The organism is Paenibacillus oleatilyticus (assembly GCF_018998565.1).
Taxonomy (GTDB): domain Bacteria; phylum Bacillota; class Bacilli; order Paenibacillales; family NBRC-103111; genus Paenibacillus_G; species Paenibacillus_G oleatilyticus.
In genome coordinates, this window is sequence record NZ_JAHNZO010000001.1 from 710,721 (window position 1) to 756,423 (window position 45,703).

Here is a 45,703-nt window from a genome sequence, read left to right on the forward strand (position 1 = left end):
CTCATTCATTCAATTCTTCTTGCTATTCCCCTTTGACGGCTCGGTACTCGTCACCGTATCGATCACGATTCCCGCTCTGATGCTGATCCTGGTTCTCGCGGTCTCGTTCATTACCGGGCAAGGCGGGAGCCGGCTCGGCGGATCGACTGCAACGGGCGAGAAGCTGGTGCCCGGGGTGACCGACGACGACAAATACTGGAAGCTGGGATCGATCTACTATAATCCCGACGATCCTTCGCTGTTTATCGAGAAGCGGGTCGGCATCGGCTGGACGATCAACGCAGCCAGGCCGATGGCGTGGGTCGTTATGCTGGCGCCGCTTGTGCTGATCGGGGCGATCCTTGTCATCGCGGCGATCAAAGGCTGAGCCCGAACTTCGGGATACCGGTCAGACGTTGAATCGGACTTCGAGTAGATAGCACGGCAGCAATCCGTCCCTGAAGGCGGGCTTGCTGCCGTTTGTAGTTTACAGCCCTTGTGCGTGCGCGGCTTGACAATTGAAGAGGCTTCACTATAATTTAATTTTGAGTATATACTCAATTTTTTTGAAAGAAGGACGAAGGATGGCGAGAGGCGAAAAGAACGATCCCGAGCTGAAAAAACAAAAAATTGTCGCCGCGGCCCTCCGCCTTTTTTCCGGGAAAGGCTACCATGCGACGACGACCAAGGAAATCGCCGAGGAAAGCGGTGTAACGGAAGGCTTAATCTTCTACTACTTCGGCGGCAAGCGCAAGCTGCTCATGCATATCGTTCACAGCTTCTCCTTCGCGCTGCTGGCGCAGGACGGCGCGGACCGGTGGAAACGGCTGCCCCTGGATGAAGCGCTGGCACAGTACGGATGCCGGTACCTGCAATTTTTGAAGGAGAACCGGGAGTACTTGCTGCTGATCTGGTCCCCGGAGATGATGCGGGATGAAGCCGTTTCTCAAGAAGTGCTCCGGCTCATCGGAAGCATCGGCGCTTCCGGCAGCAGCATTTTGAAGCAGTCGGCCCCCGTTGGCCAAATAAATGAGCAAACCTATCATATTGCCGCAACGATGCTTAATGCATCGATTCTGCTTTATTTCGCGCTGCATTCCCGCTTCGGCAGCGAGATGGCCGTGCTGGGCGATGAAGAAGCTTATATTCGTCAACTGGTCGGTGTGCTGCTCCACGGCCTTTACAAGGGTGATGCGTAATGCGTTCCGTTGAAAGGCCAAATTTTTTTGAGTAATTTTTGAGTGATCACTCAAATTAAGTTCAACAAGAAACAAACCAAGGAGGAACCGAACATGCTCGCTTTGCTGAATGATTGGATTTCCCTGCATACGTTGATCTGGCTCCTGCCGGTCGCCTTCTTCCTTCATGACGGCGAGGAAATCGTCACCGTGGAACGCTGGATACGGCCGCGCAAGCACGCCCTGCCCCCGTTGATGCAGCGGGCGCTGAACTGGGACAAAAGCATTACCGTTCAATTCGCGACAGCGGTCGTGCTGATCGGATCGCTGATCTGCCTTGGGGCTGGCGTGGCCGCAGCGGCAGTGGAGGACGGCGGGAAGCTCGGCCCCGTCTTCGTTGGCATGGTCGCGGTCATGCTGCTGGACGGCATCAAGCATGTAGGCTTATCCCTGCAGAAGCGGAGCTATACCGTCGGAGCCGTAACAGCCGCGCTAGTGGAAATCCCGTACGCCTCGTACGCACTTTACCGCTTATTTGAGGCGGACCTGGTAGAGCCGGCCGCCCTATGGCTCGGCATCACCATCGTGCTTCCACTCGTGTTTTTTCTGATCGGTATCGGGTTCACGCTCGGACGGTGGATCGCACCCTTTCGCAGACCTGCAGCGGGGGCGGGCCGCCATATCTAAGGGGCAGACCCCGCTAAAGGTACGTGGAGCGCTCTATGCGGCGCGGGCCAATCCAAAGCGATCCTCCCAACACCTCCCGCACCTTCAGGCAAGCTCATGCGCATATTTTCAGCAAGCAAGTCAAATAATGGATATGTCATGAAGAGCTTTCATTACTGGGAGGCAAAAGTGAAATGAACGATAACCATTCAAACGGAACTTCGGTTGAGGGTGTCGGAGGATCGCTCGACGAGCGGCGTTCGCCGGGCGAAACCGGTACGACGCTGACGGATCGGCAGGGCCATCCCATTACGGATAACCAGAACATCCGGACCGTGGGCAATCGGGGGCCGTCCACCCTCGAAAACTACCATTTTATCGAGAAAATCTCGCATTTCGACCGGGAACGCATTCCCGAGAGGGTCGTCCATGCCCGCGGAGCGGGGGCTCACGGGTACTTCGAAGCCTACGGCAAAGTCGGAGACGAACCGGTCGCGCGGTATACGCGCGCGAAGCTGTTTCAGGAAGCCGGCAAACGCACGCCGGTCTTCGTCCGCTTCTCCACCGTCGTTCACGGAGGACATTCGCCGGAAACGCTTCGCGATCCCCGCGGGTTCGCGACCAAGTTTTATACGGAGGACGGGAACTGGGATTTGGTCGGGAACAACCTGAAAATCTTTTTCATTCGCGATCCTCTCAAGTTTCCCGACATGGTCCATTCGTTCCGGCCGGACCCTGTGACGAATCTGAACGACCCGGAGCGTATGTTCGATTTTCTCGCGGGCACGCCGGAAGCGACGCATATGGTTACCTTCGTCTTCTCTCCTTGGGGAATTCCGGCGAATTACAGACAGATGCAGGGGTCCGGCGTCAATACGTACAAGTGGGTCAACGCCGACGGCGAGGCGGTCTTGGTTAAATATCACTGGGAACCGCTGAAGCAGGGGATCAAAAATTTGACCCAGCGCGAAGCCGAGGAGATTCAAGCCAAAAATTACAGCCATGCGACCCAGGACCTGTACGAGGCGATCGAGCGCGGCGATTTCCCGGAATGGGAGCTTTGCGTTCAAATCTTAAGCGATGACGAGCATCCCGAGCTCGACTTCGATCCGCTGGACCCGACCAAGCTGTGGGATCAGGAGCGTTTTCCCTTTTTGCCGGTCGGAAAAATGGTGCTGAACCGGAACCCCGAGAACTATTTCGCAGAGGTCGAACAGGCAGCCTTCGGGACGGGCGTCCTGGTAGACGGCCTGGATTTCTCCGACGACAAGCTGCTGCAAGGACGGACGTTCTCTTACTCGGATACGCAGCGCCATCGGGTCGGCACCAACTACCTTCAGCTTCCGATCAATGCGCCCAAGAAGCACGTCGCCACCAATCAGCGCGACGGACAAATGACCTACTACGTGGATCGCGCCGAGGGGCAAAGTCCGCATGTCAACTACGAGCCCTCGCTGCTGGACGGGCTGACCGAAGCGAAGCCGCAGGGCAAAGACCACGAACCCGCTTATCAGGCGAAGCTTGTGCGCCAAAAGATCGACCGGACGAACGATTTCAAGCAAGCGGGAGAAACGTACCGGAAATTCGAGGATTGGGAACGCGACGAATTGATCGGCAATCTGGTCGCTGCGCTTCAAGTATGCCGGCCTCCGATCCGTCAGCGGATGATCGACTATTTTACGCAAGCCGATCCCGAGTATGGGCGGCGCGTTGCGGAAAGGTTGGCCCAGGCCGATGCCGGTTCGCCGCATCTCGGCTCCGTTTCCGCGCAGCAAGGCGCAGATCTGGCGAGTCGGATGGGGCAAAGAACGGACGGTTATTGACCGGCCGTCTCCGGCTTCTGCTGGCAGTACAGCCCGTCATGGTCCGTCCATTCCGCGTATAGCACATCCTGCAGCCGCCCGATTCCTGCGGCATCCAGCTCGCCGAGCAGCCACGCCTCGTTCCGGCCGAGAGCTTCGAGCCCTTGCCGTTGGATGTTCCCGTTCTCGATCAGCACGACCGGCAGGGATACCGGAACGTCGGGTAGACGCAAGTCCTTTCGCGTCACGCTTTCGGCTTCAGACCGTTTCATCACGCTGATGCTCCCGTTCGTTTCGAACACGGCGAAGGCGACCTCTCGTATGGAAAATACGTTTTGCTCCCGGAGCATCGTGAGCAATTGATCGAAATCAAGGTTATTCCGCTTCATCGCTTTCCAATCGATCCGGCCGTTGTCAATAATGAGATCGGCCGTCCCGTTCAGCGGCTTGGACAGCCACGGGACGTACTGCACGAGCTTCTCCAGCGCCAACGACATCACGGTCCATAGCGCGAGCGCATAAAGCAGCTGCTCTAGCCCGACGTCGCGGTCATATAGCGTATTGCCGACAATTTCGCTGAGCATTAACGAGGAGACGAAATCGAAGGCGGTCAGTTGGGAAATTTCCTTCTTGCCGAGCAGTCTTGTGATGACCCACAACCCCGCAAGTCCGGCCGCCAGCTTGACGGTAATATAGGCGAAATCCGCCATAAAAAGCCCTCCTTCGGAAAAGGAAGATGTGTCCTTCCTTACCCGGGGAGGGCATCGTTTGAACCCGCAGAATCACCCGTTAAGCCACCTGAAAAACCAATGCAAGAAGACCAGCGACCCGATAATCGCCAGGTAACGAAGCTTTCGGGGCATACGAATCCACAGCTTCAGCATGCGCATGTTGTTCCCGCGCCCTGTTTGGTTGTTCATCCACCGTCCCCTCCCCTTTACTCCAGCCTCGAACAAATCAGCTCGCCCGTTCGGGCATCGATCCATCGGATTTCCAGGCCTTTTTCCTTGTGCACCAAGCGGTACTTCAAAGCGTAGCGGCGCCTTTTGCCGTTGCCCGAGTAATCGATCTCCCACCTCAGCTTCAGGTCGAGAGCTTCCGCATAAATCCGGCGCGCCTCCGGCTCGTCTATGAGCGGTGTTACCTCGACGGCCTGCAACTGAACCGGATCGACGGATGGACCCATCACGTGTCCGATTCGTCCCGACGTCTTGTTGACGGACAACCGGATGTGCTCCAGCTCCAGCCAGACGCCCTGCTTCCCGATGCGGAAATCGAAATGCTCCCTATCGGAATCGGGTGCCTCCTCCTGCTGCCGCAACTGCAAAAACGGCGCCAGCCCGGGCTGCATACGGGTCAAAAATCCAAGCGCGATGTCCAAGCACGCGTCCCGTGACAGACTCAGCTCCCCTGGAATCTCCTCTTCAAAACGAATAAACGACACCAGCCTTCCGCCGACCGGATCGATCTTCGCTTTCAGCGTCTCCTCCGACCGCTGCCGGAAAAAGGCATCCAGCGAACGGTCCTCTGACGCCACCGGCTCCCAATCGCGCCGCCGCCAGACGAGACCGGTCATGCAGTCGTCCATTTCCACTTCCCTCAGCAGCTCGTACCGCTCCGGATCGATGCCGAGCAGCTCCTGAACGTCCTGCGCCGTCCGGACGGCCGGAGCCTCGACCGCAGGCAGCTCGGGAACAGGCAGCCATACGGCTGGCTCCTCGGATTCCGTGTCTTCGTCGGCTGCTTCGCGGGCCTCTTCTACCCCATCTGCCCGGAAATGCATCCAGCGGGTTCCCGGTTCGTAGACGAGCCTCAGCTCATCCTTTTCCGCGTCGTCGACGGACTTGTGAAGGAAGTGCAGCCGCAGGTCCAGCTTGGCGGTATCCGCAATCTGGCGCAGAAGCTGCTCCTTCGGAACAATAGACTCCGGGTTTTTCGGTTTCGTCTGCCGCCCGAAATACCGGAAGTCGCTGACGATGCCGCTGCGGTGAACCTTGACCCGGAAGCCCGACATCGGCAGCGGCAGCCCCATGATCTCCTGCTCGTAGAAAAATAACATCCCGGAGTCTGCGGACTTGGTACGCGTCAGGGAAAACGGCTTCAGCGCACCAGGATAATGGTCGAGCGCGAACTTCTCCGCCCGGAGCCGCAATTGTTCCACAGTCAGCTCCGGCAAATCGCCGGCCGCCTCCTCCACATCGATCGTATACTCGATCAGATCCCCTTGACCGTTAAGCTCCACGGACATGCCGCTCTCCTTGCCGGGCTTGCTCCATACGGGATCCTCGCCCGCTTTGGTCCAGACGAACATCGCCCGGCTGCCTTCGCGCTTGTCTTCGTGATAATCCGCAATCGTAAGCTCGTACGCTTCCGGGATGTCAAAGAGCTCCTCCGTCCGCAGCTTTAACTCGGCCAGCTTGTGCTGCAAGGCTTCCTCGGCGGATAATTCGGAAGGTTCAGCCGATGGAGACGGTCTTGAGCCTGCCGGTTCGTTCGGGTCGGCGTATCGTTTGCGCAATTCCTTCAACCCCCTGTGCAAAATGGTTTTCACCGTGCCTGCCGGCTTGCGGAGCAAAACGGCGATCTCCTCGATCGTCATATCGTGCCAATATTTAAACGCGATCACCTGTCTCTGCTTCGGCTCTAGCTGCTGGACCGCCGTACGCAAGTCGAGACGTTCGTCGGGATCGGGCGCGAGAGCCGGCTGACGTTCGGCCGCACGGCTATCGTCCGGCACCAGCCGCTGTCGTTTGTCCAGCGCCGTCAACGCGCAGTTGATGACGATGCGGGTCAGCCACGTGGCGAAAAACTGCGGCTGCTTCAGCTTTGGCAGTCCAACAAGCGCCTTGTAGATCGCCTCGTGGACCACATCCTCCGCGTCCATGTCCTGCCGCACGTAATAATAGGCAATCCGGCGCAGGCGGTCCTGCTGTTCCTCGATCAAAGCCAGAAAGGCCGCGTGATTTCCCGCTTGGGCTTCTCTGACCCGGTCGCTTTGGTTCATGTCCTTCCCCTCCCGTGTATACCCTTTAGACCGGTGAGAGCGCATTTAGGTTTCAGAGTTTTGAAAAAACATTATTCAACTCGGCCTTGATGTGTTGCGGATGTCGCCAAGCATACGCTCGATTCCCGCTGCACGGTAGCCTTTGCACACTATCGAGCTTTTTCGTCAAAATTATACATTTTATCCCAAAAAAAAGCTTTTCCCTCTCCCACTATCAACCTTCCCTTCCGAACGCCCCCTCGGCACGTCGTTCTTTTGACCTACGCTTTCATCCTCCCGGGCACACGCCATCCGATAATTTTGCGGTCGCCCTCCACCCGTTTAACCTATGGTTATTTCATTAACAGCCTTCCCGTCATTTTCTTTTTGAAAACGAATACATTTTATTAAAATTGTATTGAAAACACTGGTATATTGTGGTAGCTTGGTAATATATTTTTACAATCTTAATATTACAAATCACCCAGTAATCTTTCACCACACCTAGAATTTGGGACGAGCATTCACTTCCATCCGGGCCTTCCTCCATGCTCCCGCCGTCCCCGAGCCGCTAGTCCTGCTGCTCTACTCCCTACTTCATTAGAACCTGCATAACCAACGCGGCAGTCGATGCGTCTTGCGTAATTTTTGCCAAGGGATCACAGAACGATTCATCGTCGTTCTTGATTATATAAAATAATGAAAAAGGAGCGAGCTTATGAAGATTCGCAAATGGCTGGCTACAACGGTCATCCTGACTGTTGTCGGCGCAACGGCAGCCGGATGTACTGGCGGCAACACCGGTACGACCCCCGGTACGGGAACCGAAGGCGGCGAGAAGAGCGCTGCCCCCAAGCAAGAAATTACCCTTAACTTCAGGACGGAACCGGGGGCGATGGACGTCTCCAAATCGACGCAGGTGGCAGCGTTTACCGTCATGAACGCCGTTAGCGAAGGGCTGTACCGTCTGAATAAGGACGGCAAAGCCGAGCCGGGGCTGGCGAAAGACATGCCGAAAATTTCGGAGGACGGTAAAACGTACACGATCCAGCTCAAAGACAATTTGGTCTATTCCGACGGCCAGCCGGTCAAAGCCGAAGACTTCGTCTACTCGTATCAGCGTACGTTGGACCCTTCGACCAAGGCGTTGTATGCGTTTATGGTGGCTTGGGTTAAGGGCGGGGCGGACGTGCAAAAAGCCAAGACCCCCCAAGAGCTCGAAGCGGCGAAGAAGGCGCTCGGCGTCAAGGCGCTGGATGATAAAACCGTGGAAATCACCTTGGAACGTCCGATTCCATTCTTCACCGAGCAATTATCGTTCCTGCAATTTTTCCCGCAACGCAAAGACATCGTCGAGAAATACGGCGACAAAAACGGCGGAGACGCAGAATCTGCCATCGGCCCGGGTCCGTTCAAGCTGGCTCAATGGGACCATGAGCAGCAGCTCGTCTTAGTGAAAAATGATAAATATTGGGACAAAGATAAAGTCAAACTGGAAAAAATTACACTGAACATCGTCAAAGACGAAAACACCGGTCTAAACCTGTTCCAAACCGGAGCGACCCAGCTGCAAAACATCACCCGCGAGAGCATCAACCAATGGGAAGGAAAGCCGGAATTCGTCCTGCAGCCCGAGCTGTCTTCCTGGTATATTAAGATGAGCCAGGATAACGTCCCGGCCTTCAAAAACAAAAAAGTCCGTCAAGCGCTGGCGCTTGCCATCGATTCCAAAGCATTCATCGAAACGGTTACAGGCAAAGGCCCCGTACCGGCTACCGGCTTCGTACCGAACGGAACGAGCGACGGCAATGGTGGAGAGTTCCGTAAAAAAGCAGGCGACCTACGGCCGAAATTCGATCCGGCCAAAGCGAAGCAATTGCTGCAAGAAGGCTTGAAAGAGCTGGGTGTAGCGCAGCTGCCGAAGTTCAAGCTTCAAGCGGACGACAACGGGGTCGGACCGAAATCCGTCGAGTTCATCCTCGCCCAGTGGAAGCAAAATCTCGGCGTCGACGCCATCGGCGAGCCGGTTCCGCACAAGCTCCGGGTGGACAACGAGAACAACCACAAATACGAAGCGTCTCTCTCCGGCTGGAGCGCCGATTACAACGATCCGATGACGTTCCTCGAAATGTTCGTGACCGGCAACGAATTCAACGATGCCGGTTGGTCCAATGCCGAATACGACAAGTTAATTAAAGGCGCGCAAGTCGAGATGGACAAAGCGAAACGTTCCCAGTTAATGGTCGACGGCGAAAAAATACTGATGGAGGAAATGCCGCTCATCCCGAACTACTTCCGCTCCCTGAGCTGGCTCAAAGACCCGAAGCTGCAAGGTGTGGTCTTCCCGCCGTACGCGCTTGAATATGAACTCAAGTGGGCGTATGTGAAGTAAGCCCGAGCTAAAAAAGGCGAAAGCCGTCCTTTCCGTTGAAAAGCCAACGGAGGACGGCTTTTTTTCATGAAGGCGCCATTGTTAGACCCAGGGCTTCGCCTTATAATCAGGGTATCGCTTAACAGCAGCGTTAGCTGCCCGAAAGGAGAGTCCCGCATGGCATCGGCTTCATCCCGCCCAAGAGCGGTCATTATCGGCGCCGGTATCGGCGGATTGTCCGCAGCCATTGCGCTGCAAACCACAGGGTGGGACGTCTCAGTCTACGAGAGGACCCGCTCCCTGTCAGGCATCGGCGCCGGCATCGCGCTCGCCGCCAATGCCATGAAAGCGCTGCGGCAGCTTGGAGCGGACGAGCAGGTAAGTCGCCTCGGAGCCCCTGTACGGCAAGCGGATATTTATACATCGGACGGACGGCTGCTGGTGTCGCTGCCGACAGAAGAGCAAGCCCGACGCTACGGGTCGCAGAGCTACCTGATCCACCGGGCCGATCTGCATTCTGTTCTGCTCGGCCGTTTGGAGCCCGGGACGGTGTGTACGGATAAGAAATTGCTCCGCTGGGAGCAAAACGAGCGAAGCGTCAAGGCCGTCTTCGAGGACGGCACGACCGCCGAAGGGGACGTGCTGATCGGCGCCGACGGCCTGCACTCCGCCGTTCGGGCGCAGCTCTTCGGCGAGAGCGCCCCGCTTCGTTATGCCGGATATACCGCGCTGCGGGGCATTGCACATTGGTACGACGAACGCTACCCGTTCGAACAGGGCGGCGGCTTCGAGGCCTGGGGGCCGGGCAAGCGGTTCGGCGTGTCGGCGATCGGACAAGGGCGCCTCTTCTGGTTCGCCGCCGTCAACGCGCCGCAAGGCCAAGAGCTCCCTCCCCCCGAGAGAAAGGCGGCCGCGATGCGCCAATTTCGCGGCTGGATGGAGCCGATCGAGGCGCTGATCGCCGCGACCGATGAGGCCTCCATCCTTTCTCACGATATTTTCGACCGCCGGCCGCTCGCCGGCTGGAGTCGGGGGCGCGTGACCTTGCTCGGCGACGCCGCGCATCCGATGCTGCCCAACCTTGGGCAAGGCGGGGCGCAGGCAATGGAGGACGCCCTTGCGCTAACCCGCTGCCTGCGGCAGGCATACGGCACGCCGGGCACGCCCGGTGTCGCCGCTGCTCTGCGGCAATATGAGCAGGAGCGGTTCGGACGGACCGCGCTGGTCGTCCGCAGGTCGCGCGCGATGGGCCGGATGGTGCAGCTCGCGCCCCCCTCCGCCATTGCCGTCCGAAACCGGCTGCTTCGCCTGCTCCCCGCCCGGATGCAAATCCGTCGCCTGGATTGGCTGGTCGGGTATGAGCCCTGAACCCTGGCTGCTCAGCGCTCCAGTACAGCCAGCACTTCTTCTACCGGCAGAGCAGCAATCGTTCTTCCTTGGCGCCCCGCGGTCGTCTCCGCCATAAACAGGGAGTTATAGATCGCTTCCTCGGTCGCCTCCGTGACGGCACGGAAGCAGTCGGACATCAGTCGGCCGTCTTCGCGAACGACGCGGAGCTCCAGCACACCGGAAGCCGGCGTATGCGGAATGCGGTTGCCGTTGCTGAAGGCGATCGCGATGTCGCCGCTTCCGTGATGGGCGATCGAGCCGGTACGCGCCAAGCCGAAGCCCGCCCGCTTGGCAATCCGCTTCAGTTGGCGGGCGTCCATCGGCAAGTCGGTGCCAATCACGATGATGATCGAGCCGTCGTTGTCCCGCGCTTCCTCCGGCTTCGCCCGAAGGGATTCGCCCACAGGCTTTCCAAGTATGGTCAAGTCTTCCCCAAGGCCGAAGTTCGTCAGCACCAGGACGCCGAAATGGTAAATGGCCCCATCGACTTCCACCTGTCTGGACGATGTCCCGATTCCTCCCTTGTAGCCGAAGCAGACCATCCCGGTTCCGGCTCCGACGGACCCTTCCGAGACGCGGTGGTCCTTGGCTGCCCATCCCAGTCGGATCGCTTCCATCGCGTGCTCCGGACGGACGTGAAGCCCTCTCATATCGTTCAACAGCGAGTCGTTGCACTCCCCCGTGACGACGTTTAGAGAGCCGTCGCGGTCTCCGATCCCGTCATCCTGCGCCAGCATGTAACGAAGCGTCCCTTCGGTCACCGCCGGCACGCCGAACGTATTCGTCAGCATAATCGGCGATTCGATGACGCCCAGCTCGTCCACTTGAACCAGACCGGCCGTTTTGCCGAAGCCGTTGATCACATGCGCCGCAGCAACCGTTTTCTCGCGAAACCAATCACCCGAATGCGGTAAAATCGCCGTGACCCCCGTCCGGACGCAAGCATCGGGGCGGTCCTCTTTTAATGTCACATGCCCTACGGATACTCCGGGGACATCCGTGATGCTGTTATACTGTCCGGTCGGCAGCTTTCCGATGGTAAATCCGTAATCGCGCAGTCGTTTTCTGCTCATAAGCTATTCTCCCTCTATTCGTTTACGCGCCGCAGCATGCGGGAGCCGTAGAAGGCCGCCCAAGCCTGCGGCTCATCCTTGAAGAAGAAGCGGATCGGATAGCCGCTGTCTGCGATAACAAGCGTACGCTCGTCGCTGGCCCGCAGCGCCAAGGCTTTGCCGTCAATGACAGCAACAGGCGAATTACCTTCAAGCACGATTTCGACGCTGCCGCCCTCGGCGGACCGGTAAGCGCCGGCCAGACGCCGCAGCTCCTCCGGAGAGGCCTCGTACGTCGGCTCCACGCTGCTCTTTTGCTCCAAGGGGAAGCCGAGCGCTGTGTTGACGGCCGCCAGCCACAGCTCGTTTGCGGGCACGTTCGCCACGTTCGTCAAGACGGCGGCCACAAGCCCGCGTTCGGGCACGAAGCCAAAATACGACGATACCCCGGGCTGACCGCCTCCGTGCTCGACAAGCGTAACGCCGGAGTAATCGGGAGTCACCCGCAGCGCACAGCCGTAAAACACATTTCTTCCGATCCGGTGAATCGGCTCCCGCATCTGCCTTAAGCTTTCGCTCCGCGCCACGGGGCGGTCGTTCGAAGGCTCGGCCTCGTCCAAGTAAATTTGCCCGTATTTCAGCAGATCGCGTACCGTCGACCGGATACCCCCGCCCGCTTCGTAGTTCCCCAGCTTGGGCCACGGCACCTCGTCCAGCGTCCGCGTGCCGCCGCGCTTCACATACGGCACGGAGACATTATCCCAAGCGGCCAGCTCGTCCAGACTGAACGTCGACCGCTGCATCTGCAGCGGCTCCAGAATCCGCTCCGTGATCGCCGTTCGGAACGGGCGGCCCGTCAGCCGTTCGATGATCGCCCCGAGCAGCAGAAACGTGTCGTTGCAGTAGCTGAAATAGTCCCCCGGTGCTCCCAAAAGCTCAATCTCTTCGTTCGCCAAATAGTCGAGGTGTTCGGTAAACTGCCGAAGCTCCTCCCGGCGGCGCATGGGCGGGACGCCCGCCGTATGGGAAAGCAAATGCCGCACGCGAATCCCTTCGCTCTGCCTCCCGCCGGAAGTGCGCAGCGTGAACTCGGGAAGGTGCTTCGTGACAGGATCGTCCAGCGAAAGCTTCCCTTCCTCCGCGAGCTGCATGATGGCTAAGGCCGTGAACGACTTGGTAACGGACGCGATGCCGAACACCGTATCCGGGGTAACCGGCTCACCCGTTTGCATATTTCTAACGCCGAACCCCTGCTGATAGACGGTCTCCCCGCGCAGCGAGACGGCCACGGCCGCCCCGGGGATCGCTTCTTTCTCCATCATCGCCTTCATATAGGCTTCGAATCCGGACCAGTTGCCGGTCATCACAGCACCTCCATAAACTGCGCGGTCCGCTTACTTCGGACGGTTGCGCAAAAAGTTCTCGGCGGCAAATCCCCGCACTTCTTCTTCCTTATAATATTTTAGCAGCTCATTGATCAAGTTTTGGCTTTTGCCCGCGTGTTCCAAGTCTGCGACAAATTCCGAAATGCCGTCAAAATCCGAACCGAGCCCGATATGCCGCACGCCGCCGAGCGCACACAAATGATCGATATGCTTTAACAAATCGGCGATCGCTACATGCCTTTCCCGCTTCACAAAGGCAGGACAATAAATAACGTGAGCCGTCCCGCCCTTCGCAAACAGCGCCTTGGCCTGTTCGTCCGTTAAATTGCGCGGGTGATCGCAAACCGCACGCGCGTTGGCGTGGCTCGCCATCGGATATTCCGCCAGCTCAACCACATCCCAGAACGCCCGCTCGCACAGATGAGCGACGTCGGTCAGCAGCCGGTGCTCGTTATTGAAGCGCACAATGTCCCGGCCGAACGAGGTCAACCCGGCACCGCGCGGCTCCAGCACGCCATCGGCCGCGAGATTGGCGTAGTTCCAGGTCAAGCCAACCGCACGCACGCCGAGCTGGTATAAAATGTTCAGCTGGCGCAGGTCGTTGCCGATAGGATCGACACCTTCCAGCGTCAGCATGGCTCCGATCTGCCCCGGTCCGAGCGCGTCGAAATCGGCCCAGTCTCGAATCTGCTTCATCTCCGGATGCTTCCCAAGCACCTCGTCGTAGAAATAATGAATCTGATCCAGCGCCGCTTGAAACTTCTGCTCTGCCTTAAGATGAGGCGGAACGAAGACGGCAAAGCACTGGGCCTTCACGCCACCCTGCTGCAGCCTTGCCTTGTTCGTTGCCAGTTCCTCCGAGCTGCCGTACGACAGCTGCCCGCCGCTTTTCCAGAGCTTATACAGCGCGTCGCAATGAAAGTCGATGATATCCATATTTCCCCTCATTTCTTGATCCAGCCTTTTCTAGTCCTGTCCCGTCATTGTACGGAACCGTTCGTACAGCGTCCGCGCGACCGGTCCGGGCTTGCCGTCCCGGATCAGGCTTCCGTCCTCGAAACGAACGACCGGCATCACTTCCGTCGTCGTACTGGTGATAAACGCTTCGTCCGCCTGCTGCAGCTCCTCCGGCGTAAACGATTGCTCGATGAACGGGATGCGCAGCTCGTGCGCAATCCGCTGCACCGCCATTCTCGTAATACCCGCCAAAATCTGATTGGACAGCGGCGCCGTCCGGATCGCTCCGTCTTTGACCATGTACACGTTGGAGCTTGTTCCTTCCGTCACAACCCCGTCCCTTACGAGAACCGCTTCAAGGCATCCGCGGTCGGACGCAGCTTGTTTGGCCAAAATGTTGGGCAGCAGGTTGAGCGACTTGATCCAGCAGTTCAGCCAGCGCTCGTCCGGATGCAGCATGACGCTGGCGCCGGTAGCCCTTGCGTCGGCCGGTATTTCCCGAAACGGCTTCGCCGTCATCGATACGGACGCCGGGGAGGCCGGAAACAAATGATTGCGGGGGGCGATGCCACGGGTTACCTGCACATACAGATCGAGATCCGACAGCCCGCTTTTTTGCGTCAATTCGCCGATGATCCGCTTCAGCGACTCGCCGTCGTGCCCGATCTCCAGACGGATCGCCGCGGCGCTCTTGAACAACCGGTCCAAATGCTCGTCGAGCATAAAAGGACGCCCCTTGTAAATCCGGATTACCTCATATACACCGTCCCCGAATTGATGTCCCCGTTCGTCGATCGGAACGGCCGGTTCGTCCGACTGGAGAAAACTCCCGTTAAAATAAGCCAAAGCCATGATGTAGCTCCTCCCTGGTTAAATTCCCATGTTATTAACAAACTAATCGATTTCCTCAGGTCGGTCCAATAGGATAATGACATGATGGCTATAAGAAAATATAATACGAGCATGGGAGGCATTTTATGAATACGGATCATGTTGAATGTTTTATCATGGTGGCTCTGACCGGAAGTTTTAGTAAAGCGGCCAATCTGCTGTATTTGTCCCAGCCCACGGTCAGCCAGAGGATCAAAGCGCTCGAAGCCGACTTGAACTGCAGGCTGTTTCAACGGGCCGGCCATGCCATCGCCTTGACGGAGGAAGGCGAAAGCTTCCTTCCCTATGCCAAAAGCATGCTGCAAGCGCTTCAGGACGGGCAGCAGGCGATCCAGCGGATTCACGGGAAATTGGAAGGCGAGCTGTCCGTCGCTTCCGTATTCGGAGCGGCCTTTTATCTGCTGCCTCAGCTTGTGGAGCAATTCCAGACGATTTACCCGAAGGTGAAGCTGACGCTTTTGACCGGGCATTCGCATCAGGTCCTCGATATGGTGTTGAATCATGAGGTATCCTTCGGGATCGCCCGTGCCGTCAATCATCCGCAGATCCGGCGCATTCCGATCCTGAAGGACGATATGCTGCTGGCGGTTTACCCGGGCCATCCGTTTCACGACCGCAAGCAGGTAACGATCGAGGATGTCGCCAAGGAGCGGCTCATATTGTTCAATCGCGGCTCGCTCGACTGGACGCTGATTAACGGAGCGTTCAGCCACTACCGGCTGGATCGGCACGTGGTCATGGAGGCGGATAACATTGAGGTCGTCAAGCGGATGGTCAAGCAAAGGCTGGGCATCGCGTTTCTGCCGCGTTTCTCGATCCTCCACGATTTGGAGCAGGACGAGCTCCACGAGGTGGAAGTCGCCGGACTTCCGCAGCTGAACCGCAATTTCGAGCTGATCTATTTGAAGGACATGTCGCTGAACCAGATCATGGAGCAGTTTATCGGCTTCTTATGCCAGCACCATGCGCAAACCGGTCATTGGCCGGATCAGGGATAAGAACGAATGTGGCAAGCCTGGCAGAGCTTCCGCACGTTATTGTAAGCCGTCTCCGGAGAGGGCGATTTTAATGTATACTTATCAGGAGAAACAATCATTTATGCGAAGGAAGCAAAAGAATGGATATACGGAAATTGCGCTACTTTATTGCAGTGGCGGAAGAGCTTCATTTCAACCGTGCCGCGGAAAAATTGAACATGACACAGCCTCCCCTCAGCCAGCAAATTCAAGCGCTGGAAGAGGAACTTGGGGTGAAATTGCTGGAACGCAGCAAAAGGCAGGTTCGTCTTACGCCGGCGGGAGCCGTTTTTTTAGAAGAGGCCAAAACGATTTTATCTCAATTGGAGCGGTCGATTAAGACGACGCAGCTTGCCGGTCGAGGCATAAGCGGGCATTTGGTTATTGCGTTCGTGGACTCGGCTGCGGGCGGTTTAATGATCGATATTCTAAAAGGTTTTCGGGAACATTTCCCGCAAATACAGCTTACTTTGCGCGAGATGACTTCCGCCCAGCAAGAGCAGGGCTTACTTGACGGAAGCGTTCATGTCGGCTTTCTCCGTGCCATTGAACCGGCGAAGCATCTGGCTTATCGTACATTCGCAATAGAATCGCTCCTGGCCGTACTGCCCGAACAGCATCCGTTAGCCAGGCAGCCGCTTCTGTCCGTCAGCTCGTTGGAATGTGAACCGTTCGTCTTGTTTCCGCGTCATCTGGGAGCCGATTTTCATCGCCTGATCATGGAATTTTGCTCCCAACATGGCGTTTATCCGAATGTCGTACAGGAAGCAATTCAGATGTACACCATCGTTAACTTGGTTGCCGCGAACCTGGGCGTTTCCATCGTGCCTTCTTCCGTTGCCGAATTTCGGCGCAGCGGCGTCGTATTCCGGCCCTTTAAGGAAAGCGCCCCCCCGGTCCCTCTCTATGCCGCTTGGAGAACCGATACGGATAAGGCCGTCTTGTCAGCTTTTCTCGAGACCATGGAAGCCGTATGTATGGCGGCTATGGCTCGCGGATAACCTGCCAATCAACCGGTTTTTTCCGGATCGCGCTCAACCAGTCCTTCTAAAATATGGTCGATTTTCCTCATCGTTTCAGGGTCAAGACGAAGCCCTGCAGCCTTGACGTTCTCTTGTACTTGCTCCGGCTTCGATGCCCCGATAATGGCGGCTGACACCTGCGGATTTTGCAGCACCCATGCTATGGCAAGCTGCGGCAGCGTCAACCCGGCATCGTGCGCAAGGGAAGAGAGCCTGGAAACAGCCTGCAGCACTTCGGTACGCATCCACTGCCCTGCCAATCGCTCGAAAAAGGAAGCCCCAGCCGGCGTCGAAGCACGGGAGCCTTTGGGAATCGGCTTATCCGGCATATATTTCCCGGAAAGAATTCCTTGTGCAAGCGGCGACCAGACTACCTGCCCGATTCCTTCCCGCTCGCAGGCCGGGACGACTTCCGCTTCGATAACTCGCCATAACATCGAATATTGGGGTTGACTCGCGATCAGCGGAACCTTCAATTCCCGAGCCAATGCCGCCCCCTCCGCAATTTGTCCCGCCGTCCACTCGCTTATCCCGATATATAGAACTTTTCCTTGCCGAACCAGATCCGAAAAAGCCAAAAAGGTTTCTTCAAGCGGCGTCCTCTCATCAAAGCGGTGCGCATAATAAACATCGATATAATCCGTCTGCAATCTGTTCAACGAAGCATGGCAGGCTTCCATAATATGCTTGCGGGAAAGCCCTCTGTCGTTCTGTCCGGTTCCTGTCGGATGGAAAACCTTGGTGCACAGCTCAACGCTTTCGCGGCGCACTCCTCTCAAAGCTTGGCTCAGCACCGTTTCCGCCTTCGTATCCGAGTAAACATCCGCTGTGTCAAAGGTAGTAATTCCTGCATCCAGCGCGGCTCGGACACAAGCATAGGCCGTGTCGTTGTCCACTTGAGCGCCGTGGGTAATCCAGTTTCCAAAAGCAATCTCGCTTATCGACAAGCCGCTCACGCCCAATGTTCGATAGTTCATCTAATCTACCTCCTTTCAGGTTACAATCCGATTATAATCAACCGAAATTAATAGGTGAAATATTCTTTTTTATAGGTATTAATTCAAAATTCATATTTATTGTGAAAACTAAATGCATGTCACTCCTATTTTCTAAAAAAAACGCCCGACTTCGCAAATGAAGTCGGACGTTCTTTTGATGTGCAAGCCTTTGCGTTTCCCCGCCGGAGGAACGGTTACAGAACGCCGGCCCGATGGAACTGGTTCGTTCCCCTCACTCGTCCTCCCTGGCCGCCCCCGCTGCTTATGGCGGGGATTACCCAATCGCCCAGTTGCCTTGGCGGAACACCGGCTCACAGGTGCCGTCCGGCAGCTCGCCGTCAATATCCAGCTCCGCCGAGCCGACCATAAAGTCGACGTGCGTCAAGCTGACGTTCGCGCCCTTGGCCAGCAGTTCCTCCTTGGTCATCTTCGTTCCATTTTCGATCGTAAACGGATAGGCGCTGCCGACCGCAAAGTGGCAGGACGCGTTCTCGTCAATGCCGGTATTGTAAAACACGCGGTTCAGGTTCGAAATCGGAGAATCGTGCGGTACGAGCGCCACTTCTCCCAAATATTTCGCCCCTTCGTCCGTCTTCAGCAGGGCATCCAAATATTCCAGCCCGACCTCGGCCGTATAGCTGACCACTTTGCCGCCTTCGAACGTGAGCGAAAACTTGTCGACCAGCCGGCCGTTCAAGTTTAACGGCTTCGTGCTTGTCACCGTTCCGTTCACGCCGGTGCGCAGCGGCATCGTGTACACTTCCTCCGTCGGCATGTTGGCTACGAAGTATACGCCTTGGTCGTCCGTCGTCCCGCCGCCGTGCCAAATATGCCCCTCAGGCAGCTCGACCGACAAGTCGGTACCGGGAGCCCGGTAATGCAGCTTTTTGTACTTTTTCTCGTTGAGCTTCTCCTTGACCTGCTTCAGCCGGCCGATGTGCTCTTTCCAAGCCGCCACGGGATCATCAGCGTCGACCCGGTTCATTTTGAAGATCGTATCCCACATCACCCGGACGCGCTCTTCCTCCGGAAGCTCGGGGAACACCTTGGCCGCCCAAGCCTGCGTCGGCGCTTTCACGAGACACCAGCTGAACTTTTTGTTGCGCACGTAGCTTTGGAATTTCTCTCTCGCCACAGCCGCCGCTTTGGTCGCCCGCGTCACTTTGTCCGAATCGATGCCCTTGTACAATTCCGGGTCGGGCACCTTGATGTTGATTAACGCCCCGCCGTTCTCCGCCAGCTGCTCCATCATCGCCGGCATCCACTGCGGGTAGTAGTCGAACGACTCGTCGGGCGCATATAAGAACCGGTTTCTCGTCACTTCCTCGTCATCCCATTGAACCTGCACGTATTTCGCTCCCGCTTCGTATGCCTTTTGCACGACTTTACGGGTGAACGGCGCAGCTTCCAGCGGCGATTCGATGTGAAGCACTTGTCCGGGCTGAACGTTCGCTCCGACCCGGACGACAAGCTCCGCGTATTTTTCCAGACTTCGGTCAAAAGCTTCCATGTCCCTGTCTCCTGTCCTATCGATTGGTTACCCGTACCATTATACTAGAAGTCGGGAGGCGAACCAAGCGTACTCCCGGGCTCAGATCCGGCCAAACCAAAAGAGCCCCTGACCGGTTCCATGAACCGGCCGGGACTCCTTGAGATCCGATGTCAGCCTCCTACACCGTTATCGTGAAAGTACTCCATTTTTACCGGCTCGTTAGCCGGCGGTTGATACGATACGGACAGGCCGTTCAAGAAAATGAACCCCAAAGTCAGAAGCACCATCATTTTTTTCATCAAGCAGACACTCCCTCCAAAATTTTCTCATATTCCTTCTTCTGCTGTTCTGTTGCATGGTCAACATACTTCCAGAACAAAGAAACGCATTTCTCGAACCCCGAATAATAACGCAATTTTTGGGCTAGACCCAAGGCGTGAATCAATTCGTTTAACGCTTGGTGCTTCCCTCCTCTTTTGAAGCTGTAAATGACCTTCTCATACCAAAAGTGGAACAGCTGCGTGCCATTGATGTGATCGCAAATCGTCCCGACGGTCGGGATTCTCTTTTCGAATTTGGCAAGGACCGCGTCAACGGAAAAATGATACCGGTTCGCGGCTTTCACGACGACCGATAAACTGGGAAGGATTTGATTCGGATATTCGTCCAGATAGGCGGATAATTCGGGCAGTACTTTGAGATTCCCCGTATTCAATTCGAGGATGAGCCCGTTTCCTTTCCCCCATATCCGGAATTTCTCAACCTCCTTTTTACCGACCTCGTCAAGACCTTGGAACCATGAAAGATCGGAATACTCCTGCACGCAACGCTTGGCCTCTTCGTATTGTTCCAGTTTGGTTAGAGCCACCCCTTTCATCAGACAGCCTTGACCATAGTACACGACTAAATGCCGTTCCGTTTGCAGCGGCTTATGCAGCTCATTATGTATCAGCTTTTCGTAGATCACAGTTGCCAGTTCTCTGAGTTCGTCGGCGTACTGTCCGACTTTGTCCCATCTTTCGAAGGTGTAATAAACGTTGGCCATCTGCAAAAGAGCGTCCAGCCGGACATCCTCCGGCAGATGTTTGTAATGGGTTTCAAAACGAAACACGGCTTCTCTGTTTTCTTCCACCCCGGTTCCGATGAGCGATTGAAACAGCCGGAACTGGCTCATGACATACTGCGGGTCCTCTGTATTTCCTTTATCGACAATTTGGCGGTAAAGCGGAATAGCTTCTTTTTTCTTTCCTTGCTCAAACAAGCTCTCCGCTAAGGAAAATTGCTGCGAACAGGTTAGCTTATCGTTCAAGAAACATTGACCCAAGTACAATTCGTAAAGCCAACCGGGGCCGTGACCCAATACGGATGCTATCTTGTCGAGCTGGTCTATGGTGACGGACCGGGGGTAATCCAGCTGCTCAATACGGATTCCTGCAAGTTCGCTGAATTGCGAAGGTGTGAACCCGTGGAGTTGCAACTCATTCTCAACTACCGTTCTCATACTTTGAATGGTCGTTACCATATAAATTCTCCTCCCTGCCTATATCCATAATAGTACATCGGTCGAAGGGAAGTGTAAATAACCTACTTTATATGTATATTACTGGTTTGTAACCGCTATCACACAAAAAAATGAAATGTAGCAAAAATTGCGCTTCGGGATGAGCACTTTTCGCATCGACACGGCTTCGTCCATGTTTTATGATGAGGAAATAAACAATCGCGAACAAAGGAAGAGGTCAGCTTATGGAACACGTCATTGACATTCAGGATGTAACTTGGAAAAACGGCCACAACTATTTGCTGCACAATGTCAGCTGGACCGTGCGTCCCAAAGAACATTGGGCGCTGCTGGGCCTGAACGGATCGGGAAAAACAACGCTGCTGAACATGATTAACGGCTATCTCTGGCCGACAACAGGGTCGGTGTCCGTGCTCGGCCACCGGTTCGGGGAAGTCGATTTGCGCGAGCTGCGCCGATCCATCGGCTGGGTCAGCTCCTCGCTGCAGGAGAAGCTGTACGCCTCCGACAAAGCCCAAAATGTGGTCATCAGCGGCAAATACGCGACCATCGGCTTATACGAGCGGCTGTCCGACGAAGATCTGGACCGGGCGCAGGCGCTGATGCGCACGCTGGGCTGCACGCATCTGTGGGACCGGGAATTCCGGACCTGCTCGCAGGGAGAGAAGCAGAAGGTGCTGATCGCCCGGGCGCTGATGGCAGACCCGCACCTGCTAATTCTGGACGAGCCCTGCAACGGGCTGGATCTGTTCTCGCGCGAAAAGCTGCTGGACAGCATCCAGGAGCTGAGCTGCCAGGAGCAGTCGCCGACGCTCATTTACGTCACCCACCATACGGAGGAAATCGTTCCCGCCTTCAGCCATACGCTGCTGCTGCGCAGAGGCGAGGTGGTCCGCAGCGGCCCCACCGAAAGCATATTGGAGGCGGACATCTTGAGCGAGTTTTTCGAGGCCCCCGTCGAGGTCGAAAAGCACCGTCAGCGAGTATACGTGCGTGCGGCCCACGGCGAGAACCCGCTTGCGTAGATTGCGTAGTAGCTTAGGAGATACTCCCAAAAAAGCTTAGCCGCTTTACCTGCAAAGGAAAACGGCCAAGCTTTTTTTGTTCATCAGATGAAGCGTTCCCGCCGCGCCTCGTTAGTTTGAAGAAGACTCCGCCGTTTCGACGATTGGCGGTTCCCCGATCATCATCTTTTGCTCGAACGGCGCCGTGAGCATCATCAAGGTATAGGAGTAGCCGAAATCCCCGCATCTTTCCGAAAAATCCACCAGCTCCTCGGTCGTTGCAGTAACGACCTTCAGCATGTAGTTGTACTCCCCGCTAATCCGGTACATGTCCGTCACCTCGGGCGACTGCCTGCAAAATTCGACAAAAGCGGCGCATTTCTTCGTCCGGAACATGACGAAGGCCGTCGTGTTCTTGCCCAGCTTCGGCATGGAGATCGCCGCGTGATATCCCGTAATCACGCCTTGCTCCTCCAGCTTCCTCACTCTCTCCTTCACGGCCGGCTGCGTCATCCCGATGATCCTCCCCAGCTCCGCCATCGGAATGCGTGAATTTTCGTGCAGCAGGCTTAAGATTTTGTAGTCCACCTGATCCATCCAAATCATCCTTTCAAATATATAAGTGAAAATCGCGAATTAACTTCAATCGTTAAATTGATGAGGAGCAAATACCTTTATTCATGTATGTAAATTATAAAATCGTTTTTGTAAAATGTCATTAGTACATCGCTTGTCGCATCCGCGCGGGAATCGGCAAAATAAAAAACAGTATTTTTCATGCAAGGAGTGAAGCGTTTGTCTCGCTATATCGGAATTTATTTGCTTGCTCTAGGGGAATTTATGGTGGGGACGGCAGAGTCGATTATTACCGGCATTATCGGCATGATCGCCAAGGATACGCAGGTGCCGCTCTCCCTCGCCGGGCAGTTGGTCACGGGCTTCTCTCTTGCGTTTGCCTTCGGCTCGCCGCTGTTGATCGCCTTCACCGCCCGGATGGAGCGAAAAAAGCTGCTCGCGGCAGCTCTTCTCCTCTTTATTGCAGGCAATCTGCTTGCTTTTTTCAGCACAAGCTTTGCGGTGCTAATGGCCTCCCGAATTCTGCTCGGGTTAAGCGGAGGCGTCTACACGGTGGTGGCGCTCGCCGCTGCGGCCAATCTGGCTCCGCCGGAGAAAAAGGGAAGCGCGATCGGAACGATTCTCATGGGCTTTAGCGTCTCGCTCGTTCTGGGGGTCCCTGCAGGCACCATGGCCGGGGAGTTGTGGGGATGGCGTTCGGTATTTTTGATCATCGCGGCGTGCAGCATCGTTGCGGCTTGGGCAGTTATGGCGTACCTTCCCAAGCTGCCGAAGCAAGAAACCGTCCCGCTGCGAACCCAATTGGCTGCGCTCAAGAACAGCCGGGTCGTCACGGCGCTGCTGATCTCATTCCTGTTCGTGACGGGATACTCGACCGTGTATACGTACATTACGCCCCTCCTGCAATCCGCAGCGGGGATGTCCACGGCGCTTGTCAGCACGACGCTGTTGCTCGCAGGGCTCGCCAGCGCCGCAGGATCGCGTATAGGAGGATTCGCCACCGATAAATGGGGGATTCGGCCCACGCTGTACGTGAGCCTGCTTCTGCATGCCGCGATTCTGATCGCTTTTCCCTTCGCAGCCCAGCTTGTTATCGGGGCGATGCTGGCGACCATGGTGTGGATCGGTGCCGTGCAGACGACGGTACCTGCCCAGCAGTATTACCTGATCACCTTGTCCCCGCACTCGTCCGAAATTGCCCTGAGCGTCAATACTTCCGTCTTTCAGCTCGGGCTGGCTGTCGGAGCAGGCGCAGGCGGACTGATCGTGGACCGCTATACGGCCGCCCCTCTCGGTTGGGTTGGCGGAGCGACCGTGCTCCTTGGCCTTTTCTTCGCATGGCTGTCGTTTTCGCTGGGCAGAACCGCCTCGTCGAAGGCCGTGCTGTCGAAGTAAAGCAAACGAACCGGCACTTTTGTGGCAGTTCTCCAACATGGAGGACTGCCTTCGCCGCTTACAGCTTCTCCTGCACGGGGGTGAAGCCTTCCCCGATCACTTCGAACACCTCGTTCACGATGACAAAGGCCTGCCGATCCGTTTCCATAACAAGCTTCTTTAAACGGCTAACTTCGGAGCGGCTGACGACGCAGTAAACAATTTTCTTATCCGAATCGCTATAGCCGCCTTTGCCGTAAAAAAAGGTGGTTCCTCTTTCCAGTTCCTGATGGATCCGCTCCGATATCAGCTCCGGATACCGGCTCACAACAAACGCCGCTTTCCCTTTCGCCGTCCCTTCAACTACATAATCGATCACACGGGAGCCTATGAATACGGCAACAATCGTATACATAGCCCTTTCCCGGTCCAAATAGATCAGGGAAAGAAGGATCGTCAGGCTGTCGAATAGAAACACACTTCTTCCTATGGGCCATCCCCAAAACTTTTTGAACATCTGGGCAAGAATATCGGTTCCTCCGCTCGTTCCTCCATAACGGAAAACAATACCTAACCCCACTCCCACCGTAGCGCCAGCATATAAGGAAGCTAGGAGCAAGTCGTTCATCGGAAACCGGAACCCTCGGAAGATGTAGACAAACAGTGAAAACATAAGCGTGGCAAAGACCGTGTATACAAACGATTTCCGTCCCAGTACTTTCCAGCCGACAAGAAACAAAGGCAGGTTCATCGCAAAATTCGTAAAACCCGTCTCCCAGCCGAACATGTACTTCAGCAAGAGGCTGGCTCCGGTAATGCCGCCCTCGGCCAGCCCGTTTGCCGTATTAAAATAATTGATGCCGAAGCCCATGACTGCCGAGCCGATGCATATCGCAGCACCGTTCTTGAAATGCTCCTTCATTCTGGCCCACCGCCAGATGACCGCAGCGCAGCACCTTTTTTCTTTCTGTTTTTCAAATAGTAAATCAAATAGCACAGCACCACAAACGGAATACCGTAATACAAGGCGACTCGCTGCTCCGGGTCGAAGTACAATCCGATGCAGGAAACAGAGCACAAGACAAATGCCAAAATCGGAACGAACGGGTACAAGGGAGTACGGTACTTGAGGTTACGGATATCCCCCCCGTTCCTCAGGAATTGCCTGCGGAACATAAACTGTGAAGCGACGATGCCCATCCAAACGGCGACGACGGCAAAGCCTGAAATGGCGATAAGCACAACATAGACGGTATCCGCAGCGATGACGCTGGAGAGAAGCGACAGGCAGGCCACCAGCATGCTGATGATCAGCGCGTTCAGCGGTACGCCGCTTTTTGTCGTTTTTCCGAGCCATGGGCTGATCATGTTTTCTTCCGCCAAGGCCCAGAGCATACGCGTCGAAGCATACAACCCCGAATTGCCGACCGATAAAAGCGCCGTCAAAATAACAAAATTCATAATATCGGCGGCATAAGGAATACCAATTTTGTCGAACACGAGAACAAAAGGGCTTTCAACAACACCTGCTTCCTGCCAGGGGACAAGCCCGGCCAATACGAAGATGGCAAGGATAAAGAAGAACATAGTCCGCCATACGACGGTACGAATGGATCTCGGGATCACCTTGTCCGGATTTTCCGTTTCCCCAGCCGTAACTCCGATCAGCTCCGTCCCGGAAAAGGCAAAATTCACGGAAATCATGGTGAACAGCACTGGAAGAAACCCATTCGGGAACAAACCGCCTTGGTCAAAAAGATTGCTCAGCATCGGGGCTGCCTGATCTTTCATAGGGATGATCCCAAACATAGCCGCGCCGCCCAGCAGAATAAACAAAACAATAACGACAACTTTAAATCCGGCCACCCAAAATTCGGACTCTGCAAAAAATTTGACTGAAAAAGCGTTTAACGCAAACAGTAATACGGCAAACAGAGCGCTCCATATCCAAACGGATACCCCGGGAAACCATCGCTGCATCAAAAGCCCGGCTGCCGTAAATTCGGACCCCACCGTTACCACCCAAGTCAGCCAATAAAGCCAGCCTACGGCAAACCCGGTAGCAGGGCCGATAAATTGGGCGGCATAAGCGGGGAAGGAGCCTGTGACGGGCATCGCTACACTTAACTCGCCAAGACAAAGCATAACCAGGTACATAATAAGTCCGCCGACCAAATAAGCAAGAATGGCTCCTCCGGGGCCCGCTTGATTCAGCGTGTAACCCGTGCTTAAGAATAGCCCCGTTCCTATAACCCCGCCAAGAGAAATCATAAATAAGTGTCTGCTTTTCATCGTTCGTTTCAAACGATTTTGTCTGTTATCGTCCATGCCGCTCATCCTTCTTCTCTCCCTTGTCCAAGTTAGGCCGTTTCCGGGATCGTAGCTTATCCTCTTCCTCGCAAGTAATACCGTATTTTCACCTTTGGGCATGATCTTGATTCCATCTTATAGATAACAGAAATTAAAGCATTTTACTAGCATACCAGAATAAAGAAATCGCTTTCATTTTGACATGGCATTTATCGATAAAGAGGTGCACCGTAAGAATGCTTTCTTACGGTGTCAACCGGAAGCAAACAACCTTAGGCTCGGTCATTTCCTGCAGGGCGAATTTGACGCCTTCTCTTCCGATGCCGGATCCCTTTACTCCGCCGAACGGCATCGCATCGATTCTGTAATCCGAGCTGTCGTTGACCATCACCCCGCCGACATCCAGCTTGCGTACGGCGCGGAACACCTTATCGATATCCCGGCTGAAAATCCCGGCCTGCAGTCCGTAATCCACACGGTTCGATTTTTCAATCGCCTCTTCCAGACCGGTCACCTTGAAGATGGAGACAACCGGACCGAATACCTCTTCCTTCACGATCCTGCAATCTTCCGGAACGTTCGTCATCACAGTCGGCTCGTAAAAAGCACCGTTTCGATTCCCCCCGCAGAGCAGTCTGGCTCCGCGTTCGACCGCCTCCCGTACCCACTGCTCCACACGCTTCGCCTCTTTTTCGCTGATCATGGGCCCCATATCCGTCTGCTCGGACTGCTTGGCACCGGTCTTGTACTTCTTGGTTCTTTCCACAAACTTCGAAACAAAGGCGTCGTATACGCCGTCTTGGACATATATCCGCTGCACGCCCAGGCAATTTTGTCCCGCCGCCCAGAAAGCTCCGGAAACGTTGGATTCCACGGCATCGTCGAAATTCGCATCATTCAGTACGATAACCGGCGAATTGGACCCCAGCTCCATGCTCATTTTTTTCAACCCAGCCTTTTGCATGATCGCCTTCCCAGTGGCCAAACCACCTGTGAAGGAAATCATTCTAACATCCGGGTGCGTTACCAACACATCCCCTATTTCACCCGCATTTCCCGTAATCACGGACAATATTTTTGCCGGCAGTCCGGCATGGTCGAACGCTTCGGCCAACATAAGGGCGCTTAACGGCGTAACCGTCGCCGGTTTCACGATGATGGCGTTGCCTGCCGCTATAGCGGGACCAACTTTATGGGCAACGAGATTCAGCGGATCGTTAAACGGAGTGATGGCGCCGATGATGCCGATAGGAAAACGGTAATAATAGCCCAGCCGGTTTTCGCTGCCGGGCATTTGATCGAACGAAATCGTTTCCCCATTCAAGCGTCTGGCTTCCTCGGCGCTGATTCGCAGCGTTTCCACGCATCTTCTTACTTCCTTGCGCGCCTCCTTGATGGTCTTGCTGCCTTCGGAGGCGATGGTAATCGCGTAGGCTTCGCGTTTTTCATTGATCCAATCGGCAGCCCGGTGCAGAACGGCGATCCGTTCATGAACCGGCATCTCCGAACATATGCGGAATCCTTCCTTCGCCTGTTCGATGGCATATATCATATCCGCTGCGGAAGCCGCGGGCACGGTCGCAATCAAGCGGTTGTCCTGCGGATCGTTTACAGGCAGCGTCTTCTCCCGATGAACCCACTCGCCGGCCAAATACATTTTGTTCTTCTTCGTCATCGTTTCCATGATCATGCTCTGCACCTCATCCTTTGTTTGGTTTTCGAGGACTGCCGGATCGGCTGCTTACAATTGGTTGCGGTGAATGTTAATTAAATCGATCAGGATGGAAAAGCCAGTCTCCTTGCGTCCGGCTCCCGCTCCCATCAGCGTGATGGGGCCGGCCAAATCGCAATCGTACGTGACGGCGTTAACCGCGCCCCCGACGCCGGCCAGCGGGTCTTCAAGCGGCAGCATTTCCGGGCCTACCTTGGCCGTAATCCGATCGCCGTCCCGGGAGCATCTGGAAATCAGCTTCCAACGCTTTCCTTCGTCTTTGGCCCGCTGAATATCGGCCGGGGTCAGCTTGCTGATGCCTTGAACGGCTACGTCCTCCCGTCTTAGCGGGGCCTTCATGACGATATTGCCCAGAATGGTAATTTTATATTGGGCGTCGTAGCCCTCCACATCGTTCGTCGGATCGGCCTCCGCGTAGCCCAATGTCTGGGCTTCGACCAATGCCTCCGCATAACTCATTCCCGCTTCCATCCGGGTCAGCATATAGTTCGTTGTTCCGTTGAGAATACCCTTGATTTCATCGATGCGGTTGCCCGCCAATGCAACGATAGGCATGCGAAGCGCAGGCGTGCCGCTCATCACCGTTCCCTCGTAGCCCCAGCGCACTCCATGCCGGCGGGCGAGCTCCGACAATTCCTTGTAGGCGAGCGCGACGGGCCCCTTATTGCTCATAACGACGTGCTTCTTGCATTCGAAGGCGGCGCGGCAGTGGTCAATCGCGGGCTGGCCGGTCTTCACATCCGTAAATGTAAGCTCAACAATGACGTCCGCATTCGTTTCCCGGATCGTCCTGAAGCTGTCCCAGCCCCTGATCAGGCCCGGCTCCTCCGGGTAGGCGTCCAGACTCCCCGTTTCTTTGACCGCCCGAAGAGCTTCCGCTGCTTTCAAACCGCCGGGATGGTAGATTGAGCCCTTCATCTTGTCGGAAATCGCCACGACGTTTGCCTCGAATCCCAGATGGTCAGCCAGCTCTTTCCGCCTATCCTCCAAAATTTCCGCCAAGCCTTGTCCTACCACGCCGAAGCCAAGCAGTGCGATATTCAGTGTCATTTCTCGTTCCTCCTTACTTGTTATGAGTGCTTACCGGCAAATTGGCTTCCACATGTGCGAGCGCTTGAGCCAAATCGGCGATCAAATCCTCGGTATCCTCAATGCCGACCGAGATGCGAAGCAGGCCTTCCGAAATGCCAAGCGCTTGGCGTTCTTCCAGAGTGCATTCTACATGGCTTGTCGTTCTCGCTGGCCCGTAGATCGTTTCAACAGCACCCAGATTGCCTGCCCGATTCGCATATTGCAATTTGTGCAGCAGAAGCTTGATGGCTTCCATGCCTCCCTTTAATACAACGCTTAGAATGCCCCCGTAGCCGTTCATTTGCCGCTTGGCTACGTCATGATGGGGATGCGTCTCGAGCCCCGGGTAGTTCACGGCCTCGATCAGCGGCTGCTGCTGCAAATACCGGGCGATCGCCATCGCGCTTTGCGTCTGCTGCCGTACGCGCAGATGTAGTGTTTTGATCCCTCGGATAATCAGGTAAGCCGCCCATGGGTCCAATGCCGCTCCATTGATTTCCCGGTAGTGGTAGACCTTCTCCATTAGCCCGGCCGCACCGCACACCACGCCGCCCATCGCATCGGCATGGCCGCTTAAATATTTGGTTGCGCTATGAATGACGAGATCGGCCCCAAGCTTCAGCGGATTCTGGTTAATCGGCGTGGCGAACGTATTATCCACCATAACCAGAGCCCCCACCGCCTTGGCGGCCTTCGCCAGCCGCTCAATGTCCGTAATTTTCAACGTCGGGTTCGTCGGGGATTCTAGGTAAACTACCTGACAGCCCTTGGCGATTTCGGCTTCAAGCTCCACATAGTCCTCCGTATTGCAGAGCACAGACTGAACATGCATGCGGGGCAGAAACTCCGTAAATATTTTATTAGTGCCCCCGTACGTGTCCTTCACGGATACAACCCGGTCTCCAGGCTTGAGAAAGGTATGCAAAGAGGCGCTGATGGCCGCCATTCCCGAGGAAAAAGCGATGGCCGCTTCGGCCCCTTCCAGCATTCTTATCTTCTCTTCAAACGCTTTCACGGTTGGATTGGACATGCGGTTGTACGTATAGCCCGGCTTGAGACCCAGCGCCACGTCGTACCATTCATCCACATCCTGATAATCGTAAGCCACACTCATGACGACAGGAACTTGCGTCCCTCCGAAAACCCTGAACTCTTTTTCACCCGCCCATACTGATTTGGTACCTATATGCGCGTTCATCTTGATCCCCTCCTGCTTCCGGTTCATTCCGGCCTAATTACTATTTTTACAATAGTTTTTGTATACAATATACTTTATACATTGTGATTCAGATCATAACATGGCTTTTTTTAAAAATCAACAAAAAAAATAAAGCGCTTTCACATTGGACGCCTGCTTCTTGATTAAAATTTCTTACAATGCTACTATGATTACGAATTGAAAAAATATTGTATATTGTATAAAAACTTACGGCGGAAGGGGTGTTCGGGTATCACGGTTCACAGATATCAATCGTTGAAAGATCACGTTTACAATTATATAGCCGAGGAAATCCAGAACGGTTCTCTGCTGCCCAATCAGAAAGTGAATGAAGCCTCCATTTGCGAAAAGCTGGGCGTAAGCCGGACCCCGGTACGGGAAGCGCTTATTCAGCTGGCATCGGACAATCTTCTGGAGAATATTCCACGCAGAGGCTTTATTGTCAAAGAAATCGATACGAAAAAAAAATTGGATGTGTTCCAGATCGTCGGCGTGCTTGATGCGTTGGCCGCTTCCTTGTCGGTCGACTATCTCACGGATGAAGATATCGCCAGAATGACCCGATTGGCCGATCAGATCGACATCGCCATACAGCAGCACAATTTTTCGGATTACCAGACGCATCAAAACGAGTTTCATCAAGTATATTTATTGAAATGCAACAACAGTTCGTTGATCGACCTGCTGAATTCTTTACAGCACAGCTTCGTCAGGCAAATTTATTTAAGCGACGACAAGGAAAAATTGTTTGCCGTCTTGGCTCAAATGAATGAGGAGCACCGGCAAATTATCCAATACTTTAAAGCCAAGGATACCCAAGGGGTCGAAGCGTTCATCAAGAATGTTCATTGGAAAATCAATTATACGGATATGATCTAGCTGCTAAACACAGCAGACCGGTACAACAAATCCCCTGGGCGAGGTGCAAGAAATTGAACCCAATAGAGCGCATCCTCAAGGACTTTCCTGTCATCATCCTTGATGGGGCCTTATCAACCGAGCTTGAACGCCATGGCTGCAATATCGACGATCCTTTGTGGTCCGCCAAAATCTTGATGGAGAACCCTGGATTAATAGGAAAAGTACACACCGATTATTTTGAGGCCGGAGCGGATTGCGCCATCACTTCAAGCTACCAGGCCAGCATTGACGGCTTTGTCAAACAGGGCCTCAGCGAAGCCCAGGCGACCGATTTGATTCAAAATTCCGTACGTATTGCGGTACGGGCGCGGGATGCTTTCTGGGATACATGGAAGGACAAATCGGCTAGGCCCAGGCCCCTCGTTGCCGCTTCCGTCGGCCCTTACGGAGCCTATCTGGCGGACGGGTCAGAATATCGGGGCGATTATAGGCTGACGGAACGGGAGCTCATTGAATTTCATCGGCCGCGGGTTAAAGCGCTGGTCGAAGCCGGAGCCGATTTGCTCGCTTGCGAGACGATCCCCAGCCTTCTGGAGGCGAAAGCGATCGTTGCGTTATTGCAAGAGTTTCCGCAAATGTGTGCGTGGATGAGCTTCAGCGCCAAAGACGGAGAGCGTATAAGCAGTGGGGAGCGTATGGACGAATGCGCCGAGTGGCTGGACAAGCAGCGCCAGATTGCGGCCCTGGGCGTTAACTGCACCCCGCCTAAGTATATCCCTTCGCTCATCCATGAAATCGGAAAGAAAACACAGAAACCTATTCTGGTTTACCCGAATTCCGGCGAGCAGTATGCAGCCGGCACGCGCACCTGGCATGGAGCGGCGTCCGAAGAAAGCCTTGGCTGCAGTGCCAAAGCCTGGTACGGTCAAGGAGCCCGATTAATCGGCGGTTGCTGCCGCACCACTCCCGACGATATCCGCTCCATCTTCTCCTGGGCAAGAAATACCGGCTGACGTTGCGCCGGGAGCCGGATCAGCCAGATTGCACCCCGATTGTTAGCCCCCCTAACAATTGGAGGTGCATTTTTTATGATCAAAGGCCGCAGCGCGCTTCGAATAAAAGACAAAAAAAAGGCATGAGCTCAGTACAAATACCGAACTCCTGCCTACAGAAGATACTAACCTATATGGCCGCGGCCCTATTTTCCCCACTCGCCAACGGCAGCGATTAACCTGTGAAACGTTGAACTCCATCCCGTGTCAGGGCGTCGTATCGCCGGCAATCACCGTTTCCATGATTTTCTTAACCTCGGTGAGATCGGTTGTTTTCCCCAGCGCCCACATGAATTTAGGAACAATTGCCTCCGTGTTCATATCTCTGGAATTAATAATCAGGTCCTGATTCACCTTCCGCCCGACTTCATACAGGCCCAGGTCTCCCCCTTCTTCCAGACATTGCGTCGTGAGAGCTACCGCGATCCCCGCATCGATCAGCTCGTTGATTTTCGGAATCAGATTTCTTTCCTGGAACGGCAATCCTCCGCTCCCGAACGTTTCGATCACAACGCCTTTGTACAGCCCCTTCAGGTAATCGAAGAGCTCCGGCTTCGTCCCCGGAAGCAGCTTTAACAAAAAGACGTCGGGACAAAGCGAACAATCCAGACCCGGCTCCTTGCTCCGCACCGTCCGGACCGGATGATGATACGTAATGCTTTCCTCGATATAAGCGATATAAGGATGATTAATGCTTTCAAACGCGTCGTAGCTTTTGGTCCTCATCTTCACCGCTCTTGTACCGATGATAACGCGCCCGTCAAACACAACGTAGACCCCGCCCACAGGCTCGCAGGCAAAACGGATCGCATCGATAATATTTTTTTTCGCATCGGTTCTTTTGTACACAATCGGCACTTGGGAGCCGGTGATGACGACGGGCTTCCCCAGATTCTGCAGCATGTACGAAAGCGCAGCGGAAGTATACGCCATCGTATCAGTCCCGTGGGTAATGACAAAACCGTCGTACTGATCGTAATGCTCGTAGACGGCCTTGGCGATCGTGACCCAATACTCGGGCTGCATGTTCGTGCTGTCGATCGTCATGATAATTTTGGTTTCCACCTGATAGGACCGGTTCTGTTCCGGCAAATAATGCAGAAGCTCGTCCGCACTCATTTTGGGAGCCAGCCCGTTTTCGCCCGGAACGGAAGCAATGGTTCCTCCGGTCGATAGCAGCAGTATTTTTTTCATATCTATCCAAGCACCCTTTCATCTGAGCGGACTATACTGACCTAGTATAATCCATCCGAAAAAGTACGCGTAACGCGACCATATTCTCATTATAGTGAATAGACTTGCGAAAAACAACAATATTCTTATGCGTTACGCGAACAGAACGTGTTATAATGGATGGGTATGAGGAGGTATTTTCCATGCTGACACGACTATCCCGACTGAGAAAAAGCAAAAAATGGTCGTTACAATATACAGCCGACCGGCTCGGCATTGCAAAAAGCACCTACGCAGGCTATGAATCGGGGTATCGGGAACCGCCGCTGGAAACGTTAAAGAAGCTCGCCGACCTGCTGGAAACGTCCGTGGACTACTTGCTCGGCCGAATCGACAATCCGGCGTTTTATCCGAAAGCGTGGAAGGTCGAGCTGCACGATAAACTGAAATTAACCGAAGCGCGTACGCGGTTCGATGTAGAGCTAATTCTGGACGGAGCGCCACTCAACGAGGAAGAAGTCAAGCAGTGCATTGCGTTTATCCGCACGAAGCGCAAGCTGGACACGAACGGTTGACGCGAACAATAAAAAGCTTAGCCGCCCCCTCTAGGGAATACGGCTAAGCTTGATAAGTTTAAGCCCTCAGCTCCATTACATCTTCGCCGATCCGCTAAGCAACGCGAACCGGATGTGCTGCCATTTTCGGGAACGCCAGCGCAGCAGCATGCTCGCGCCGCGCAGAAATTCGTCGACAATAAAAGCAAGCCATATTCCGGGGATGCCCAGCTCACAAACGATCCCAAAAAGATAAGCCAACGGAATGCTAAGCCCCCACATGGAAATGAGTCCCACAACCACCGGAAATCTAACATCGCCGGCAGCATTCAGCGCTCCGATGACGATCACATTGCATGCGCGCCCCGCTTCAAGCAGCAGCGACAGCAGCATCAGGGTTTGCCCGAGCCGGATCACTTCCGGGTCGTTCGTAAACAAGCCGAGCAACGGGCGGGAACAAATGACGAGCAAGCAGCCTATGCCAAAATTAATCGCCCATCCGATACGCAAATTCCGATAGCACATACGATAAGCGGAATCATGCTGACCTGCCCCAATCAAACGGCCAATCATCATCGACGTCGCTTGTCCGATCGAGACCGAAACCAAAAAGACGAATGTAGTAATGTTCTGGGTGTAAATTTTGGTCGTCAGCGCCGAAGTGCCCAGCATCGTAACAAAATACGTAATAAAAACTTGCGAAGCGTTATAAGAAATGTTTTCCCCCGCCGATGGAATGCCAATTCTGGTCATTTCCTTCACTTCGTTGACCGGCAGCCGAAACATGTCCTTCCAGGAAAGAGGATACGGTAAATACTTGATCAGCAGAAATAGCGCAAGGCCTACCCCGAATACCCGGCTGGCGTTGGTCGCCAAAGCAACCCCCTCCACACCTAGAACCGGAATACCGAAAGGGCCGTATAAGAACAAAAAGTTCCCGGCAATATTGATCATAATGACAGAGAAAGACAGCAGAAGCATCGGCTTCAGAAAACCGTGCATCCGCAGCACCGCATCTGCCGTACTAATGATCGCTACGGTGAAAGAAAGCATCCCCACCGTTGATAAAAACGTATATCCGTCCCCCATCAGCTCCGGCGGCAGCTTCATCAAGCCCAATAACGGCTTGGCAAAAATAAATAAAGCTAGACTGACGACGAGCCCTAGCATAAGGTTCATCCCCAGCGCAATCGAAGCCATTCTGGCGGCTTCTCGTTCTTTTCCCGCACCAAGCAATTGCGAAATCAGCACGCTGAGCCCTACGGTAACAAATCCGAACATCAATTGGGCCACAGTTAACACTTGAGCGGCCACGCCCACGGCGGCCACCGAACGATCCGAATAGTTGCTGAGCATCAGCGTGTCTATATTCAATATAATGGTTTGAAGCAGTTGTTCCACGAAAATGGGACCCATTAACCGAAATAAGGTAAACCGTTTATCTTGCTGTTTTTCCATACCATCCGCCTTCTAGCTCTTCAGGAAGCCACCTCATTCATGAATGTCACGGCAGCTGGCTTTCTCCACCAGTTCGTGCTCCAGCATGATCGTTCTTGCCGGGTGCGACCGCTGTGCATGATCGTTTTGCTCGATAAGCTCCATGAGCAGTTCGACGGTCGCTTGTCCTATTTTGTCCATCGGTTGTTGGATGGTCGTAAGCCTCGGCCGGATCACGTCGGACATTTGGTTGCCGTCGAAGCCTATGACAGATATATCATCCGGCACGCGCAATTGATGATCCGCCATACAGTTGATGGCGCCAACCGCCATATCGTCGCTCGCCGCAAATACGGATGTAAACGAACCGCCGGCTTCGGACAGAAGTTCGCCCATTAACCGGTAGCCGCTGGCCAGCTTGTAATCACCGAAGCGGATAATCGATTCGTCTACTGTAATGCCGTAGTCCTTGCAAGCGGCGAGATACCCTTCGTAGCGCTTTCTTCCCGCACATAAGTCCCGCATGTCCCCCGCAATCATCGCGATCCGCCGATGACCCTTGCGGATGAGATGCGCTGTGGCGTCGTAAGCGGCCTTGAAATCGTCTATCATCACCGTCGGCAGATTCAGGCCCAATTCAGCATGGACCACCAGCGGAATTTGATTTTTTTGCAAAAAAAGCCGGATATGATCGTTCAGCTTTTCATGCATGAGCACTATGCCGTCCACACGCATCTCCTGAAACACATTCAAATATTTGACGACCTTATCCGTATCTTCGACAATGTTGGAAACAAGCAGGTTATAGCCTTTGCGCCCCAAAGTCTCCTCGATGTTGCTCAGAATTGTCGCCTGGAAGTTGGACGTAATATCGGGGATAATAACTCCGATCAGATTGGTTTTATTCCGTTTCAGACTCTTGGCAATCAAACTGGGCGAATAATTAAGCTGCTCGATCGCTTGACGCACTTTCTTTTCAAGCTTTTCGCTCACATGCTCGCCCTTATTCAAAACCCTGGACACGCTCGTGACCGAAACACCCGCCACACGTGCCACATCCTTGATTTTCACGCCCATACGTTGATGTCCTCATTTCAAAACAATAATTCAGAGCGCCGCGTACATCCGCTCCCGCAAAGCCGCAGTGGAGCTCACGACCAGCGTGGAGATCGCGTCCAGCTTCATCTCGGCATAAGCCGGAAACATCCGGCTATCGGGCAAGGTGTATACCCAAACAAGCAATCCGTGTTCGTGGGCGCACTGCACCAGAACCTCGCGGCACGAAGGATAGTCCACGTTGATTCCGGCGAATCCTTTTTGCTGGGCCATGCTGCACAGGTTATGTACAGCGGCTTTATAAGCGACGCCGTCCATCTCTTTTAACACTTCCGGCGTATTCCACATTACTCTATCAAGATAGGGAAGATTTGTAATCGTTTTTGTTTCGCCCGTAAAATAAATCTGCTCCCACATCTTCAATGCGTTCAGCAGCTCGATGGTTGGAAGCGCTGCGGCATCGGTCTTGATATCCAAATTAAACAAGACCGGCTGCCCTTTAAAAGCCAGCAGCACCGTCTCCAGCCGTTCCAGCTCCTGTCCTGCCGGAAGCATAAAGGGATTCCTTGTCTTCAATTCGGCGTAAGTAAGCTCGGAGATCCAAGGATTATCGTCATGATAAAGCACGCATACGCCATCCTTGGTCGCTCTTACATCGACTTCCAGCACCTCCGCGCCTGCCCTCCGTCCGACGATAGCCGACTCCAGAGTATTGTCCGGCGTACCTTCGCAGCCGGTATGCGCGATAATTAGGGGCATATTCATAACCTGCACGCCTCCTGCGTTGTTTTGTGTGATCGCTTCGCTGCCGTTACCTCGCTTCAAAATAAAGCGGATTCGTAAAAGCGACATCTGCTAACGCCATGCCTAGCAAGCCATGCAGGCGAACCCCCAGCCAGGTCAGCCCTTTGCTGGAAATGGTCTGGGAGAACGCCGCTTCACTTTCCGTTACGGTGCCGCGGCACAGCTCCCCCAGGTTCGATTCGACAATCAACTTATAGCTTGGTCCTTGCAGCAAATTTCGTCCGCTTGTCTGAAACGGGGCATGCACTCGAATCGAAACCTCGGCGGATTCTCCCGCTGCTTGTGGAACGACATCGCCAATGCCATAAGCCTGTCCGCCTGCCCTCAGTTCCAGCGTGACGAGCGGCCCCATGCTCACGCAAATGCGCCCTGAACGAATCGCCTCCACTACGGCTTCCGTCGTGACAGCGCGATCATCTCCGGCGATGCCCAGATACGTAAAAGCCGGAGGATCGCTATTCTCAGAGGAATGGTGCCAGTCCCGGCCGGCTGTAGCGGCGATGCGCACTCCCTGATTTAACAAACTCGTCCATTGCTCGAAAGCCGGGGCGTTATGGTTACGCAGCGGAGGCAGCGTTTCGTGCCATACTTCCATATAGTCGATTTGATGCCAGTCCTGGATGTCATACTCCCAATGACATCCCGTGCAAATCGGGCTGCCCATACTGAACGGATGCGCGATGCCGACCACGCCCCCTTGCCGGTGAATCCGGTCAATGCCCTTCAAAATATCTTTCGGGCCCAGATCGCGCCATTCGCAATATGGCACGCCAAGTGTCAGCATGTGTCCGTAGAAGGTCGTCCATTCCATCCCCGGTACGATGCATATTCCGGTCTCATCCGTCACCCGGGCCGCATCGGCCAGCCCCGATGTGGTGTTGTGATCCGTCAAGGCAATGCCACGGAGACCAAGTTCTGCCGCTTTCCTGCACATATCGTGCAGCGTATGGATGCCGTCGCTGTGAGGCGTGTGGGTATGCAGTTCAAACGGAAGCCAGTTCATGCGCCGACGCTCCTCCCCGGATGCTTAATGTATAATGGCATGTTTCGGTCACGACACAATGAACGCTAAGGGTAACCCGCCAAATCCCTTCTTGAATCGGGCCAGCAATGAAGCCCGGAGAGCTTTCCTCCCGCGACAAGACATGATGCTGCTCGTTCGGATGGCGGTGCGCCGATCCCCGGAATCCTTCCGGGTCGTCGATCGATAGCGTGAGCAGATTTTGCAGCGGAACGAACTTTTCCCATTGCTCCTTGTAGACGGGTTGTAAAGACGGGTTCACATACCGGTCGATCGCGTCTTCAATCAGCTCGCGGGAGGCGCGTGGGTCGTCCAATTTTTTAGGGCTGTAGCGAAAATCAATAACCAGGCATTCCTCGGGTTCAGGCATATAAAACTGATAGGTAATATGCGTTTTCGAACTGAGCGGAGTCAGCTTCCCTTCGACGATGAGCTGATCTTTCATACAACATCCCCTCACTTTTCTTCGTTCATCATGCTGCGAATATAGAAATAGCCGACGAGGGAACATAGAACAAACATAAATACGGCGCATGCGCTGGAAATGCCGGTTTCAAAATAGACCGAAAACTGCTGCTGCATCGCTACCCCGAGCACTTGCGGCGCATTCGGGCCGATTAGAAACGGAGCCGTGAAGCTTCCGACAATGCCCATCACGACGAATGTGGCAGCCACCAGCAGCGACTTGAACGATAAAGGAACGATAATGCGAGTGAAAACTTGAATTTTCCCCGCTCCCACGTCCTTCGCGCTTTCAATGACGGCGTTCGGAATACCCGACAGCGCGGAACTGAGCAGCATGGTGGCGAACGGGATATGAAACCATAAATTAGCGAGCAGCAGCCCTTTGAAATCGAAGAGCACTTTCATCATCGGCTCATTGGTGAACAGCAGCAGGATGCGGGCCAGCCAGCCGTGATTGCCGTACATATTCATAATTCCGTATGTGGCGATCACCGACGGAATGAACATCGGAATATAGTAGAGGCGTTCAATCCACTTCGCGAGAATGCCTGTACTAAACCGTAAAAACACGGCAAGCACATAAGCAATAAGCAGCACCAGCACCGACGAAACCAGCGTCAAATAAAGCGTATATTTGATATTCGCCAGCATGGCAGGATCGGTAAACAGAAAGCGGTAATGCTCCAACGTAAACCGGCCGTCGCGTCCGCTCAAGCTTTCCTGAACGGACGTGAAGATCGGCACCACAATCATCAAGAGCAGCAGCAAAAAGGATGGCAGCACCATGACCAGTCCGAGCGCGGAACGTCCCGCTCCGCGTCCGAACAAGGCTGGTCTTAACGATTTTCCGGTGACCAGCGACTGGGTGCTCATTGACCGGCGACTTCCTTCTGCCAACGTTTCATCGCGTTGGCTTCCAGTTCCCCGAGATTAAAGGAGCGGTAGTTAACGGACACGCCTTCGAACTTTTTCTTCAGATCGGCAGGCATATGCGACCATTCGATACCGGGGAAACCGTAAATTTTATTGACAACCTCGGCCTGCGCTTCCGGACTCAGCACAAAATTAATGAAGTCGTAAGCCGCTTCTTTATGCTGGGACATGCTCGGTACGGCCAGTCTTCCCGGTCCGCCGGTAAATGCCGGCTCGATCTGCGCAAGCTTCGTCGTTTCGGGCAGCAGCTTCTTGTTGATTTGCTCCAGCGCCATATCGGACCAAGCCGGAATCATGTCCACCTCTCCGTTAGCGAGTAAGTCAAGCGTCCCTTGGTTTTTCTTCGGATATACGCCCTGCTGGTACATGTCTTTGGATAACGATTTGAGCAGCTCGAAGCCCGGACCCCATTCCTGTTCAATTCCTTTATCTTCATTATGGATCGCCTCTTCCGGCAGAGACTTGTACAAGGCCGTAATCACGAACGATGCGCCGGAACCGCCAGTAGCCGGATCGTTGTAAGCGAATCGGCCCGGATGGTTGCGAATCCAGTCGTACAGCTCATCGAGCGTTTTCGGCGGCGTCGGCACTTTCGCGCTGTTGTAAGCAAGAAGGACCGAGGAAGAGCGGTAAGGCACCACTTTGTAGCCCGCATCCTTCATATTCGCCGGATTCATCAAGTTGAGATTCGGGATTTTTTTCTCGTCGAGCTGCTCGAAGACATTGTCCTTTTTGTCGGCGGCTAAATCAGACCCACCATTGGCTTCGTACAGATCCACGTCGATCGTGTTGTTCCCCGCTTTTTTGGCGGCTACAATACGGTTCATGGTCGCCTGTTCGCCTTGTCCGGACGGAATATAGACGAGCTTGACCTTCACCTTATCTTGTTTTTTCTCATACATGTCTTTCAGATGTTTCCATAGTTCCTGTACGTTTTGCGATCCGCTGAAATAAAACGCAATTTCCGTCGTACCGCCGTTTGCCGCTGCAGCCGTTTCATTCTTGGCAGGAGCCGCAGAGTTAACCCCGCCTCCCGCCCCCGCCGAACAACCCGCCAGAAGCGTAAACGCCGAGAGAGAAGCAAGAACGAAACTTTTACCCTTGTGCTTGAAACCGCCGAAATGGATACTCATGGTAGACATCCTCCTTGAAGTTGGGCCGGCAGCTATGCCGAAATTTTAGGATAAGCAGCGTGCTTGGAAAACGTAAGCGAAACCGATTGTCCGCCGGACAGTTCAACGGCTTCTTCCCGGGGCAGGAACATGCGCAGGACGCCTGCTTCGGTTAGCAGCGTGATCTCAGCATAATGCCCGAGCACCATCACTTGTTTTACGGTGGCCGCCAGACCGGGGAACGACGCATCCTTCCATCGGACGTCCTCCGGCCGGACCGCGATCACGACATCTCCGTGCAGATGTCTGGAATCGGGAAGCTCCAAGTTTTGCAGCGTAATGCTTCCGTTATGCGCCACCCCCTCCAGCATGTTCATGCGTCCGATAAAATTCGCGACAAACAGCGTCTGCGGAGCGTCATAGATGGCTTGCGGCGAATCGGACTGCTCGATATGACCGCGGTTCATGACGATGATCCGGTCGGACAGCGACAGCGCCTCTTCCTGATCGTGCGTGACGAACATCATCGTCAGCTTCGTCGACGATTGGATTTCCCGGAGCTCCTCTCGGAGCTCTGCGCGCAATTTGGCGTCCAGCGCCGAGAAAGGCTCGTCCAGCAGCAGAACCTCCGGTTCCAGCAGCAAAGCTCTCGCCACGGCCACACGCTGCTGCTGTCCGCCCGACAGCTCGGTCGGCCGTTTCTTCTCCGCGCCGGGCAGCCGGACGAGCTTGAGTGCCCGGTCCACCGCTTCTTGAATTTGATCCTTCTTCATTTTGCGGATTTTCAGGCCAAAGGCCAGATTCTCGAACACATTCATATGCGGCCATAAATTGTAGCTTTGAAACACCATCGCGGTCGGACGCTTCTCCGGGGGAAGATGCAGCACGCTCTTGCCCGCAATCAGAATATCGCCGGAGTCCGGTTCCAGAAATCCGCCGACCGAGCGGAGCACCGTCGTTTTGCCGCAGCCCGACGGGCCCAGCAAAGTAACAAGTTCTCCATGATGGATATCGAACGATATCCCGGTCACGCCTTCACCTGTTTTGTAACGTTTGGATAAATTTCGAATCGATAATTGAACTGGAGTAGTCATCGTCCTGCCTCCTTGCTATTTCATGGTGAAGCCGCTGGACATCACATCCGCACTGACAAAGCGCCGTGATACCATCAGCAAAATAATGGTAGGCAGCGTCAAAATAATGGAAAATACGGCGCCGGCCGTTGCCGGATAGTCTTGTACCGCTCCGTACATAATCAGCGGCATCGTTTTGAAGTCGGGCATCCCTACCATAAACGTTCCTTGCGCTTCGTCCAAAGAGGACAGGAACGTAAAGATCGAAGCTACAATAATGCCCGGCAGCGCCATCGGAAGCGTAATATTCCAGAACACGCGAAACGGGCCCGCCCCCGCGTCTCTTGCGGCTTCTTCCTGTGCCTGATGCACGCTCTTGAACGAAGCGGCCGGAATCCATGTCATATACATCAAGGTGTTAATCACATGAATGAGAACAACGCCCACAAAGGTATTCATCAAGCCGACCTTGAAAAACAGCACCGCGATGGCGACATATAAGCCCATTTTCGGAAACGCATTGGTCAGCAGGAACGAGAATAGAAACCAACGGCTGAACGGAAATTGAATGCGCGCGAAAGCATAGGCCGCGGGAACGCAGATGACAATCGACAGCGCCGTGACGACGGAAGCAATCAGAAAAGACAAGCCGATCGACTTTAAAATTTCAGGCTGGGACAATACGAATTTCCACCAGGTTAGAGACCAGCTTTGCGGCAGCGCCGCCGGGTACTGCCACTTTCCCGAAAAGGCGAGCAGCGCCAAATTGATTAGCGGTCCCAGAAAAAAGAAGACGAACAGGGCAAAAACGACAAACTCGACGATTTTTCTTTTTCCCAAGCTTTTGAAGTACCAACTCATGGAATTTTCACCTCCTCACGAAATTGGTATCGATACCAATTTTCGAAAAATAAAAAGCGCCTACTTCACAGCTGCACTCTGGTATCGATACCAATTTTGACCGTAACAACATATGCTTAACTTTTCAGCCTCCCTGCTTCGCAATTTCTATTTTAAGAATAGAAGACGATTGTAAAATTCGATCGATAGAATTGTAAACGGGAGTTCATGATCTTTTAAATGATTTGTAAAAGGGGGTTAGGAGTTGTGATAAAATCGCAATGTCTTTATAGGCAAATTGAAAAGAAAAGTGAAAATTCTTCTATCTCCGAACGAATGCATCCCGAATATAAATGTGAAAAAAATGATCTCTCTCACGAAAATCGTGTATAATGTAGGAAATAATGCCCATACAGGAGGTGGATTAATTTGGGAATTGCTATTACTGTAGTCATATTAGTGTTACTGTGGTTAGGAATGATGAAACTTAGAAAATTCAGAGGCAACTATCGAAATAAGATGGAAGAACTGAATGCAGTTGAATCCATATATGTTTCTCACATTGAAGGATTACCTATTCCACAGGGAACAGCGACATGGCTTTATGCTTGCCCAGACAAAGTAGTGATTGAATCTAAAAATGGAAACTTCGAAGTTCCGAACGATCGAATCATAAATTTCGCAGCACTTTCCGAAGAGGATGTTAAGCAAATTGAAAAAAGCGTGATCGGCCGTGCTGTGGTGGGCGGGATTCTTCTTGGTGGTTTGGGGGCTATCGTCGGTGGCTTAAGCGGTGTAGGGACAAAAGGAAAAAAAGTAATTCGTCATTTTTTCGTCATTAATTACACGAATAAAGATGGCGATACAGCTATTGTTACTTTTGAAAATAATGTGAACGACTTGAAGTTATTTGCGGACAAATTTTCAGAAATAATAGGAATTGATCCCAACAAAAGAATCACTCTCTGATAGATTATGCGAACGTTCATGCAAACGCTAGATTAATATGATAAAGCGGCAGCCAAGGGCTTTGATAAGCCCAGGCTGCCGCGATTGGCTGTAAAAGTTTTAGTTAAGTACCAGACGTCCGATCTGATTACACTCTTCAGCAAACCAAATATCGCCGTTAGGACCCATTGCGATACCATGGGGCTCAGCATTCTTTGCCGGTATTGCGTATTCTGTAATAACCCCTTCCGTTGTAATTCGGCCGATTTGGTTACCGCCCCATTCCGTGAACCATAGATCCCCGTTTCTCCCGCAAAGGATCGCATGAGGCCGGGCATTCGGCGTCGGTATAACAAATTCGCTAACCTCGCCCGAGGACGTCATTCTACCGATTTTATTTCCCATGATTTGCACAAACCATAATGCTTCGTCAGGTCCGGGCGTAATGCCGACAGGCCCGGAGTTAGGCGTTGGAATCGAATATTCCTTTACCTCGCCTCCGGTGGTGATTCTCCCGATGGTATTGCTCTGATTCTGTGTAAACCATAATGCCCCGTCCGGACCCGGAGTAATAAAAGAGGGAAAGGCTTTGGGATGAGGCAATTCAAACTCCGTGATTTCCCCTGATTTTATTATCCTTCCGATTCTGCCGCTATTCATTTCGGTAAACCACATGGCGCCATCAGGACCTTCCGTTATGCCAAAAGGCGCGGAATCCGCGGCAGGAAGGTCATATTCGGCAAAATGACCGTCCATCGACATTCTCCCGATCTTGTTTGCACGATATTCTGTAAACCATAAGTCGCCGGTCCGATCCGAAACGATGGACATTACTCCTGCATTAGCTGTCGGAACGAGAAATGAAAATATTTCACCTTCGGCATGGATTCGTCCGATTCGATTTCCCTTCTGTTCCGTAAACCACATCGCCCCGTCTTTTCCGGCGGTTATTCCGTAGGGCCCTGAATTTTGTCCATTGACCGCATATTCGTGTATCGTAAACCTCATACAATTGACCTCCCCATCAAGCATCAAAGATGCTGTTTCATTTTTCTCAGCGTATCCATATCTCCGCTTACGATTGCGCCAATATACCGGTTGATGAGTTCGATGTCGGAATCCCGACATTATATGTCCAATAGTTCCTGAATCACCTCCGGCGAGAAACGCTTCCGTATCTCCCTTGCAGGATTTCCACCGACATGGTATAAGGTTCGACATCCTTTACGATTACGGCTTCAGCCGCTATAATTGCTCCGTCGCCGATACGCACGCCCGGCATGATGGTTGCACGTCTGCCGATCCAGACGTCGTTGCCAACGATCGTATCTCCTTTAATCGGCAATTGTTCCAAAGATGGCGTATTTTTTTTCCACCCGTTTCTAAAAATGTTGAATGGAAAAGTTGATTCGTCCATTCTGTGGTTCCCGCCATCCATCATAAATCTGACCTCGGGAGCAATGGAACAAAGCTTGCTATGATCAATTTTGTCCCGATGACCTCATAATGGTACAAGAAAATTTGATGCTAAAGAAAGAAGATAAACGCAAAAAACCTCCTATTCCGATGTTCGGATAGGAGGCAGGCACATACGGTCAAAAAAAGACGTACTCATCCTTTACATGAAGAGTCGTTCTTCTTCTTTGCACATGCAAAAAAGCCCATGCTAATCCTATCCTGAAAGCATCGTGTATCACGATTTTTTCTTGGAAAAGATAGGATTAGTAGATCATTGGCTTTTGAGTCACCCTTTCGTTAATGCTTGTAGTAACTTTACCACACGCCTTACATATAATCAATTCCATTTATTCAGTTAAAAAGTCTTGAAAACCGACTATTACGAATATAAATTCGTGATTGACAAATTCTCGAAGGAGGGTAGTCATAAATGCAAATATCAAAGGAGGTGCACAGCCCAATGGCCTGGAGGTGTTCGGCGATCTTCTTTTTGTTGCCGATATGGGTAATGCCGCCGATCATTTTTTATCCAATATCACGGGGGAGGGGGGGAATATCAGAATTCGGATAAATTCCGAAGTTTATAAAAAAAATAACCCCCGAATGGGGTTACTGCTTGGCGACGTCCTACTCTCCCGGGACCCTGCGGTCCAAGTACCATCGGCGCTGGAAGGCTTAACGTTCGTGTTCGGGATGGGTACGCGTGGTTCCCTTCCGCCATCATCACCAAACATAATCAAGGCTTGTACCTTGAAAACTAGATGCGAAATTTATTCAACTTCAATGGTTAGCTTATGGTTTTGGATAAGCCCTCGACCGATTAGTATTCGTCAGCTGCACACGTTGCCGTGCTTCCACCCCGAACCTATCAACCTCGTCGTCTACAAGGGGTCTTACATACTGGGAAATCTCATCTTGAGGGGGGCT

42 protein-coding genes, 2 rRNA genes and 1 pseudogene (1 of these 45 running past the window's edge) are annotated in these 45,703 nt (G+C 53.8%); 14 read left to right on the forward strand and 31 right to left on the reverse strand.

From position 1 onward, the window contains the following. From KQX66_RS03065 to KQX66_RS03080, 4 genes are all read left to right on the forward strand, one after another. A protein-coding gene (locus KQX66_RS03065; protein ID WP_216789498.1) for a DUF1648 domain-containing protein crosses the window boundary here: on the forward strand, nt 1-367 show its 3' end. Its footprint begins 749 nt before the window's first position; the window shows 367 of its 1,116 coding nt (coding positions 750-1,116); its start codon lies beyond the left edge, outside the window; it ends in the stop codon at nt 365-367. A gap of 196 nt (nt 368-563) precedes the next feature. Then, nucleotides 564-1,178, forward strand: a complete 615-nt coding sequence (locus tag KQX66_RS03070; protein ID WP_216789500.1) for a TetR/AcrR family transcriptional regulator — start codon at nt 564-566, stop codon at nt 1,176-1,178. A 93-nt stretch (nt 1,179-1,271) separates the two neighbouring features. Next, the gene (locus tag KQX66_RS03075; RefSeq protein WP_216789503.1) at nt 1,272-1,844 is read left to right on the forward strand and encodes an HXXEE domain-containing protein; all 573 of its coding nucleotides are present in this window, start codon (nt 1,272-1,274) and stop codon (nt 1,842-1,844) included. 173 nt (nt 1,845-2,017) lie between these two features. Continuing rightward, nucleotides 2,018-3,646 carry a catalase gene (locus KQX66_RS03080; protein WP_216789505.1) on the forward strand — a complete coding sequence of 543 codons (1,629 nt, stop codon included), beginning with the start codon at nt 2,018-2,020 and terminating at the stop codon, nt 3,644-3,646. On the opposite strand, the gene KQX66_RS03085 is transcribed toward KQX66_RS03080, so the two are convergent. The 3 genes from KQX66_RS03085 to KQX66_RS03095 all read right to left on the reverse strand — a co-directional run bounded on the left by KQX66_RS03085 (nt 3,640) and on the right by KQX66_RS03095 (nt 6,629). Beyond that, complete coding sequence (locus KQX66_RS03085; protein ID WP_216789507.1) at nt 3,640-4,335, reverse strand: DUF421 domain-containing protein; 696 nt, start codon at nt 4,333-4,335, stop codon at nt 3,640-3,642. The genes KQX66_RS03080 and KQX66_RS03085 overlap by 7 nt on opposite strands. A 72-nt stretch (nt 4,336-4,407) precedes the next feature. Beyond that, nucleotides 4,408-4,545, reverse strand: coding sequence for a hypothetical protein (locus KQX66_RS03090; RefSeq protein WP_216789510.1), 138 nt, complete (start codon nt 4,543-4,545; stop codon nt 4,408-4,410). Between the two features lie 17 nt (nt 4,546-4,562). Continuing rightward, nucleotides 4,563-6,629, reverse strand: a complete 2,067-nt coding sequence (locus KQX66_RS03095) for a sigma-70 family RNA polymerase sigma factor (protein WP_216789512.1) — start codon at nt 6,627-6,629, stop codon at nt 4,563-4,565. A gap of 697 nt (nt 6,630-7,326) precedes the next feature. Here KQX66_RS03095 and KQX66_RS03100 point away from each other — a divergent pair. Then, a complete protein-coding gene (locus KQX66_RS03100) occupies nt 7,327-9,000 on the forward strand; it encodes a peptide ABC transporter substrate-binding protein (RefSeq protein WP_216789514.1) in 1,674 nt (557 codons plus the stop codon). A gap of 156 nt (nt 9,001-9,156) precedes the next feature. Then, nucleotides 9,157-10,347, forward strand: a complete 1,191-nt coding sequence (locus KQX66_RS03105; protein ID WP_216789516.1) for an FAD-dependent monooxygenase — start codon at nt 9,157-9,159, stop codon at nt 10,345-10,347. A gap of 11 nt (nt 10,348-10,358) precedes the next feature. On the opposite strand, the gene KQX66_RS03110 is transcribed toward KQX66_RS03105, so the two are convergent. Genes KQX66_RS03110 through dat form a run of 4 tightly spaced genes read right to left on the reverse strand, consistent with a single transcriptional unit; the run spans nt 10,359 to nt 14,614 of the window. Further along, nucleotides 10,359-11,441, reverse strand: a complete 1,083-nt coding sequence (locus KQX66_RS03110; RefSeq protein ID WP_216789518.1) for a DmpA family aminopeptidase — start codon at nt 11,439-11,441, stop codon at nt 10,359-10,361. A gap of 14 nt (nt 11,442-11,455) precedes the next feature. Next, on the reverse strand, nt 11,456-12,784 hold the full coding sequence (locus KQX66_RS03115) for a serine hydrolase domain-containing protein (RefSeq protein WP_216789521.1): 1,329 nt from the start codon (nt 12,782-12,784) through the stop codon (nt 11,456-11,458). 30 nt (nt 12,785-12,814) lie between these two features. Then, on the reverse strand, nt 12,815-13,741 hold the full coding sequence (locus KQX66_RS03120) for a dipeptidase (protein ID WP_216789523.1): 927 nt from the start codon (nt 13,739-13,741) through the stop codon (nt 12,815-12,817). Nucleotides 13,742-13,771: 30 nt separating this feature from the next. Continuing rightward, nucleotides 13,772-14,614, reverse strand: a complete 843-nt coding sequence (dat, locus tag KQX66_RS03125) for a D-amino-acid transaminase (protein ID WP_216789526.1) — start codon at nt 14,612-14,614, stop codon at nt 13,772-13,774. Between the two features lie 125 nt (nt 14,615-14,739). On the opposite strand from dat, the gene KQX66_RS03130 reads away from it, so the two are divergent. Further along, the gene (locus tag KQX66_RS03130; RefSeq protein ID WP_216789528.1) at nt 14,740-15,651 is read left to right on the forward strand and encodes a LysR family transcriptional regulator; all 912 of its coding nucleotides are present in this window, start codon (nt 14,740-14,742) and stop codon (nt 15,649-15,651) included. A 119-nt stretch (nt 15,652-15,770) separates the two neighbouring features. Next, on the forward strand, nt 15,771-16,670 hold the full coding sequence (locus tag KQX66_RS03135) for a LysR substrate-binding domain-containing protein (protein WP_216789535.1): 900 nt from the start codon (nt 15,771-15,773) through the stop codon (nt 16,668-16,670). A gap of 8 nt (nt 16,671-16,678) precedes the next feature. Here the strand turns inward: KQX66_RS03135 and KQX66_RS03140 are convergent, their stop codons facing one another. The 4 genes from KQX66_RS03140 to KQX66_RS03150 form a co-directional block, all read right to left on the reverse strand. Continuing rightward, nucleotides 16,679-17,668, reverse strand: coding sequence for an aldo/keto reductase family protein (locus KQX66_RS03140; protein ID WP_216789537.1), 990 nt, complete (start codon nt 17,666-17,668; stop codon nt 16,679-16,681). Nucleotides 17,669-17,963: 295 nt separating this feature from the next. Next, the gene (locus tag KQX66_RS03145) at nt 17,964-19,199 is read right to left on the reverse strand and encodes an aminopeptidase (protein WP_216789540.1); all 1,236 of its coding nucleotides are present in this window, start codon (nt 19,197-19,199) and stop codon (nt 17,964-17,966) included. A gap of 152 nt (nt 19,200-19,351) precedes the next feature. Further along, nucleotides 19,352-19,480, reverse strand: a complete 129-nt coding sequence (locus KQX66_RS37750) for a hypothetical protein (RefSeq protein ID WP_267904967.1) — start codon at nt 19,478-19,480, stop codon at nt 19,352-19,354. Next, nucleotides 19,480-20,703 (reverse strand): tetratricopeptide repeat protein, encoded by a 1,224-nt coding sequence (locus KQX66_RS03150; RefSeq protein ID WP_216789542.1) that lies wholly within the window; start codon nt 20,701-20,703, stop codon nt 19,480-19,482. Before KQX66_RS03150 ends, KQX66_RS37750 begins: the two co-directional genes overlap by 1 nt. 224 nt (nt 20,704-20,927) lie before the next feature. Here KQX66_RS03150 and KQX66_RS03155 point away from each other — a divergent pair, with 224 nt between their 5' ends. Further along, nucleotides 20,928-21,728, forward strand: coding sequence for an ABC transporter ATP-binding protein (locus tag KQX66_RS03155; RefSeq protein ID WP_216789552.1), 801 nt, complete (start codon nt 20,928-20,930; stop codon nt 21,726-21,728). A 111-nt stretch (nt 21,729-21,839) separates the two neighbouring features. Here the strand turns inward: KQX66_RS03155 and KQX66_RS03160 are convergent, their stop codons facing one another. After that, nucleotides 21,840-22,304: an Lrp/AsnC family transcriptional regulator gene (locus KQX66_RS03160; RefSeq protein WP_216789554.1), complete on the reverse strand. Its 465-nt coding sequence runs from the start codon at nt 22,302-22,304 to the stop codon at nt 21,840-21,842. 189 nt (nt 22,305-22,493) lie between these two features. Here KQX66_RS03160 and KQX66_RS03165 point away from each other — a divergent pair, with 189 nt between their 5' ends. Next, entirely contained in the window at nt 22,494-23,678 is a 1,185-nt protein-coding gene (locus KQX66_RS03165) for an MFS transporter (protein WP_308647086.1), read from the forward strand. 58 nt (nt 23,679-23,736) lie between these two features. On the opposite strand, the gene KQX66_RS03170 is transcribed toward KQX66_RS03165, so the two are convergent. From KQX66_RS03170 to KQX66_RS03190, 5 genes are all read right to left on the reverse strand, one after another. Continuing rightward, entirely contained in the window at nt 23,737-24,579 is an 843-nt protein-coding gene (locus KQX66_RS03170) for a YitT family protein (protein ID WP_216789559.1), read from the reverse strand. Then, on the reverse strand, nt 24,576-25,994 hold the full coding sequence (locus tag KQX66_RS03175) for an amino acid permease (protein ID WP_216789562.1): 1,419 nt from the start codon (nt 25,992-25,994) through the stop codon (nt 24,576-24,578). The genes KQX66_RS03170 and KQX66_RS03175 overlap by 4 nt, the downstream gene beginning before the upstream one ends. 217 nt (nt 25,995-26,211) lie before the next feature. Then, nucleotides 26,212-27,657 carry an aldehyde dehydrogenase family protein gene (locus tag KQX66_RS03180; protein ID WP_216789564.1) on the reverse strand — a complete coding sequence of 482 codons (1,446 nt, stop codon included), beginning with the start codon at nt 27,655-27,657 and terminating at the stop codon, nt 26,212-26,214. 51 nt (nt 27,658-27,708) lie between these two features. Continuing rightward, nucleotides 27,709-28,749 carry a homoserine dehydrogenase gene (locus tag KQX66_RS03185; protein ID WP_216789566.1) on the reverse strand — a complete coding sequence of 347 codons (1,041 nt, stop codon included), beginning with the start codon at nt 28,747-28,749 and terminating at the stop codon, nt 27,709-27,711. 13 nt (nt 28,750-28,762) lie between these two features. Further along, a complete protein-coding gene (locus KQX66_RS03190) occupies nt 28,763-29,968 on the reverse strand; it encodes a cystathionine gamma-synthase family protein (RefSeq protein WP_216789569.1) in 1,206 nt (401 codons plus the stop codon). A 276-nt stretch (nt 29,969-30,244) separates the two neighbouring features. Here KQX66_RS03190 and KQX66_RS03195 point away from each other — a divergent pair, with 276 nt between their 5' ends. After that, nucleotides 30,245-30,868, forward strand: a complete 624-nt coding sequence (locus KQX66_RS03195) for a GntR family transcriptional regulator (RefSeq protein WP_163859467.1) — start codon at nt 30,245-30,247, stop codon at nt 30,866-30,868. A 53-nt stretch (nt 30,869-30,921) separates the two neighbouring features. Continuing rightward, nucleotides 30,922-31,863 (forward strand): homocysteine S-methyltransferase, encoded by a 942-nt coding sequence (mmuM, locus tag KQX66_RS03200; protein WP_216789571.1) that lies wholly within the window; start codon nt 30,922-30,924, stop codon nt 31,861-31,863. Between the two features lie 246 nt (nt 31,864-32,109). On the opposite strand, the gene KQX66_RS03205 is transcribed toward mmuM, so the two are convergent. Then, complete coding sequence (locus KQX66_RS03205) at nt 32,110-33,096, reverse strand: asparaginase (RefSeq protein WP_216789573.1); 987 nt, start codon at nt 33,094-33,096, stop codon at nt 32,110-32,112. A gap of 182 nt (nt 33,097-33,278) precedes the next feature. Between KQX66_RS03205 and KQX66_RS03210 the strand changes: the two genes are divergently transcribed. Continuing rightward, the gene (locus KQX66_RS03210) at nt 33,279-33,650 is read left to right on the forward strand and encodes a helix-turn-helix domain-containing protein (RefSeq protein ID WP_216789575.1); all 372 of its coding nucleotides are present in this window, start codon (nt 33,279-33,281) and stop codon (nt 33,648-33,650) included. Between the two features lie 75 nt (nt 33,651-33,725). Here KQX66_RS03210 and KQX66_RS03215 read toward each other — a convergent pair whose 3' ends face one another. Genes KQX66_RS03215 through KQX66_RS03255 form a run of 9 tightly spaced genes read right to left on the reverse strand, consistent with a single transcriptional unit; the run spans nt 33,726 to nt 42,391 of the window. Further along, a complete protein-coding gene (locus tag KQX66_RS03215; protein ID WP_216789578.1) occupies nt 33,726-35,087 on the reverse strand; it encodes an MATE family efflux transporter in 1,362 nt (453 codons plus the stop codon). Between the two features lie 33 nt (nt 35,088-35,120). Continuing rightward, a complete protein-coding gene (locus KQX66_RS03220; RefSeq protein WP_216789580.1) occupies nt 35,121-36,143 on the reverse strand; it encodes a LacI family DNA-binding transcriptional regulator in 1,023 nt (340 codons plus the stop codon). Between the two features lie 30 nt (nt 36,144-36,173). Then, nucleotides 36,174-36,887, reverse strand: a complete 714-nt coding sequence (locus KQX66_RS03225) for a glycerophosphodiester phosphodiesterase (protein WP_216789582.1) — start codon at nt 36,885-36,887, stop codon at nt 36,174-36,176. A gap of 46 nt (nt 36,888-36,933) precedes the next feature. Further along, on the reverse strand, nt 36,934-37,929 hold the full coding sequence (locus tag KQX66_RS03230) for a CehA/McbA family metallohydrolase (RefSeq protein WP_216789594.1): 996 nt from the start codon (nt 37,927-37,929) through the stop codon (nt 36,934-36,936). Next, nucleotides 37,910-38,392 (reverse strand): hypothetical protein, encoded by a 483-nt coding sequence (locus KQX66_RS03235; RefSeq protein WP_216789605.1) that lies wholly within the window; start codon nt 38,390-38,392, stop codon nt 37,910-37,912. The genes KQX66_RS03230 and KQX66_RS03235 overlap by 20 nt, the downstream gene beginning before the upstream one ends. A gap of 11 nt (nt 38,393-38,403) precedes the next feature. Beyond that, nucleotides 38,404-39,285: an ABC transporter permease gene (locus KQX66_RS03240; protein WP_216789607.1), complete on the reverse strand. Its 882-nt coding sequence runs from the start codon at nt 39,283-39,285 to the stop codon at nt 38,404-38,406. After that, entirely contained in the window at nt 39,282-40,478 is a 1,197-nt protein-coding gene (locus KQX66_RS03245) for an extracellular solute-binding protein (protein WP_216789610.1), read from the reverse strand. Before KQX66_RS03245 ends, KQX66_RS03240 begins: the two co-directional genes overlap by 4 nt. Before the next feature lie 32 nt (nt 40,479-40,510). After that, nucleotides 40,511-41,551, reverse strand: a complete 1,041-nt coding sequence (locus KQX66_RS03250; protein ID WP_216789612.1) for an ABC transporter ATP-binding protein — start codon at nt 41,549-41,551, stop codon at nt 40,511-40,513. Between the two features lie 15 nt (nt 41,552-41,566). After that, nucleotides 41,567-42,391, reverse strand: coding sequence for an ABC transporter permease (locus tag KQX66_RS03255; RefSeq protein ID WP_216789614.1), 825 nt, complete (start codon nt 42,389-42,391; stop codon nt 41,567-41,569). A gap of 408 nt (nt 42,392-42,799) precedes the next feature. On the opposite strand from KQX66_RS03255, the gene KQX66_RS03260 reads away from it, so the two are divergent. Further along, nucleotides 42,800-43,339 (forward strand): hypothetical protein, encoded by a 540-nt coding sequence (locus tag KQX66_RS03260; RefSeq protein WP_216789616.1) that lies wholly within the window; start codon nt 42,800-42,802, stop codon nt 43,337-43,339. 99 nt (nt 43,340-43,438) lie between these two features. On the opposite strand, the gene KQX66_RS03265 is transcribed toward KQX66_RS03260, so the two are convergent. The 4 genes and pseudogenes from KQX66_RS03265 to KQX66_RS03280 form a co-directional block, all read right to left on the reverse strand. After that, entirely contained in the window at nt 43,439-44,326 is an 888-nt protein-coding gene (locus tag KQX66_RS03265) for a Vgb family protein (RefSeq protein ID WP_216789618.1), read from the reverse strand. Nucleotides 44,327-44,448: 122 nt separating this feature from the next. Further along, nucleotides 44,449-44,833 (reverse strand): annotated as a pseudogene (locus KQX66_RS03270) (CatB-related O-acetyltransferase); the annotation flags it as partial. A gap of 557 nt (nt 44,834-45,390) precedes the next feature. Next, nucleotides 45,391-45,507, reverse strand: a 5S ribosomal RNA gene (gene rrf, locus KQX66_RS03275). Between the two features lie 69 nt (nt 45,508-45,576). After that, nucleotides 45,577-45,703, reverse strand: a 23S ribosomal RNA gene (locus KQX66_RS03280); the annotation flags it as partial.

Bases quoted from the DNA above. Each gene is read 5' to 3' on its own strand.
- KQX66_RS03070 (WP_216789500.1), top strand. From the start codon at position 564: ATGGCGAGAGGCGAAAAGAACGATCCCGAGCTGAAAAAACAAAAAATT.
- KQX66_RS03075 (WP_216789503.1), top strand. From the start codon at position 1,272: ATGCTCGCTTTGCTGAATGATTGGATTTCCCTGCATACGTTGATCTGG.
- KQX66_RS03080 (WP_216789505.1), top strand. From the start codon at position 2,018: ATGAACGATAACCATTCAAACGGAACTTCGGTTGAGGGTGTCGGAGGA.
- KQX66_RS03085 (WP_216789507.1), bottom strand. From the start codon at position 4,335: ATGGCGGATTTCGCCTATATTACCGTCAAGCTGGCGGCCGGACTTGCG.
- KQX66_RS03090 (WP_216789510.1), bottom strand. From the start codon at position 4,545: ATGAACAACCAAACAGGGCGCGGGAACAACATGCGCATGCTGAAGCTG.
- KQX66_RS03095 (WP_216789512.1), bottom strand. From the start codon at position 6,629: ATGAACCAAAGCGACCGGGTCAGAGAAGCCCAAGCGGGAAATCACGCG.
- KQX66_RS03100 (WP_216789514.1), top strand. From the start codon at position 7,327: ATGAAGATTCGCAAATGGCTGGCTACAACGGTCATCCTGACTGTTGTC.
- KQX66_RS03105 (WP_216789516.1), top strand. From the start codon at position 9,157: ATGGCATCGGCTTCATCCCGCCCAAGAGCGGTCATTATCGGCGCCGGT.
- KQX66_RS03110 (WP_216789518.1), bottom strand. From the start codon at position 11,441: ATGAGCAGAAAACGACTGCGCGATTACGGATTTACCATCGGAAAGCTG.
- KQX66_RS03115 (WP_216789521.1), bottom strand. From the start codon at position 12,784: ATGACCGGCAACTGGTCCGGATTCGAAGCCTATATGAAGGCGATGATG.
- KQX66_RS03120 (WP_216789523.1), bottom strand. From the start codon at position 13,741: ATGGATATCATCGACTTTCATTGCGACGCGCTGTATAAGCTCTGGAAA.
- dat (WP_216789526.1), bottom strand. From the start codon at position 14,614: ATGGCTTTGGCTTATTTTAACGGGAGTTTTCTCCAGTCGGACGAACCG.
- KQX66_RS03130 (WP_216789528.1), top strand. From the start codon at position 14,740: ATGAATACGGATCATGTTGAATGTTTTATCATGGTGGCTCTGACCGGA.
- KQX66_RS03135 (WP_216789535.1), top strand. From the start codon at position 15,771: ATGGATATACGGAAATTGCGCTACTTTATTGCAGTGGCGGAAGAGCTT.
- KQX66_RS03140 (WP_216789537.1), bottom strand. From the start codon at position 17,668: ATGAACTATCGAACATTGGGCGTGAGCGGCTTGTCGATAAGCGAGATT.
- KQX66_RS03145 (WP_216789540.1), bottom strand. From the start codon at position 19,199: ATGGAAGCTTTTGACCGAAGTCTGGAAAAATACGCGGAGCTTGTCGTC.
- KQX66_RS37750 (WP_267904967.1), bottom strand. From the start codon at position 19,480: ATGAAAAAAATGATGGTGCTTCTGACTTTGGGGTTCATTTTCTTGAAC.
- KQX66_RS03150 (WP_216789542.1), bottom strand. From the start codon at position 20,703: ATGGTAACGACCATTCAAAGTATGAGAACGGTAGTTGAGAATGAGTTG.
- KQX66_RS03155 (WP_216789552.1), top strand. From the start codon at position 20,928: ATGGAACACGTCATTGACATTCAGGATGTAACTTGGAAAAACGGCCAC.
- KQX66_RS03160 (WP_216789554.1), bottom strand. From the start codon at position 22,304: ATGGATCAGGTGGACTACAAAATCTTAAGCCTGCTGCACGAAAATTCA.
- KQX66_RS03170 (WP_216789559.1), bottom strand. From the start codon at position 24,579: ATGAAGGAGCATTTCAAGAACGGTGCTGCGATATGCATCGGCTCGGCA.
- KQX66_RS03175 (WP_216789562.1), bottom strand. From the start codon at position 25,994: ATGAGCGGCATGGACGATAACAGACAAAATCGTTTGAAACGAACGATG.
- KQX66_RS03180 (WP_216789564.1), bottom strand. From the start codon at position 27,657: ATGATCATGGAAACGATGACGAAGAAGAACAAAATGTATTTGGCCGGC.
- KQX66_RS03185 (WP_216789566.1), bottom strand. From the start codon at position 28,749: ATGACACTGAATATCGCACTGCTTGGCTTCGGCGTGGTAGGACAAGGC.
- KQX66_RS03190 (WP_216789569.1), bottom strand. From the start codon at position 29,968: ATGAACGCGCATATAGGTACCAAATCAGTATGGGCGGGTGAAAAAGAG.
- KQX66_RS03205 (WP_216789573.1), bottom strand. From the start codon at position 33,096: ATGAAAAAAATACTGCTGCTATCGACCGGAGGAACCATTGCTTCCGTT.
- KQX66_RS03210 (WP_216789575.1), top strand. From the start codon at position 33,279: ATGCTGACACGACTATCCCGACTGAGAAAAAGCAAAAAATGGTCGTTA.
- KQX66_RS03215 (WP_216789578.1), bottom strand. From the start codon at position 35,087: ATGGAAAAACAGCAAGATAAACGGTTTACCTTATTTCGGTTAATGGGT.
- KQX66_RS03220 (WP_216789580.1), bottom strand. From the start codon at position 36,143: ATGGGCGTGAAAATCAAGGATGTGGCACGTGTGGCGGGTGTTTCGGTC.
- KQX66_RS03225 (WP_216789582.1), bottom strand. From the start codon at position 36,887: ATGAATATGCCCCTAATTATCGCGCATACCGGCTGCGAAGGTACGCCG.
- KQX66_RS03230 (WP_216789594.1), bottom strand. From the start codon at position 37,929: ATGAACTGGCTTCCGTTTGAACTGCATACCCACACGCCTCACAGCGAC.
- KQX66_RS03235 (WP_216789605.1), bottom strand. From the start codon at position 38,392: ATGAAAGATCAGCTCATCGTCGAAGGGAAGCTGACTCCGCTCAGTTCG.
- KQX66_RS03240 (WP_216789607.1), bottom strand. From the start codon at position 39,285: ATGAGCACCCAGTCGCTGGTCACCGGAAAATCGTTAAGACCAGCCTTG.
- KQX66_RS03245 (WP_216789610.1), bottom strand. From the start codon at position 40,478: ATGAGTATCCATTTCGGCGGTTTCAAGCACAAGGGTAAAAGTTTCGTT.
- KQX66_RS03250 (WP_216789612.1), bottom strand. From the start codon at position 41,551: ATGACTACTCCAGTTCAATTATCGATTCGAAATTTATCCAAACGTTAC.
- KQX66_RS03255 (WP_216789614.1), bottom strand. From the start codon at position 42,391: ATGAGTTGGTACTTCAAAAGCTTGGGAAAAAGAAAAATCGTCGAGTTT.
- KQX66_RS03265 (WP_216789618.1), bottom strand. From the start codon at position 44,326: ATGAGGTTTACGATACACGAATATGCGGTCAATGGACAAAATTCAGGG.